Genomic DNA, 57,671 nt, shown 5'->3' with positions numbered 1-57,671 from the left:
TAAAGATATTCCCGCAGAGTTGAGCTCCCATGGTGCTCGTCCAAATGGCACCACTTGGACCGACCGCACTAACTATTTTGAAACTTTTTCGGCTAATGAAGAAAATATCAATTGGGCGTTAAGCATGGAATCAGATCGTATGGTCAATTCTTTTATCGCCAAAAAAGATCTTGATAGTGAAATGACAGTCGTTCGAAATGAATTTGAACGTGGTGAAAATAGCCCATTTGGTATTACTCTTCAAAAAATTTCTGCGGCTGCTTACATGTGGCATAACTATGGAAAGTCCACTATTGGTGCTAAAGCCGATCTAGAAAATGTACCTATCGACAGATTAAAAGCTTTTTATAAAATGTACTACCAACCAGACAACGCGACCTTAATTGTGGCAGGTAAGTTTGTAGAAGCAGATATGCTAGAATTAGTGAATAAGTACTTTTCACCTATTCCAAAACCAGACAGAGTGATAAGGCCCTTATACACGGCTGAACCAGCACAAGATGGTGAAAAAAGTGTGACCATAAGACGTGTGGGCGACGTTCAAATGACAGGTGCGGCTTATCATATTCCTGCAGGCTCCCATGAAGATTACGCCGCCATTGATATACTTAGTCAAATTTTAGGCGATACCCCTAGTGGTCGTTTACATAAAGCGTTAGTTGAAGAAAAACTAGCCAGTCGTGTTTTTGGCTTTAACTTTCAGTGGCAAGAACCTGGGCTGGCGATTTATTTTGCCGAAGTCGATAAAAAAGCAGATTTAAGCAAGGCCTCTGACGCTATGGTCGCGGTACTTGAGGACTTAAATAGCCAACCCATTACCGATGAAGAAGTAGAGCGAGCAAAACGTACCTTATTAAAAAATATCGAGTTATCGTTTAATTCATCAGAGCGTATCGCATTAAACCTAAGTGAATGGCTGGGTATGGGGGATTGGCGTTTATACTTTCTACACCGCGACAGAATTGAACAGGTCAATACCGCAGATGTGCAGCGCGTAGCTAATAGTTATTTACAACGTAATAACCGTACCGCTGGACATTTTATCCCCACAGATACACCTGATCGCGTTGAGATCCCTGCTGTAGCTAATGTGAATGACATGATCAAAGGTTATAAAGGTCGCGCAAAAATTGCCGCAGGTGAAGTATTCGAACCCTCTTTTGATAACATCGACTCACGTACAGTTGAAACAAAGTTAAGTAATGGCACTGAACTGTCGTTATTGTCTAAAAAGACCCGAGGTGGATCTGTCGTCGTTTCTATTAAGATGAGTCTAGGTACTGAAAAAAGTTTGCAAAACATTGGTATAATTGGCAATGCTACCAGTGCAATGCTGATGCGGGGGACCAGTGAATTATCTCGCCAAGAAATTCAGGATGAGTTCGATAAGCTAAAAGCGCAGGTTGCTGTTGCAGGCGGGACAGATTGGTTAGTGGCCAATATCACCACGACTAATGAAAACTTGCCAGCGGCACTTAGGTTAATGCATAAGGTATTGAGCGATCCTGCTTTTGATAAAACTGAGTTTGAACAATACAAATCAACCTTAAAGGTAGATATTGAAAAAAATCTACAAGATCCCCAGCGACTGGCATTTAACGAATACAGTCGTAAACAAAATCCATATGAAAAAGGTCACCCTCATTATCGACAAACCTTCCAAGAAAGTTTAGACGAACTTAGTGCGCTTAAATTAAGTGATTTAACAACCTTCCATCAGTCATTTTTTGGCGGCAATCACATGAATATTGGTGTAGTGGGTGATTTCGATCAAAATCAAATCAAAACTGAGTTAGAAACCCTTTACGGTAATTGGAATGCTAAAAATACTTACGAGCGTGTACCAGATCCGTATAAGGAAGTAACTGCCAGCCCTACTGCGTTTGATACGCCAGACAAAGAAAATGCAACATTTGTTGCAGCCATTATGCTACCTGTTGGAACAAATAGTGATGATGCACCAGCACTAGAGTTAGGCAACTATATTTTTGGTGGTGGCTTCTTAAATAGTCGCTTAGCCACAAGATTAAGACAAAAAGACGGATTAAGTTATGGGGCGGGGTCGTTTCTAAACATGAACACTCAAGACGACAAAGCCACTTTAGGGGCTTACGCGATATGTGCACCGCAAAACCTAGCCAAAGTCGAAATAGGCTTTAAGGAAGAGCTAAGTCGCATGTTGAAAGATGGCTTTACTGACGAAGAAATTGAAAGCGCTAAATCTGGACTGTTACAAGGTAAAAAAGTGAGTCGTGCACAGGACAGAGAGTTGGTGGGAACCTTACGCCGAAATTTAGTAGTAGATAGAACTATGCAATGGAACAAAGCCTATGAGGCAAAACTTGAAGCTCTAACTGCTGATGATGTCAAAAGTGTGATGAACAAGTATCTTACACTTGAAAATTTCTCAATTATTAAAGCTGGTGATATGAGTAAAGTGGAAGGTTAATTAACTTAAAGTATATTGATTTAACTAAAAGCGCCCATTTTAATGGGCGCTTTTTTTACATGTTTTATGACAAGGTTGCTAACGCGTCACCAGAGTAGGTTTCTAGTTTATCTATTTCACCTTGGCGGATTTTATTCGCCCAATTTGGATCTTGTAATATAGCCCGTCCTACAGCGACTAAATCAAATTCGCCTTTATCTAGACGTTCGATTAAATCGTCTATTGAGCGTGTTTCTGATCCTTTGCCAGCAAAAGCGCCAAAGAAGTCTCCGTTTAAGCCTACAGAGCCTACTGTTATCGTGGCTTTGCCTGTGAGTTTTTTGGTCCAGCCAGCTAGGTTGAGGTTTGAACCTGCAAATTCTGGCTCCCAGTAGCGCCTAGTTGAACAATGGAAGATATCCACTCCTGCATCTGCTAGTGGCGCTAAAAACTGTTCCAATAACTCTGGGGTCTCGGCCAACCTAGCGGTATAGTCCTGCTGCTTCCATTGTGAATAACGTAAAATAATTGGGAAGTCAGGATCAGTGGCTGCACGGATAGCTTTAATAATTTCTACCCCAAAACGACTTCGGTTAGCCATGCTACCGCCCCATTCATCAGTGCGTTGGTTGGTACCACTCCAGAAAAATTGATCGACGAGATAACCATGAGCTCCATGAATTTCAACCCCGTCAAAACCTATACGTTTGGCATCCGCAGCCGCTGCAGCAAAACCATCAATAACACTGTGAATATGCTCAACTGTCATTGGTTCGGCGATTTGTTTGCCAGGTGATAATAATCCAGAAGGGCCAGCGCTTGGTAATTCTGGGAAAGGGGCTTTTTGCGGATTACGTGCCATGCCAACATGCCAGAGTTGCGGCATGATTTTACCTCCAGCAGCATGGACTTCTTTTACAACATTTTCCCAACCCGCTAGTGCTTGTTGACCATGTATTTTGGGGACTTTTCCATCCATAGTGGCGACGGGATCGTTAATAGTTGTGCCTTCGGTAATGATTAAACCCGTCCCCCCCTCTGCACGGCGACGATAATAACCTGCTACGTCTTCAGTAGGTATGCCATCGGGTGAGAAGTTACGGGTCATGGGAGCCATGGCAATTCTATTTTTAAGTGACAAGCTTTTTAAGCTAAAAGGTTTAAAAAGTGAGTCTGCATTTTTACTCATTTAGGTTTCCTTAAATTGATTTAGGTACAGTGACAAAAGTTAATTAAGAATTTTTATCGGGATTGTTTTTAGTGAGATCTGGCCAAACAAAGGCTTCCGTTGGCTTCTTAGGTTTTTGTTTGGCTGGAGTCTTAAGGGTGTACAAATACAGTTGCTCTACCTTTTCTCTTGCCCAAGGCGTTTTACGCAAAAACTTTAAGCTAGACTTAATCGATGGATCGCTGGTGAAACAATTTATTTTGACTTCTTCGCCCATTTTTTCAAAGCCAAGTTTGTCTACCAGAGTTTCGAGAATGGTCTGTAGTGTCAGCCCATGCAAAGGGTTATTTTGTTGTTCAGTCATAAGAATTCTTTATTTAAGTACAATTACAATTCGTCATTCACCGCCAGCCTGAATATCGAATTTGGTTGCGAAGTTAGCTGGACCCAGCGCTACGGCTATTTTTCTAGGCTATTTATATAATGCAAAGCTTGTAGCACATTAATACCAGCAAAATAACGTTCAAAACTGATGGTGTCAGATAACACAAACTTACCTTTTTTGGTTACAGTCACTAAAAAGCCTTGTGAATAAAAGGTCGCATAATCTTTGGCTTTAGTGAGCGTTAGCAGTAGCAACATCGGAATCTTAGTTCAAACATTGTCTGCTGAAAAACACCAAAAAAAAAGCCCTGATTAACAGGGCTAATATTTATTATTTTTATATTGAGCTATTAAGCGAAATTTGCCGCAGCAAAATCCCAGTTAGCCAATGCCCAGAAACCTTCAAGGTACTTAGGACGCACGTTACGGTAATCAATGTAGTAAGCGTGTTCCCACAAATCAACAGTAAGTACAGGAGTCAAGCTAGCATCAGTCAAAGGTGTAGCTGCATTACTAGTGTTAACTATGTCTAGGCTACCGTCAGCTTTTTTCACTAACCAAGTCCAGCTAGAACCAAAGTTGTTCACTGCTTTGTCATTCAACGCTGCTTTGAAGTCTGCGAAAGAGCCCCATTTTGCATTGATTGCATCAGCCAATGCACCAGAAGGTTCGCCGCCGCCATTCGGGCTAAGGCTGTTCCAGTAAAAAGTGTGATTCCAAATTTGGGCCGCATTGTTAAACACGCCACCTTCAGAATTCTTAACTATCTCTTCTAGGCTTTTATTAGCCAAGTCTGTACCTTCAACCAAACCATTTAACTTAGCTACGTAAGTGGCGTGGTGTTTACCGTAGTGGTATTCCAAGGTTTCAGCAGAGATATGTGGTTCAAGCGCGTTCTTTTCATAAGGAAGAGCTGGTAATTCAAAAGCCATGATGTTTCTCCATAAAGGGTGATGTGTATTTAAATTCATAACCAGTAAATGCTAGTACTTTATATAACAATGTAAAAGCGCTGGTTTGTTATTAGATAAAACTAATTTTTCAATACATCAGATATTGCGCCTTGATACTGTTTTTCAAGTGTAAATTTAGTTAATTAAGCTGAATTCGGAATAAGTAAGTGATTAAAACCAGCCATCAAAAGATCAGTAGAGTATTAATCATTAGTTGAAAACGTTAAACTTGTCGCCAGATATAGATCTATTGATCTTAACCACAAAAATTTAAAGAGAGTCGCAATGGACACTATTGAAAAAATTAAGCAACAAATCGAAGAAAATCCCATACTTTTATATATGAAAGGCTCACCTAAATTACCTAATTGTGGTTTTTCTGCTCAGGCCACCCAAGCGTTAATGTCTTGTGGTGAGCAGTTCGCTTATGTCGATATTTTACAAAACCCTGATATCCGCGCTGAGTTACCTAAATACGCTGATTGGCCTACTTTTCCGCAGCTATGGGTTGATGGCGAGCTAGTTGGTGGCTGTGACATCATTATGGAAATGGCGCAACAAGGCGAGTTACAGACGTTAATTAAAGAGTCTGCAGCCAAAAGAGCAGATGAAAGTCCAGCTGAATAAATCCAACGCCAGATATAAAAAAAGAGCGCTTAGCGCTCTTTTTTTTATCTTTAAATAACCCTATCCAATGCTACGAAGTTGGCCCAGTAAGCATGTTTTCTACTTGATTGGTTTTTTTCTCTGCAGCAGTCACTCTTCGGCGTAGCTCATCAATTTGATCGGTTAAGCCATTATTAGCTAATGCAGTGGAAATAAGCTTTTCACGTAAACTCGCAAGTTGCTGTTCAAAATCAGCATCTATGCTACTGACTTGGTTAAATTGTTTATTTAATTGATTTAGCACCTTGGCCTGATTTTCCAATTGCTCTTTCACCAAGCCAATACTGGTAATATTTTCCGCAGTTTCGTTACTCAGATTTTTTGCACTTTTTTCATTAGCGACTTTTAGCGCCTTAACCGTTTTATCTAAATCGCCGATTTCAGACTGGTTACGTCGCCAAGCCGAAGCCCAAAGTTTGTCCATTTCGGACCACAAATGTTCTGTTTTTGAACTGAGTTCAGATACTTTAACTTGTAATGCAGCCGCTGATTGATCCATATCTTCACCCGTTGCAGACAAACGACTCTCTAGTTCTGTAATACGACTTTGTGCTTGCTGTAATACTTTATATTGTTGAAACGACCAATAACCAGTTGCACCTACAATAATGATAAGTAAAAACAAAAAAGCAAACCAAGAAGGGGAGTTAGATGCTGGGCGTGGCTCATCAGGCTCTTTACCTTTTTTTGAGCTTTTATTAGTAGCTTGTGCTCTAGTGCGATGAAAAGATTCCAAGTCATCTTTTTCTAGCCTGATTTTCGGCATGTCATCTAACGGGTCGGTTGGCATATCATTCTTTAATAAAGTGAATATGTATTTGATTATACATAGCTAAATTAATATTGGGATAGTGGTTATCTAGAATGTTTTTAACTAAGGCAATAAACCTTAAAAAAGGAAGAGCGAATGTTAGGCTAAATGGTGTATTTGTGAGATTGGCGACTAGCGCACAAATTAGTGCTCTTTTTTGTGAGGCGGGTGAGTGACACACAAATAAGTGATGTTTTTTGTGAGGTAAGCTAATGCGAATAATCAGCACATGCATAATAACCCTATCAATCAACTTAACATTTAACTAGCTTATCCGCTTCTGATAATCCTGTGCTACACAAGAGTATCAATAGTTTTAACAAATAGCCTTTTGGGCTGACTTTTCTTGACATGAGATATTCAGGTGGAGTGGCTGAAGGCCTTGTTTTTATTGGTCTTGAGTGGTTTTAGGTTAACGAAGGTATATGCTGATAATGCGCTATGGCGTCCCCACCTGGAATCGAACCAAGATCTAAGCCTTAGGAGGGCCTTGTTTTATCCATTAAACTACAGGGACTGAGTTTAGCGCGGGGCATTATGTCCCAGTCGCACTTGGATTTAAACCCTTCTTAGTATTTATCTGCGTGCTACAAAATCGTTTGGTTGAATATTAGCCAAAGGGGCGCCTGTAATTGACTCTACCACTGCTGTTTCGGCATATACTTGTCTAACTATCACTTGTTCAGGGTGTAACTGAAATTGTCGGTGTGGGAAATTTTGGGTGTCAAAAAACTGATTCATTTGAAATAGGGTTAATTTGTCACCTTGTTTTACGCCATTGTGTTTGCCAATGTTAATGCTTAGGCTCTCACCTGTCACCTTTATTACTCGTCCAAATGCAGGGAGACAACTTACAGAGTCGTCTATTGATTGCACTACTTCTTGGATAATCTTTTCAGTAGCCAAGCCAAATGTAGATCCCCACAATAGCCGACTATTACTGTCTATGGATTTGTATGGGTCAAAGTCCCATAAAGCTGAAATGTTTTGTGTATCTTGAAAAACCATTTCACCAGAGTTGCCATCATACATTGAAAAGGACAGTGTCAGGTTTCGTTTGCTTTGGTCACTTTTCCAAAATTGCATGGCTGAGGTGGTAGAGGTTTCTACTGCAAACTCTACAATTTCACCAAAAAGCACGTACTGAGCATTGGTTTTTTGCGCTAAGGTAAATGCAGTTGATTTTTTGTCTTTATCTAGTGGGTTTAAATAGTAGGGCTCAACTCGGTTAATAAATGAATATCTAGCATGGTTTTGGGCTTCTTCTTGTATCTTTTCAGCTAGCACCTTACCAAAGTCATAAAGGTTGCCGACGGCAGCTTGTTGCCGTTTATTGATGTTATACCATGTGGTGACAATATTTTTTTTGTAATCTGAGGCAGAACATAATGCTTCTTGTGGGAATATATCTGCTCTTATGGAAACTGTTACAAAGTCGTCGTGGTAAATTTCATCAATCAACTCAATGTTATTAACTTCGCCTGAAGCGCGAATTTCAAAGCGGTCGTCTTCAAGCAATCCATTAACAAGAGACTGGATACTTTTAACTGACGCGCCTGAGAACAGTAGCGCTTGTTTAATGGCTTCTTGAGTGGCTTGTTGCCGTGCTGCTTCTTTTTCGCCATTGTGGATAACGGCTTGACCTGTGGCCTCGAACCAAATGGCCAATGCAGGGCTGCTGCTAACAAGTAGCATTAAAACGGCGCTTATTTGTATTATTCTACCTAGGTGCATAATTTGCCTTTCTAACATGCGTAAAGTGGTTCTTGTGATAATACATAGTCAAATTTCAGTCAGATTTTCTAATATGTTTAACTTTGATTAGTTATGTTTAGCTATTCTTATATAAGTACAAATCTTTAAGCACAAATCGTACCTATATGAGCATAATGGTTTTTAGGTATGGTTATTGCAGACCAAAACCTAGAATAGTGATATTAAAACAGTGAACAGTAGGGTGTTAGAAAAATGGTAAATATACTAAGGGTTAACAAACTAAGCAGTCGATTTTTAGCTTTAACAGCAATGTTAAGTGTATGTTTGACTGGCTGTTCAAACCTATTTAATAAACATGTTGAATGGGAAACTGTCGCTCCTGAAACTTATCCTGTTATTTTGGCTATTGGTTATGCACCTATTTCAGATCAAAAAGGCGCAAGTGAGTCCAGTAAAATGTTGATGGCACTCAAAGCTTCAAAATTAGATGCATATCGCGAATTGACTGAGCAAGTATATGGACAAAAGGTCGAGGGTGGTCAGTCTCTTTCAAGCTTAATTATGCAAGATACGCATTTAGATAGTTCAGTACAAGGAGTGATAAGAGGAGCTAAAGTGGTAAAAAGTTATCCAGTAGGGAATGATACTTACGCGACTGAACTAGAACTAGACTTTAAATTGGTTAATGATATTTACTTATCCACGGCACGTCCTAAGCGTGTTAAAAAAGTTCATTATTACTAAGAGCAGCTACGAGTGGTGAGCTTCTAGGGTTTAGCTTAAAGATAAAATATGTTTAAAAAAGTATTAAAGAGGGTAGATGTTTTTCACTGGGCTTTTTACTATTCAACTCGAAGCTCGAAGCTCGAAGCCTAAGCGCTGATCCCACCACTAGAACTACCACCTTGAGTACGACCGGTTTTATCATAGGTCATCGACTCTTTGGCTCTTGATTCTAATAAAAGGTTACGTAGGTGTTCTAGGCGCAATTGGCCTTGTTCTACTGCGGTTTGATTAATTTGAGTGCGGAACTGGCATTGGGAAACTATTTCTTTTGCTTGATTAAATAGCGCAACAACCTCTTCATCATCTTTTTGTTCTTGGCTTGCTTTTGTATACAGGTTGGCAATAACAGTATCTTGTTGTTGAACTGAATCAAGTAGGGCTTCTTTGGTTTTTAACATGTTGATCAGTGATTCAGCATCTCTGCTACTGATAAGATGAAGTTCAGTTTCAAGAATATGTTGCAAATCTAATAAGAGTTTTTGTTGGTTTAAAATTGCTTTTTTTAATTCAGACATAAGCTTTATCACAGTAAAAGACAGCATCCATTATGCTGTCTTTATGCTTTTGTGCCATATATTTCTGATTCTAATGTTGAAATCTTTTGCGCAAGTGATTCAGGATTAATTTTATACTCACCACTTTGGATTGCTTTTTTCAATCGATCAACCTTTTCCTGGTTGACTGGTGCTTCTGTACCTTTCCTCTGAACCTGACTAAGTTGCTGTGCAGATGATGTCAACGAAACTGAATCCTGACGAACACCGACAGTGGCAGCTTTTTGCGTGTTTGTTTGTTGCGCATTGCCATTATTCAAAGCCTGCTGTTGCTGACTAAGCTTTTGATTATCAACAGATGCCTTAGGGCTACCGTTGTTTATATTGCTAATAGACATGATTAATACCCACTCCCTTTTATTTAACCTCATTTTAGTTATCGGCCATGATCCCGAATACTTTAACAAAAAAAACAAATAACAGCACTAAATGAATAGAGACTTAAATCTGTCGTTTGAATATATCTTAAATACCTATTTCCACTTGCCCTGTACCCACAACTCGTGCGTATATCTTTTTACTCGAACGTCTATTTTCAACCTGAATGGTTTCACCCATTCTGCCGTCTTCTAGCGCGAAACCATTGGTTTTTACACGCATACTGAGATTGCCAGCAGAAATAGTCACGTTGTCGCCTTTACATACGTAACATAAGTTATTCGGGTTAACTGGTCTGCCTGCAGAGACTCGACGTTTTATTCTGGCTCCAACTACGTCTTCTATATCGGCAAATGTGGTACTTCTTAAACGTTTTTTATCCATTTTAACCACATGAACATTATCAGTGGTTAATAATGTGCCCGGGCTGACCGCACTCGATAATATTACAACAGGTTGCGTTTCGGTGGCTTTGACCACCATAAACATATACCAGTCGTTATCACTACACTGGGCTTTTACCATAACATTCGATTGACTAAGTGCTTCTGGACTCGATGAAAAGGTCAATTCAGAGCTACATACAGGTACATGAACGCGTTCATCAATAGGCATGGCTACTGCATCAATGGTTTTGTCATTGTTAGGGTCAAGTTGACCTAAAACAAATTGTTCGGCTTGGCTACTCAATTGCTGTTTAATTAAATTATTTTCATCTGCCGCCGTTATACCAATATACATATAAGTAGTTATTGCGAACAGTCTGACGAATGCTTGATAATAATGTGATTTAATCATGTTCTCTTGTTGTTAAGTTGTCTATGCTATGGACATATTAAACAGAGCATAAAGCGTCAATATTCGGTCGCTATAATAGTAATTTTACAATTTCTATTATTCTGCTCTGCTATGAGTGACATTAAGTGTCAATTTGTTGCGGTTCTACGCAGTGAAGTTGAGGTTTAATGGTACTTAGTTGTACTTAAAACAAGATATAAGCAAAAGTTACGCCGCTTTTAATTCGTATTGGAGTCATACATGTCTGGAATTCTTAACTCGGTCAATCAACGTACCCAACTAGTTGGTGAAAATAGATTAGAATTGTTGTTATTTAAACTCAATTCAAGACAACGATTTGGTATTAACGTATTTAAAGTGCGTGAAGTGTTGCAGTGCCCGCCATTAACCTCTATGCCTAGATTAAATAAGTTAGTTAGGGGGATTGCTCATATTCGTGGACAAACTATTTCTGTGATTGATATGAGCTTGGCAGTTGGCGGTAAAAGAATTGACGACTTGAGCACTGCGTTTGTTATAATTGCCGAATATAACAGTTCAGTACAAGGTTTTTTAGTGTGCTCAGTAGAGCGTATTATTAACACTAACTGGCAGTCCATTATGCCGCCCCCTAAGGGAAGTGGTAGGGCAAGTTATTTGACTGCGGTAACTCACATTGACGAAGAATTAATAGAAATTTTGGATGTTGAAAAAATTCTAAACGACATTTCACCCGTTAATACTGATTTGAGTGACGACCTTGCGAAAACTATGCAAGTTGAAAATAAACAAGAAAAAATTATATTTATTGCAGATGACTCTTCAGTGGCTCGAAATCAAATTAAGAAAGCGCTATCGTCACTTGGATTGAAAATTGAATTAGCAAAAAATGGTCTTGAAGCCTTACAAAGGTTAAAAGAAATCGCCGCCGAAACAGGAGAGATAACCGATAAAGTAGGGGTTTTGATATCAGATATCGAAATGCCTGAAATGGATGGTTACACGCTAACTGCAGAGATTAGAAATACCCCAGAGTTAAAAAACCTTCACGTGATTTTACATACATCATTAAGTGGTGTGTTTAATCAAGCAATGGTCGAAAAAGTGGGCGCTGACGATTTTATTGCTAAGTTTCACCCAGATGAGTTAGCTACCTCAGTGCAGAAGTGGTTTGGAAACGACTAGTCAATGCGTAAATAATTGTTGATTAAGTTAATGAGAAAAAGTTGTCTATACAAAGGCAAGTTGATAGAGAGTATTGAGTGACGGAAAAAGAATTTGATCAGCAACATTATGTTTCATTTAGTTATTTTTTGGAACGAGCTTGTGGCATTGTTTTAGGGGAAAATAAGCAGTATTTAGTTCGCAGTAGATTAACACCTTTAGTCAAACAGGGCCATTTTGCCTCTATTAATACCTACATTGACTCGGTAGTTAAAGGTAATAGGCAGCACCAAGCTGCCGCCATTGAAGCCATGACGACTAATGAAACCATGTGGTTTCGTGATGACTACCCTTTTAAGCTGCTTGAAAAAAACATACTTAGTCAGTTTTCTAGTAAAGCTAAACCATTGCGTATCTGGAGTTCAGCATGTTCGTCTGGACAAGAAGCTAACTCAATAGCTATGACTATTTTGAATTTTAAAAAACAACAGGCTAATAGTTTTCGTGCAGGTATCGAGATCCTCGGGACAGATATTTCCGAAGAGATGTTGCAGCGATGCCGATTAGGTGAATATGATCAAATGGCCATTTCTCGTGGCTTACCAGAGCAGTTCAAAAAAGATTATTTTGAACCTGCAGATCACGGCAAACTGAGATTAAAATCACAAGTTAAAGCTTTGACCAACTTTAAATCTATTAACTTGTTAGATAGTTATTCTTCTCTTGGTAAGTTTGAAATTATTTTTTGCCGTAATGTGCTGATTTATTTCTCCAATGAAGTGAAAAAGCAAATACTGCAAAAGATTGCCGCTTGCCTGCAAGATGACGGCATATTATTCCTCGGTGCCTCTGAATCTCTCTCAGGTTTGAGCGATAAATTTACTATGGTCAGATGTAACCCCGGCCTTTATTACCTTAAAAAACCTCTATAAAACCTCACTTTAGTTCGCTACCTCTATATTAATCTAGTTTAGTAATGCATATGGCACAGCCTTTGCTTTAACTCGATATATAGAGGAGAAATATATGGCTATCAACCTAGACAAATTAATGGGCTTTCATCATAAAGCCCTGCAGGTTCGGACTGACCGTATGGAAGTTATTGCGGGAAACTTAGCGAATGCTAATACACCTGGCTATAAAGCTAGGGACATTGACTTTCAAAAAGCGATGAAAAGCGCCCAGCATTCCAGAGATCATAATTTAACTCGCACCAACGACAACCATATTAAGGGCGCAATGCAAGGCACTGGTGAATTACAGTTCCGCATCCCAAATCAGCCTGATACAGGTGATGGCAATACTGTCGATGTGCAAATTGAAAGAAATACCTTCCTAGATAACGGCTTACGTTATCAAGCTGGAATGGAGTTTTTAAATGGAAAAATTAAAAGCATGAAAAAAGCCATAACTGGAGGTCAGCAATAATGAGTCTATTTAATGTAATGGATATTGCCAGTACCGGTATGAGTGCACAAAGTGTACGTTTGAATACCACTGCTAGTAATGTAGCTAATGCTAATAGTGTTAGTAGTAGTTATGACGAAACTTATAAAGCTCGCCATCCAGTTTTTGCTGCTGAATTACAACAGGCATCACAACAACAAAGTGTGGGCTCTCGAGTTAGCGTATTAGGTGTAGTGGAAAGCTCTGCTCCGCTGCAAATTGAATATAGTCCAGGTCATCCTATGTCAGACGAAAATGGCTATATCTATAAACCCAACGTCAATGTCGTTGAGGAAATGGCAGATATGATGTCAGCATCAAAAGCCTACGAAACAAACGTGCAGGTAGCAGATACTACCAAACGAATTTTTAGAAGCGTATTAAGACTGGGTCAAGGCAGCTAGCCGTGACGTATAGCCGAGGCCTTTGCTAAGGCTTCTAGTAATGCTGACTGACAGCATGATTTATAGAGAGGAATAATTGTGGATACAGTAAGTAATGGCTTAAACAGCTCACTTTATTGGCAGCCTGAAAAGGTTCCAGAGGCTGATGGCAGCAATCAGACGCTGAGCCAAGAAGATTTTTTCTCTTTATTGACTGAGCAGTTAGCAAACCAAGATCCAACCAAACCAGTTGATAACGATCAAATGGTAGCTCAAATGACCAGCTTTACTATGGCTGATGGTATCGAGCAGCTTAATGATAAATTTAGTAGCTTTGCGACCTCCATGACTTCTAACCAAGCTTTGCAGGCATCTAGTTTGATTGGACAAGAAGTGTTGTTACAAGGTGACATCGGCTACATCTCTGCTGAAGGGCAGGGAGTCGACGGTGTGGTTATTTCTGAGCAAAGTGTACAAAATTTAAATATCACCATTGAGAATGAAGTGGGTGAAATTATTAAAACCATTAATGCGGGTACTCAGGCTGCCGGCAATGTTGAATTTACTTGGGATGGAACCGATGCAAGTGGCAAAACTATGCCGGTAGGTAATTATGTGGTGCGTGCACAAGGTAATGTAGCAGGAGAGCCAATCTCATTGCCTACAGCAATCAATAGGCATGTCGATAGCGTCAGTTTGGCAGCAAGTAATCAAGGTATTATTCTTAATTTGGATGGTAATGTAAGTGTCACACTTAGTGATGTCATTCAAATCGGCGGTTAACAGGAGAAATAAAATATGTCTTTTAACATAGCATTAAGTGGTGTGTCAGCAGCACAAAGAGACTTAGATACAACAGCAAATAATATTGCTAACGTGAATACCGTGGGATTTAAAGAGTCTCGAGCAGAGTTTGGTGATGTGTACGCTCAGTCTTTACTGGCGGGTGGCAAAACTAAAGTTGGTGACGGTGTTATTGCACAAGAAGTAGCGCAGCAATTTTCTCAAGGTAGCTTGCAGTTTACTAATAACTCTCTTGACTTAGCCATTACAGGTAATGGCTTTTTTGCCACAGTACCAGGCTTAGACTCTCGGGATTTCTCTTATACTCGTGCAGGAATGTTTAAGTTAGACTCGAGCAACTTTGTTGTAAATTCTAATGGTGACAATTTACTCGGTTTCCCCGTTAATTCCGATGGTACGTCGTCGTCAGTTGCCTTAAGTACCACTGAACCTGTTAGCATTCCAGATTCTTCAGGTTCGCCCACAGCCACCACTGAAGTTAAACTCAAAATGAATTTACCCGCTGGTGATGAAGCAAAGGATCCTGATTTCTTTAACCCAGATGACACTACAACTTATAACTCTGCGACATCAGTCACCATATATGATTCATTAGGTGACAGTCATGTTCAGACCTATTACTTCATAAAGGACAGTGGTAATGCAAACGAATGGTTAGCTGTGACTTATGTGGATGACCAACCTTTAGAAGATGGTGCTACAGGTGCCGCAGCTAATACAGTAGGCGCTGTTGGCTTGGGTACTCCTATACGAGCCATGAGGTTAGAATTTAGTACCGGTGGTGATTTTCAAGCAATGTATGACTCTGATGACACTTCTTTGCCTTTAGGTGATGCCACTTCAGTTGCATTAGGTGCCACTATATTAACCAATGGCTCGGATCCTACTCAAACTATTACCACAAACTTTGCTTTAGAAGCCACTGGTTCGACAATTGATGAACCCACTCAGTATGCTTCAGCTTTTGAGGTCACTTCATTAGAGCAAGACGGTTTAGCAGTAGGGCGTTTAACTGGTATTGATATTGATACCGACGGTTTGGTGCGGGCGACTTATTCAAACGGTACATCAGAACCCATTATCCGCGTTGCCTTAGTACGTTTTGCAAACGATCAAGGCTTAAATCAACAAAGTAATACCCAATGGCAAGAAAGTATTGATTCTGGTGAAGCTCTAGCAGGTGAAGCGACCACTGGTACTTTTGGTGATATCAACTCATCGGCTTTAGAGCAGGCAAACGTTAACCTCACCACCGAGCTGATTGACCTGATTATTGCCCAAAGAAACTTCCAAGCCAACTCAAGAGCTTTGGAAATTAATAACCAGTTAAATCAAACTATACTTAATATTCGTTAATAACATACTGATATATAAGTCTTTATTAGGCTGCTTTCGAGCAGCCTTTTTTATATCTGAAATGTAAATCCCTTAATAGCCTTAGATGGCATCGTACTTGCAGATATCTTAACCAAGATCCAACAAAGTCAAGATTCTGTCATGGATAAACTACTTTACATTGCCGCTAGTGGCGCCAAACAAGATTTACTTGGCGCTGGAGTGCGTGCCAATAACTTGGCGAATGCACAAACCACTGGTTTTAAATCCCAGTTAGAACAAGCTCGTGCTATGCCTGCTTTCGGCGAAGGTTTGCCTACTCGAGTGTTTTCTATGACCGAAAATGTCACCAATAATTATGAAGGTGGTGCCATGATCCAGACCGGCCGTGAACTGGATTTAGCGATACAAGGTGATGGTTGGTTTTCAGTGCTTGATGCACAAGGCAATGAAGCATATAGCCGTAATGGTAGTTTTGAGTTAGGGCCTGACGGTGCACTCAAAGATACCCATGGCAATACTATTATTGGCGATTTTGGCCCGATTTATTTACCGGTTCCACTATCCAATGTGAATATAGCCAATGACGGTACACTCTCGGTTCAACCTCAAGGTGCTCCGGAAACTGTGTTGGAAGAAGTAGGCCGATTGAAATTTGTGAATCCAAATGTACGTGATATGGAGCGGGGCACTGATGGCTTATTTAGATTAAAAAGTGGTGAACTTGCGCAAGAAGATCCACAGGTGAGTATCCGCACAGGTATGCTCGAAGGTAGTAATGTCAACCCTGTGGAAGAAATGGTTAATATGATTAACCTGCAACGACATTATGAAATGCAGGTGAAAATGATGAAACAAGCAGAAGATCTTGATACCCGTGGTAACCAGTTGTTGCGCATTATATAACCCGATTTTTAGCTCGGTTGATCAGCATCGCAATTAGCGACGCTGGTAAATAAATGAATTTTTAGGAGACAATCTATGCATCCAGCATTATGGATAAGTAAAACAGGTTTAGATGCCGCACAAACTGATGTCGCGGTCATATCTAATAACTTGGCTAACGCCAGTACTGTAGGTTTCAAAAAAGATCGCGCTATTTTCGAAGACTTACTGTACCAAAACATTAATCAACCAGGTGGTCGTTCTTCGGCAGACACAGAATTGCCTTCAGGATTGATGTTAGGTGCGGGTAGTAAGGTGGTGGCAACACAAAAGGCTCATACACAAGGCAATATGCTCACTACTGAAAACTCTTTGGATATGATGGTACAAGGCGAGGGTTTTTTTGAAATATTACAACCAGACGGTAGTAATGCTTACACTAGAAATGGCCAATTTACCCTTAATGATCAAGGGCAGATTGTAACACCTGGCGCAGGTTTTTTACTGCAACCCACTATTACAGTTCCTGAAGATGCTCAGCAAATAACTATTTCCCAAGACGGAGAGGTGTCAGCTTCTATTAGAGGGCAGGCAGATCCACAAGTGTTAGGGCAGCTTAGTTTGTCTGATTTTATTAACCCTTCAGGTTTGCAACCTACAGGCCAGAATTTGTATGTTGAAACGGCTGTAAGTGGCGCGCCACTTCAAGGTGTTCCAGGCTTAGAAGGCATTGGTACTATTATTCAAGGTGCACTTGAAACCTCTAACGTTAATGTCACAGAAGAATTAGTTAACTTGATTGAAAGCCAACGACTGTACGAGATGAACTCAAAAGTAATTTCAGCCGTTGACTCAATGTTGGGTCAGGTTATTCAGCAGCTTTAATGAGAGTCAAACAATGATGATTCAAACAAGGTTATTAAAATTATTTTATCTATGCTTCAGCCTCAGCATAATGTTGTTAAGTGGTTGTCAATCAACTAACAGTCGAGAGCCACTGCCTAATGACCCGTTTTATGCACCTATTATGCCCGAGATCCCACGGCAAAAAGTGGCCGATGATGGTTCTATTTTTCAAGCTGATATGGCCAATAACCTTTTCTCAGATGTAAAAGCAAGGCGTGTTGGTGACATTATTACTGTCAACCTTTTAGAGAACACCCGAGCGACTAAATCAGCAGGCACTAGTACCTCTAAAGAAACCGGAGTCGCGGTAAATCCAATAATAGGATTAGGCGGCAATGCGCTCAATATTGGCAACGAATCGATACAGCTGGGATTGGATACTAGTAATGATTTTGAAGGTGATTCTTCAGCCAATCAAAGTAACAATTTAACCGGGAGTATTTCAGTAACAGTGGTACAAGTTTTGGTTAATCAAAACTTGTTAGTTAGGGGGGAAAAATGGCTGACCTTAAACAATGGTGATGAATATATTCGCTTAACAGGTGTGGTTCGCCCAGCTGATGTAAGCCCAAGCAATGAAATTGAGTCAACCAAAATAGCCAATGCCCGCATTCAATATAGTGGTTCGGGTAGTTTTGATAGTGCACAACAGGAAGGCTGGTTAAGCGGCTTTTTCTCATCCGAATATTGGCCGTTTTAGCGTGGAGAATTACATGAAGTCTTTTATTACCCTGATGGTGGTTTGCTGTTTAATCTTGTCGCCTATGACTTATGGGCAGAGAATAAAGGATCTCGCTTCTGTTCAAGGCGTCAGAAGTAACCAGCTAGTGGGTTATGGTTTGGTTGTAGGTTTGCCCGGAACAGGTGAGCAGAGTCCGTTTACTGAACAAAGTTTTCGAACTATGTTATCTAATTTTGGCATCAGTTTAGATAGTAGTCTTAAACCTAAAATTAAAAACGTTGCCGCTGTAGCTGTACATGCTTTACTGCCTCCCTTTATTAAACCAGGCCAAACTATAGACGTAACTGTGTCGTCTATAGGAGAGGCTGCCAGTTTGCAAGGCGGTACGCTGATCCAAACCTTTTTGAAAGGCCTAGACGGCAAGGTTTATGCGATAGCGCAAGGTAGCTTAGTGGTCAGTGGTTTTGGTGCACAAGGCGGTGATGGTTCTAAAATTGTGGTAAATACACCTACTGTTGGGCGTATAGCCAATGGTGCCTTAGTTGAGCGGGCGGTGCCTAGCGGTTTTATGGAAGGTGATTTTTTAACCCTAAATTTAAAATATCCTGATTTTTCAACCGCAAAAATATTGGCTGATACTATTAATGCTCGATTAGGTGCAGATCCTGATAAAGGTTATACCATTGCTACACCCATTGATGCTGCTTCTGTGAGGGTGTCTGCCCCTAGAGGTGTAGGCGATAGAGTAGGGTTTCTCGCAACCTTAGAAAATTTCGAATTTACCCCAGCAAAAGCCTCTGCGAAAGTGGTCATTAATAGTCGTACTGGCACCATAGTGATTGGCCAAGATGTGCGTCTTTTACCTGCCGCCATTACTCATGGTGGACTAACAGTGACCATTGCTGAGAATCAAATGGTGACTCAACCTAATGCCCTAGCAGACGGCGAAACTGTAGTGACTACACAATCCATTATTGACGTGAATCTAGACGATACACGTATGTTTAATTTTAATCCTGGCGTTACCTTAGATGAGTTGGTCAGGGCTGTGAATGAAGTCGGTGCTGCCCCTGGTGATTTGATGGCTATTTTAGAAGCATTGCGTGAAGCGGGAGCCTTACAAGGCGACTTAGTGGTTATTTAGGATATTATAATGGACCAGTCTATTGTCACTCAAAATCCTCTCGAATTATCCAGAAATGCTAATGATATTAAAGGCTTGGATGCGTTGCGCCGTGCAGCGCAAAGTGGTGATAGTAAGGCGCTTGATGAAGCAGCCAAACAATTTGAGGCTATCTTTGTACAGATGATGCTTAAGTCTATGCGTAAAGCGCAAGATGTGATGGCGGATAAAGACAGCCCATTTAATTCAGAGCAAGTTAAATTCTATCGGGATATGCATGATACCCAGATAGCCAGTGATTTAGCCAGCAATGGCAGTATTGGTTTAGCTGATATTATTGTGCGCCAATTAGGTAAAACCGGTGATGGGTATATGCCTGCTGGCGCCTTGCGTAATGACGGTAACCTTTCCAGCATTAATCGAAATACTATCGTTAGTACTCAAAAAGCCCAAGACGAAGTATTGGGTAATCAGCCAATAAAAACATTTCAGTCTTTTAAAACAGCTGCTTTTGACGATGCTAAGTCTTTTATCGAACAACTTTACCCAGTTGCACAAGAGGCTGCAGCAGAGTTAGGTATTGACCCCAAAGCACTATTGGCACAAGCCGCAATTGAAACTGGTTGGGGTCAACACATGATCCACAATACTTCAGGTCAAAACTCCCATAACTTGTTTGGTATTAAAGCAGACCGACGTTGGCAGGGGGACCGGGCGATGGTAAAGACTATCGAGTTTGAACAAGGAGTGCCGGCAACAAAAAGAGCGCCATTTAGAGTTTACGACTCATTTGCTGATTCAATGCAAGACTATGTGGGGTTTGTAAAACAAAACCCACGATATGAAGAGGCGGTAAAGCAAAGCCAATCGCCACAGGATTATTTTACAGAATTGCAAAAAGCCGGTTATGCCACTGATCCAGACTATGCGAATAAGGTGCTATCTGTACTCGATGGCGAACAATTAAAGCGCTATTTGCCATGAATAATGTATTAATTATCAAGTCTGGGAGAACACACTTTGTATACTAATTCAACGACTCGTAATACCGACTTGTTTTCAATTGCGACCAGTGGTGTTAATGCAAGTAACCAATTATTAACCACTGCCGGTAACAACATTGCCAATGTTAATACAGAAGGTTTTGTTCGTGAGCGTACTAATTTTGTAACCCAATTAACGGGTGGGGTGGGACAGTCAACCACAGAACGAGTGCTGAATGTTTTTGCTCAAAACCAGTTGCGTCGTGATACCACTATGCAAAGTGAGTTTGAGGCTTTTTATACTAAAACTTCGGTTTTAGATAATATGTTTGCTAGTGAATCAAATAGTATTGCTAGCAGCATGAGCCGTTTTTTTGCAGCCATACAAACTGCATCAGACGATCCAACTAGTATCGCATCAAGACAATCAGTTCTTACTGAAGCCCAGTCCATGGTTGGTCAAATAGGTACTGTGAGCGGATTTTTGCGACAAAAAGAAGAAGAGTTTAATTTAGAACTCGAAACTAATATTGATCAAGTTAATGGCCTAATACAAACAATCTCCGACCTCAATAAATCAATTGTGATTGCTGAGGCCAATCTGAGAAATGATGAACCTGGAGCCTTATTAAATCAAAGGGACAAAGCAATATTAGATTTGGCCAGCCTGGTATCTATTGAAACCCGTGCAAGCTCTAACAATAGCGGCGCTATTATGGTCAATTTAACTTCGGGTGAATCATTAGTCATGGAGGATGGCTCATTTAGTGTATTTGATGTCAGTAATGATGCCGACTTAAATGCTAAATCATTAGAACTGACGAGTAATGGTAAACCTACTACGCTGTCGATATTAGAAACAGATTTAGGCGGTTCTATAGGTGGGTTGTTTAGGTTTCGTGATGAAGTGTTAGAGACTAGTCGTAGAGAACTAGGACAAATTGCTTTAGCTATTACCGAAACAATGAATACCCAAAATCGTCAAGGTATGGATTATGACAAACAGTTGGGTAGCAATATATTTACCTTGCCTGACTTTATTGGTTTAGATTATCAAGGTAATAGCAATACAAATAGTATTGTCACTGGGCGTATTGCTCCAGGAGCAGCTGCTGATATCAGCAGTGCTGATTATGAAATAACCATCGACAGTGTGACCCCTGGAGCGCCTCCTACTCTGGGAATTACTGTATCCGCGCTCAATGCTGATGGTAGTGCGGTCACAGATACAAATGGCGTGGCGATTAGTCAAACTTTTACTGGTGTTGAAGCCGCAGATGGCACATTTACCTCTGTGATTGGTGGTTTAGAATTAGAATTTTCAACTGGTACTAACTACACTGTCGGCGATCAATTTTTAATTCAACCTACTAAAAATACTGCTGATTTAATTGAAGTTACAATGACCCGGCCGGAAGATTTGGCCCTTGCTGGCCCCCTTAGAATTGATGCAGCTGCAGGCAATTTGGGTGATGCAGAGCTTCTTTCTACTACTGTCAGCAATACTTATGTTGACAACACTCTTGCTGATAACAGAGTGTCAGCTTTCGATGGCAATGGTGATATTCATGGACCAGGAGCCGCTCCTGGTGGCACAGTCGGCGCGCCAGCGCAAATTGTATTTACAGCCAGTGATGAATTTCAAGTATTGGATAGTGCAGGCACTGTTATTACTGTGGTTTCTGGAATTACAGATATGAGCAATTTACTGGCCCAAGCTGAAAGTTCTGGAGCTGGCCCCACATGGCCTGCTGCTTTTAGTGCTTTAGATGACTACCCAGGATATGATTTTTCTTTGGCAGGTATTCCCAAAGCGGGAGATAGCTTTACCATTGGATTTAATACCGATGGGGTGAACGACAACCGTAACGGCTTGTTAATGGCGGACTTACAAAATGTCACGAATTTGCAAGTTGATAACAGTGGCTCGGGTGAAACCGTTAGTTTTCATGAAGCTTATGCCAATATAGTGAGTGATGTAGGTCAAAAAACGGCCAGTGCAGACATTGCCTTACAATCTGCCAACGCACTAAAAGCTAGCTCTGAAGATTGGTTTCTATCGGTATCTGGAGTGAGTTTGGATGAAGAGGCCGCTAACTTGATTAAATATCAACAGTCGTATCAAGCGGCAGCCAGATTATTAAGTACAGCACAGGACTTATTCAATACAATTCTTAGCGTAGTTAGTTAAAACACAAGTTAGGTAAATTATGCGTATTTCAACAGAACAACTTTATAACCGCAGTATCCAATCGGTATTGGATAACCAAGGTACTTTGTCGGATATTCAAACACAGCTTGCATCAGGTAAAAAACTACTACGTCCATCGGATGACCCCGTAGGCACTTCTCAGCTATTACGTCTAACTGAAGAAATAAGCCTTCTAGAACAATATAACAAGAATAATAACCTGCTAACTAACAGCTTAGAGCAGGAAGAAACCGTACTAAGCAGTATTAATACATCAGTGAATAAGGCTAGAGTGCTGATGATTGAATCAGGTAATGGCATTATTAGCGCTGACGATAGACAAGCGATAGCTATTGAAATGGAGCAAATTCGAGATCACATCTTTGACTTAATGAATAGCCGCAACCCAGCAGGGGAATATATATTTGCCGGTTTTCAATCGGCTTCCCCTGCTTTTAGTTATAACGCCAGTGCCACGGGTAACAAATATAACTTTGAAGGCGACCAAGGCGAAATGGAAATTAAGGTTTCAGACACTGTTACTTTGCAGGCTAATAATTCAGGTCGGGATGTATTTGAAGATGTATTTTCACGATTTAAAGCCGACATTACAGGTTCTGTTGGTGCCACATCTTCTAAGTTAACTATACAGGGACAAACGGCTTTCGATAAATTTCACACTGCTAATTATGATGCTGTGAATGCGACAAATAATGATTTTAGAGTAACAGTATTATCTGCCACTCAGGCGCAAGTCACCAATGTAGGTACTGGAGCTATAATCGACACCGTTGATTTTTCTAGTGGCGATGGGTTTTTATTTAATGGTTTGGAAATTGAAATAACAGGCACTACAGGCGACACAGTAGATTTTCAACTAGAGCCTCCAGCAAAAAAGAATATTGCAGAAACCCTAAATGATTTTGTAAACGCCCTTTATAACAAAGATATCTCCGACAGTAATTTTGATGAAGCGTTATCAGATGCCGTAATTGGTGTAGATAATTCATTGACAGCTATGGGTAACGCTATATCTGCAATCGGTGGCAGAAGGAACGTGGCAGACTCTGTACGTTCTTCGAATATGGATTTAGAAATTGCCAATAAGACATCTAGGTCAAATATTGAAGAAGTTGATTATGCCGAGGCAGTATCGGAATTGAGTCGGCAAGAGACTGCGTTACAAGCAGCTCAAGCCACATTTTCTTTGGTAACAGGCACCACTCTTTTTGATTATATCTAATTTGGGTTTACGGCTGTGTTTCAACACTAAGCCAGTTCATCTTTGTTTATAAGTAAACTGAGATCTAGTTGCGCTAAATATACGCTACTTTTGTTATCTTGATGTGATGAATAATAACTGACATAAAGTATTTGCCCATCAAGTACTAAACCAGGGTAACTATTGTCGCCAGCCGAAGGTAATATTCCTAACTCAAATAATTTGCCATTAGATAAATTTAGTTGCATTAAACCCGTTACCAGCTTTCCTTTTTTTATTATCCTACCCGCTACTATGGCAACCTTTGGTGCGATTTTTAGCATGACAGGCCCGCCAATATATAAGCCAAGATCAAGCCACTGCCATTTTTTGTAGGGGTAACCACTTGTACCTAACTGTGCTGAATAACTATCTGCATCTCTCCTAACAATTGCGTAAGCGTTATCGTCTTCAAACAACAAATCGCTCTCGTTAGGGTAACCCTTATTATGTTTTTGTAAACTAAGGGCATTGGGCTGGTGGCAATGGAAGCTACGCCTAGGATCGCCAGAATACAAATGGATGGTATTGTTCTTTTTGCTATAAGCAAAACCATAGGCAATATCTTGTTGCCATCTCACTCGCCACAACCAGCCTCCTTTTGCTGCAAATTCTCTATGGGATGACCAACTATGCCCTGTTTGAGATACCCAACATAAATTTCTTACGGACAAGGTGCCATTGTTATGATTAGTTTTCCGTGCATAGGCGATGAGTAACAGACGACCATCAGGGGTGATACTTAACTTAGGATCACGAAGATCCACATTAGCCATTTTAAGTCGATTTATATTACATACTTTACCTTCTTTATTGAGAGTAAGAATACAAATTCCAGCTTCAGCACTAATGTGATTTTTTGCTTCTCTATAGCAGCAAAATAATTGTTGATTAAACTCACATAAATCTACAAAAGCATTGTGAACTGCCTTATTTCCAATCTTTTTTAACCAATTTAGCTGCATATTAAAAACTTTTTTATCTAATTTAACCCATTGAAACTCAAGTGAAAACTAAATGCAAAGGCGGCAAAATTTTGCCGCTAATGAGAAAAATGGCAAATTCTTGTTAAAGGGAATTTTAAATGGGTCGATACAATCTGTGAGAGAGCCAGTAGTAATGATTTTTTAAATACAAAATCGTTACTCTATTAGTGTTAATTAACCAGCTGAATAATTATAAGAATTATTCAGTCGCCAGCATCGTCTGGACTGAGAGTGTAGGAGAAAAACCATGGGTTTATTCGTAAATACCAATGTATCATCATTAAACGCGCAACGTAATTTGTTCAATTCAGCGCAATCTTTAAATACGTCTTTTGAACGTTTGTCTTCAGGTTTCCGTATTAACCGTGCGGCTGATGATGCTGCAGGTTTGCAGATCACTGACAGATTAACTACCCAAATACAAGGCCTTAACCAAGCAGCACGTAACGCTAATGATGCTATTTCATTAGTGCAAACAGCTGAGGGCGCGTTAGGCGAAGTAACTACATCACTGCAACGTATCCGTACACTTGCAGTACAATCCCAAAATGGTATCAACTCATCTGCTGACCGTGTTGCGTTGCAGAAAGAGGTGTCAGCCCTTAAAACTGAAATTACTCGTATATCAACTGATTCACAGTTCGGAAATTTAAATATTTTGGATGGTAGCTATTCAGCTAAGTTCTTAGTAGGAGCTAATGGTGGTCAGAATATTTCTGTTAATTTGGAAAGATCGCAGGGATACGGTTCATCTGGTTTAGGCGTGAACACAACTGATGTATCTACTGTAGGCGGTGCGTCAGCAGCTCTTACGGCTATTACAACAGCCATCTCTGCTGTTGGTGGTGTACGTGCCGATTTAGGTGCATTACAAAACCGTTTCCAATCAACAATTCGTAACTTGACCAACATTTCTGAGAATGTTTCTGGCGCAAGAAGCCGGATCAAAGATACTGATTTTGCCTCTGAAACTGCGGAATTAACCCGTAACCAGATTATTCAACAGGCTAGTTTGACAGTATTAAGTCAGGCAAATCAGCGTCCACAATCGGCTCTATCTTTACTAGGTTAATCTTTGCTGGGTTAGTCATTTATTCAGACTAACCTTCGATTGGCCTAGGTTTCGAGACCCTTCTTCTGTTTAGGGACTTAGAAGCCAGGAGGTAGTGCACTGGGTTGATAAGAACCGAACAGTTGAGAGTTTCGCTCACTCTCTCTAATGAAAAAGAGCTCAGCCGGAGAATTTCTCCGGCTTTTTTCGTTGTCTAACTATTTGAAATATAAGAAATTAAAAAAGTAGTTTGTTTTTCTCCTAAAGAATTTTTAATCAAAGCACGATACATGTACATAGACGTTACGCATCTAATAAAAATATAAGCGAACGCCTTTACAGAAGCTGAATAATAATAAAAGAAAGGCTCTGTAACCATCAAGGCAACTAATAATAAAAATAGCCGGGTGGTGTTTACAAAAAAATCGTTAGGAGATTTAAAATGAGCTTATTCGTTAACACGAATGTGTCGTCGTTGAATGCAACTCGTCAGTTGTTTACGTCGAACAATAATTTAAGTACCGCGTTTGAACGCTTGTCATCTGGTTTTCGTATCAATAATGCGAAAGACGATGCTGCAGGCTTACAAATATCCAACCGTCTTACCACACAAATTCTGGGTTTAGACCAAGCTGTTAGAAATGCTAACGATGGTATTTCTTTGTCTCAAACTATAGAAGGCGCACTCGCCGAAACTACATCCGCTTTACAAAGAATACGGGTGTTGGCGATACAATCTCAAAATGGCATTAACTCTTCTGCAGACAGGGTTGCACTGCAAAAAGAAGTGACGGCATTGAAGAATGAGATGAGTCGAATTGCCTCCACATCACAATTTGGTGGTGTGAACGTCTTAGACGGCATATTTTCATCAGCTTTTTTGGTAGGCGCTAACGCAGGTCAAACCATTAGTGTCAATGTTCAGCGAGCCGGAGGTTTTGGTGCTTCTGGATTATTTGTGGCAGATGCATCTGTACTAACAGAAGCACAAGCATCGGCCGCCATGACAGCTGTAACCGAAGCTATCTCAATTGTTGATGCCCAGCGCGCGGATTTAGGTGCGCTACAAAACCGTTTTCAATCCACTATCAGGAATTTAAGTAATATTTCTGAAAATGTCTCAGCGGCAAGAAGCCGTATACGTGATACTGATTTTGCCGTTGAAACGGCAGAGTTGACCCGCTGGCAGATCATTCAGCAAGCTAGTATTACTGTGTTAGGACAAGCTAATCAGCGGCCACAAGCAGCATTACAGTTATTACAAGGTTAATTAAATAGAGACTAATTATGTGCAATATTGTTGAGCAATTGCGGGGGCAGGCTGCAACTAAGAATACGAGGATAGTCGCTATTTATCTAGAATATATAGCCAGGTAGATAAACAAAAAACGGTCGAATTGCAAATTGTGGGGACAGGCTGCAACCGACCGAGGGATTTATATTATTAAATATTATCAACACGTTACAACAAGTTTTAGGGTGAGATTTATTAGGTTTAGCAAATTAAGCCGAGGCTTTTTTTGTTAAATCGCTAACAGACAGAACAGACGCCAGGAGGTAGTGAGGTATTGAGGTTTAGGCCATCAATTCTGTCTGTCAGCTAGAGCATAAGCTCACACTTTTTGCATTTGTTTTTTGTGTATCTAACACTCAACAAAAATGCTAACCAGGGTACCAGCTAGCAATTGATATACAGCATATGGCGTGCCAATTACGCACAAAATATGTCAATTATAATTTTAGCAATATCAGAATATCACTGACATTAAAAACAAAAATAAAAGTCAGTGTACGGTTAGGAGAGAAAAATGAGTTTATTTGTTAATACTAATGTGTCGTCGTTGAATGCAACTCGTCAGTTGTTTACCTCGAATAATAATTTAAATACGGCTTTTGAACGATTATCGTCGGGCTTTCGAATTAATAGCGCAAAAGATGATGCCGCAGGGCTACAGATCTCAAACCGCTTAACGACTCAGGTTTTGGGTCTAGATCAAGCCGTTAGAAACGCCAATGATGGTATATCTTTGTCGCAGACTATTGAGGGGGCATTAGCCGAAACGACTACTGCATTACAACGTATTCGGGTGTTAGCGATACAGTCTCAAAATGGTATTAATTCATCTGCTGACAGGGTCGCATTACAAAAAGAAGTGACAGCATTGAAGAATGAAATGAGTCGTATTGCATCCACAACGCAATTTGGCGGGGTGAACGTATTAGATGGCGTATTTTCATCGGCATTTTTGGTAGGTGCTAACGCGGGGCAAACTATCAATGTCAATGTTGAGCGAAGCGGTGGATTTGGAGCTTCTGGATTATTTGTAGCTGATACTTCTGTACTGACTGAAGCACAGGCCTCGGCAGCAATGACAGCAATATCGGAAGCGATTTCGATTGTCGATGCCCAGCGCGCGGATTTAGGTGCGCTACAAAATCGTTTTCAGTCAACGATCAGAAATTTAAGTAATATTTCTGAAAATGTATCAGCGGCAAGAAGTCGTATTCGGGATACAGACTTTGCCGTAGAAACGGCAGAATTAACCCGCTGGCAGATCATTCAACAAGCGAGTATTACGGTATTAGGGCAGGCGAATCAGCGTCCACAAGCCACATTGCAGTTGTTGGGTTAGTCAGTTGGTAAGGTAAAAGTAAAAAATCTAGAGGGTAGGAAATGAGAGGCCACCCGGGGCTTTGCCCTAAAAAAGCAATGATGGATTGTTGCTATGTTATGCTAGGGAGGGCGCTATTTATAAGCTATGGTTGATCTGAGTTTGTACCATAGCCAGTACCAAGTTTGCTCCAACTCCTAACGTGAGCAAGTTGGTCGGGGACGCCTTGTAAAAGGTTTTGCCCCGGCCTTTTTTAAACAAACAGCCTAAGGCGCATTGTATGCAAGCCTTGCGGTACAAACAAAATTTCTGTTTTGGTTTACATCTTAGATGTGTAAATTAAAACGCCGACTAACAAGACCGAGAGTGTAGAAGTTTGGTTGAGAGGCCAGTATTCAGCTCTTCTAACCCTGCCAGTCGGACAGAAACCTTATTTGCTCCATCTCCTAACGTGAGCAAGTTGGTCGGGGACACCTGAAAGGGTTTTTTCCCCGGCCTTTTTTCATTAGCGACTTAATGTTTTCACAACTAGTCAGCTATCCCAATTACTAAAGCATGTAGCGTGCCAAAATTTATTTCTACATTTTTCCGCAGTTGTAATACTCATTCCTGTTAATACCAATCCGTATGAATAATTGTTCTCTCAGAGAGCTTCAGTCGATCAGCAAGCCTCTGTCGTTTTTAGGCAATACGTCGCTATGCAGAAATGGATATTTCTTTTCAAGCAGCGAAAATGCAGCACAAAATAATACTCTTACCTAAATGTTCTGTTATTTCTTGGTTGGCTGACAATCAATATTGAAATAGGGTGAAGACCAAAAGCAGCAATATTATTTATATCATTGAGTCCAATTAAATAGCCCCGATTGAGCTGCCAAAATAAAAACGTAAAAAAAACTAAAGTTTCTCTAGTGAGGGTCGATAACGTTAGTCGAGGGGTGGTCTAATTGATCACTTTTAGTCTCTTTTAGCGGTAGAGGTGCCGCTAATGGAGGTAAGTGAGGTGACGGCCAAGAAGAGGTTCTTGACCGTCAAATTTGAGGCAAACTTACTGGTACAAACACGTTATCGGCGTGTGGTGAGTTTTCAGGAGGTTTTTATGAGTTTATTTGTTAATACAAATGTTTCGTCTTTGAATGCTCAGCGCCAGCTGTTTAGTTCAGGGCAATCTTTGAATACATCTTTCGAAAGATTGTCTTCAGGTTTTAGGATAAATCGTGCCGCAGATGATGCCGCTGGTTTGCAGATCTCAGACCGTTTAACCACACAAGTTCAAGGTTTGAATCAAGCCGTTCGAAATGCCAATGATGCTATTTCACTTACGCAAACAGCGGAAGGTGCGTTAGGTGAAGTGACTACTTCATTACAACGTATTCGTACTTTAGCAGTGCAATCGCAAAATGGTATCAACTCGTCTGCTGACCGCAACGCGTTGCAGAAAGAAGTCAAGGCATTAAAAAATGAAATCAGCAGGATCGCCTCTGATACTCAGTTTGCTAATACCGAACTATTAAATGGAACTTATTCTTCTACTTTTTTGGTTGGAGCAAATGGCGGGCAGAACATCACTGTCTCTCTACAGCGAACCGGTGGTTTTGGCGCTTCAGGTCTAAGTCTAGCTGATACAACTGTTGCTACTACTGCAGGGGCATCGGGAGCGTTAACTGCGATAGATAAAGCCATTTCAGCTATAGGTGGTGCACGAGCCGATTTAGGGGCCTTGCAAAACCGTTTTCAATCTACTATTCGTAACTTGAGCAATATATCTGAGAACATTGCAGGTGCTCGTTCACGTATACGTGATACTGATTTTGCTGTTGAAACGGCTGAATTGACCAGAAATCAGATAATTCAGCAGGCGTCTTTGTCGGTATTAAGTCAAGCCAACCAAAGACCGCAATCTGCCTTGTCATTACTGAGCTAAAATTTAACATTTTCACAATAATGCATCTAGTGGCTACAATTGAGTAGCCACTAGTATTATATTAGGAGGTGATTTATGGAAATTAATGCATCACAAGTTGGCCAAAATTTTGCTTTGCAAAAAGTAGATGTCGCACCAGAGTCAATTCGAGGCAATCGTACAACAGAGAATATTTCGGAAGCTGGACAACAACAAGCTAAAGATTTATCTGTTTCAGCCGAAATAGAGGAACAAGAGTCGATTGATGTTAGCGCTGAGCAAATTGAAAATGCTGTTTCACAACTAAGTGAATTTGTAAAAAACAATAGTAGGCAGCTTAATTTTTCAGTTGATGAAGGCAGTAACAAACAAGTAGTAAAAGTAACCGATTCTGAGTCTGGAAAGATTATTCGGCAAATCCCTACTGAAGAGGTGTTAAAACTCTCAGAACGTTTACAGGACTTGCAAACAGAGGTCGGCACAGCGGTAGGTTTACTCTTTAATAAACAGGTTTAATATCATTTTATTAATGTAAACGTTATCCTTTGAAATATTATTGGAAGAGGGTGTGATATGTCAATTTCGTCATTAGGTGTAGGTTCAGGTTTAGATCTAGAAAGTCTTGTGACGCAATTACTCGAGGCCGAGAGCAAACCAAAAACTGCAGCATTAGATGCTAGAGAAAACTCGGTTGAAGCGGAAATATCAGGTATTGGTAAGTTAAAGTCCAAACTTGAAGATTTTCAAGAGACACTCGATGACTTGCGCAGCGAAACCAACCTGAAAGGTCGTGAGCCGACCATAAAAAACCCATCAGATATTGAGCCCTTTACCGCTGAAGCTAGTAATAGTGCCTTAGAAGGTGATTATAATATAGCTGTGACACAACTCGCTAGCGGTAGTCGAATTGAAACTGCAGATGCTGATTTTGCGAGTTCTGCTGACACTGTTTTAAGTGCCGGTACCGCGAGCCTCACTTTTAAAATTAATGCAACTGCCGACTCATTTACAATTGATTTAAACGCAGGTGATTCATTACAAGACTTGCGAAATGCTATCAATTCTTCTGAGAATAACTTTGGTGTAACTGCCAGCATTATTGATACGGGTACAGTAGCGGGTGGCGCCAAATTAGTATTCACATCGAGTACTGCAGGTGATGGAAATGATTTAGTTATTGTCAACGATAACGATGTGGCTGAATTGAATATTGTTTCTACAACTGACTCTACCGAAGGTGCAACTTATTTAGCGCCCGTTACCTCGGCGCAAAATGCCAAAGCCACTATCGATGGTATTGACGTAGAAAGTAAAACCAATAAATTTAAGAATGTAATAGAAAACGTCAGTTTCGAAGCATCCGAAATTTCTGATTTAAAAGCTGATGGCATTACTTTTCAAACCTCTAGACTGAGTATTGGCTTTGATAAAGAAGCTGTTGAAGAAACTATCAGAGAGTTCGTAACAAACTTTAACGCCCTTCAAGCTGAGATAAAGCTACTAACCAAATACGGTGAATCTGACTTAGAAGATGATGGGTCATTGGCCGGCGATTCTTTGGTTAGAGGCATACAAACTGGTATTAACAATATTCTGTTTTCTTCTATTGATTCATCAACTTTGGGTGGTCTTTTCCAGTTAGGTATTGAATATAACGATAACAACGAATTAGAAATTAGTACTAGCGACAAAATTGGTTTAGGCAGTGGTGATGAGCGTCTCCAAAACGCATTAGATGATAACTTCGATCAAATTGCGGCTTTATTTACCGACGAAGAACAAGGTATTGCCGTTCGTCTTTATGATTACGTTGAAGAATATACAAGTTATAGTGGATTACTTAAATCTAGAGAAAATAGTGCTAAAGATCAAAGAGAACAGATATTTGATGAAAGGTTATCGTTGGAGTTAAGGTTGGCTGGTACAGAACAAATTTTGCGTGCCAAATACTTAAATTTAGACCAAACAGTATCAAGTTTAAATTCGACAGGTGCGGCATTGCTGGCAACCTTAGGTTAGAATTTAGTGCAATTTAAATATCAACAACACGGAATATCAGCATGGCGTTAAAAGGTATCAATGCCTACAAAAAAGGCAACTTGAAACAAGAAATTAGTCAAGCAGATCCTCACAAGTTAACTTTGATGTTAATGCAGGGCACCTTAGATAAACTGGCTTATAGCAAAGGCTGTATTGAGCGAAAAGATTATGCCGGTAAGTCAGAGCATATTTCTCGTGCTACCGCTATATTGCTCAACCTCCGTGAAACCTTAGAATTAAAGGAAGGCGCAGAGGTGGCTGATAATTTATTTGCACTTTACGATTATATGATACAAAGATTGATTGACGCTAATGTACAGAATAGCTTGAAGATTGTTGATGAAGTGATTACTCTGCTTTTACCCATTAAAACAGCCTGGTCGCAAATTCCTGAGTCAGCTAAAGAAGAGGCTTATGAAATGCAAAGGCAAAAACGTCAAGCAGTGATTTGAAAAAACTAATATTAGATCATTCTTTTACTCCTTCCCCATTAAAAAGTATTAATCGAGATCTGTCAGAACTGACAACTGAAAATGATCCTGATGAGTCTATTTTTTTGAAACTCGTGAATGAACGAGATGACTTTATTCAAAAGTTTTTGGAAGACCTTCCTGAGCAAGAAAAAAATAATTTTGTGACTGCCGAATTAAAAGTAAATGGCGCATTAGTTGCTTATGCTGAAGAACTGTTTAATGCGTCATTAAAACAACTAAGCGGTTTAGTGCGAGGACGTAAAGCTGTAAATAAATATCGATGAATATCTGATATATTGACAAATGGGCGGGTCAATAATAACCAATATAACCTGTCTGATAAAAATGCGATTAAAGGCTGTGTATGTTTAATAATAAATCTATTCTAATTACAGGCGGCACGGGTTCATTTGGTAAGTGTTTTTCAGCGTACCTGACAAAAAATTATTCTCCTAAAAAAGTGATTATTTACTCACGAGATGAGTTAAAACAATTTGAAATGCAGCAAACATTTAACTCTTCATGTATGCGTTATTTTATTGGTGATGTGCGGGATAAAGAACGCCTAATATCAGCTATGCGTGATGTGGATTATGTGGTCCACGCAGCGGCGCTTAAGCAAGTGCCAGCGGCTGAATACAATCCTAATGAATGTATAAAAACCAATATATATGGTGCACAAAATGTCATTGAAGCGGCTATCGCAGCTGATGTGAGCCGGGTGATTGCATTGTCTACTGATAAAGCGGCCAATCCGGTTAACTTGTATGGTGCCACTAAGCTTGCTTCAGACAAATTATTTGTGGCTGCCAACAATATCTCAGGTGCTAAAGGCCCTAGATTCGCCGTGGTTCGTTACGGTAATGTTGTAGGTTCTAGAGGATCAGTTGTGCCATTTTTCCATAAATTATTGAAAGATGGTGTGACTAAGCTGCCGGTGACTCACGAAGAAATGACTCGTTTTTGGATCACCTTAGATAATGGTGTTGAATTTGTCGTGCAAAACTTTCAGCGTATGCAGGGAGGGGAGATATTTGTACCTAAAATTCCTTCTATTCGTATCTTAGATTTAGTTGAATCGATTAGCGGTACACGAGAATATGAGGTTGTGGGTATTCGCCCTGGCGAAAAGTTGCATGAGGTGATGGTACCAGAAGAAATGGCTCATCATTCTCTTGAATTTGAAGACCATTATGTCATTACTCCTGCAATAAAGTTTTTTGATAAAACCATCAATTATCAAAAGAATAAGTTGGGTGAAGAAGGGCAACCAGTGGCAGATAAATTTGAATATCACTCAGGTACTAATCCACACTTTTTGACCATCGATGAATTAAAAACACTTGATAAAGTGACCTTGTAAGGGGCGTTTACATGATCCCTTATGGTAAACATTTGGTTGATGAAGATGATATAGATGCGGTTGTGGATGTGTTACGCAACCAATTTTTGACCCAAGGCACTGTTGTTCCCCAATTTGAACAAGCTTTATGTGAATATACCAAGGCTAAGCATTGTGTTGCTGTTAACAGTGCCACGTCAGGATTACATGTGGCATGTTTGGCTGCTGGTGTGGTCGCGGGTGATTCAGTCTGGACCGTCCCTAATTCCTTTGTCGCGTCGGCAAATTGTGCGCTTTACTGCGGCGCAAGTATTGATTTTGTGGATATCGACCCTGATACCCGCAATATTGATATTGACGCTCTTGAGCAAAAATTACTTAATGCAGCAAATCTGAATCGTCTACCTAAAGCTTTGATCCTAGTGCATTTTTCTGGCCTTAGCTGTGATATGCAAGCTATTCACAGGCTCACCCAGGTGTATTCTATTGTTTTAATTGAAGACGCCGCTCATGGATTGGGCGGGAGTTATCAGCAGTCTAAGATTGGTAGTTGTGTCTATTCTGATATGACAGTATTAAGTTTCCATCCAGTAAAGTCTATCACTAGTGCTGAAGGTGGCGCAGTATTAACTAATCAAAGCCAGCTTCATGAAAAACTTAAATTATTTGCTAAGCATGGTGTCACTAAAGATGCTTCGCAATACCAAGGTGAAAGTCACGGGCCTTGGTATTATCAGCAAATTGAATTGGGTTACAATTATCGCCTAAGTGACATGCAAGCGGCCCTTGGTTTGTCACAGCTCAAAAAGCTGGATGTATTTATTCAAAAACGCTCTGAACTCGCCAAAGTATATGATAAAGAACTAGCTGATTTACCCTTAAAATTGCCAATTGTTCAGACTCAGTCTCAAAGTGCTTGGCATCTGTATATGGTCGAACTAACGCAACATCAGCGCCTAGACGTTTACCAGCAACTGCATAACAAAGGAGTGGGTGTGAATGTGCATTATATCCCTATTCATTTACAGCCTTTCTATCAACAATTTGGTTTTAAACAAGGCGATTTTCCTGTGTCTGAGCACTTTTATCAAAACGCTTTGACCTTGCCGTTGTTCCCCAGTTTAACTGCTACAGAACAAACCAAAGTGATTGATACGCTACACCAGGTGTTGCTGTGAATATCGCTATTATTCCCGCACGTGGTGGAAGTAAGCGGATCCCAGGTAAAAATATTAAAATGTTTGCTGGCAAGCCACTTATCGCCTACTCGATTGAGGCGGCCAAAGAATCAGGTTTGTTTGATAAAATCTTAATATCTACGGACAGTGAAGAAGTCGCAGAGGTAGCGAAATCCTATGGTGCTGATGTGCCTTTTATCCGACCTCAAGAGCTTTCTAATGATTTTGTGGGTACAAGGCCGGTCACAAATCACGGTATCAAGTATTGTATTGAACATTTTTATAAACCAGAATTTTGTTGTTGTATTTATGCAACTGCGCCGTTTTTACAGGCTAAATATCTGCAACAAGGCTTGGACTTACTTAAACAAGATAGTGAAAAGTCTTTTGCGTTCTCAGTTACCAGTTTTCCTTTTCCGGTACAACGGGCTCTGAAAATAGACCAAGCAGGTATATCAGCGATGTTTCCTGAAGATATAGGTAAACGTTCTCAGGATTTGCAAGAGGCCTACCATGATGCTGGCCAGTTTTATTGGGGTAGAAGCGATAATTATTTATCTAATAAAAAGATTTTTAGTCAACATAGTTTAGCTGTGGTTTTGCCTCGTCACTTAGTCCAAGATATCGATACCCCAGAAGATTGGCTACAGGCAGAATTGATGTATCAAGCTTACGTTCAGAGGCTAAAAAGTGAATGAGTTGTTAGAGTCTAAAACCGAAAAAATATTATTGATCAGAATGTTAAGTTCGGGCGATGTCTGCGCGATAGGCCTTCCGGTATTGCGCTATTTTCAGAAAACCCATCCGAATGCAGAGATACATTTTTTGAGCTTTGGTGATGGTGCTGAGCTGCTTAAATTAGCCGAGCCAAGCGTGCAGGTAATACATGTGACTCAGCAGCAGTGGCCAGATGAGTTTTTCCAAGCCATGGAGTCATTCTTAGGATTAGCCGAAGATATTATCGGCGAAAATTACACTCAAATAATTAATTTAGATACCACTTTTATGCCGTGCTTTTTGGCGCGTTTTCTTGCTGATGCCGGCGAACCCGTCAGTGGTAATTATTTGAATATGTCGATTCAGTTGTTATTGCAGCAAGTCCAAGACACAAGTCTGCAAGCAGACTACGTTAATTCAACAGCGGCTTTTATGGCGAGTTCGTTTGTCAATATGCACAAGTGGTATGGTCCTTGGTGGCAATATGATGTTGAGGGTGAAGGCGGATACCCAGAGTTTTATTTAACCAAGTGTTGTGGATTGGTGGTTGATAAATTACAGCAAACTATAACGATTGGTGCTGACAAACGATTGGCTAAAAAAGGTAAAACCAATAAAGTGATTGGTTTGTGTTTAGGTCAATCTGACGATGGCTACCTTTATCCCTATACAAGTCGTCTAAAGAAACTTTTAGAACAAAAAGGTTTTGTAGTTTGGGATGACGAGGATGCTAAAGGAGATATTCGTTCGTTATTAAAAATGCTCAAAGCCAGTGACCTAACGGTATGCAAACCTAGTGGATATCGCTGGTATGCACAAGCTGTTGAGTGTCCGACTTTATTGATAAGTGGCGTCAGTGAGCCTGCTTTGTTAATGCCGGAATTTGCAACTGATCCTGTTACAAGCTGTATGCAACATGGCAACAATGAAAGTCATATTGCTGCTTTAGAGTGTAACTGCGATAAACCAGAGGATTTGCTAGAAAGCATCGAGTCGATTTTTGTTCATCTAGCCATAGAGCCACAAGATAGTGAACAACAGGATGAATGACATTAAAATAGGCGGGCGAAGTATAGGCGCAGGTTTTCCTCCTTTTATCATAGCTGAGTTGAGCGGTAATCATAATCAGCAATTGGACCTTGCTATGGATATGGTGGAAGCGGCCGCGAAAGCCGGTGCTCATGCCATAAAATTGCAAACCTTTACGGCTGATAGCATGACATTAGACGTAGACAGCGAACATTTTGTTATCCAAGAAAAAGACAGCCTATGGCATGGTCAATCGTTACACGCCTTATATCAAAAAGCCGCTACACCTTACGAATGGCACAAACCATTGTTTGATAAAGCTAAGTCTCTAGGCATGTTAGCTTTTAGTTCGCCTTTTGATGAACAAGCTGTGGATTTCCTCGATGATTTGCATGTGCCTTGTTTTAAAATTGCTTCATTCGAACTGACCGATTTACCCCTTATCCGCAAAGCGGCAAGTAAGAAAAAACCTTTGATTATGTCAACCGGTATGGCGAGTCTAACTGAAATTGAACAGGCCGTTAACGTCGCTAGGCTAGCTGGTTGTAAGGATATTATTTTACTTAAATGTACCAGCACTTATCCGGCACAACCTACTCAGTCCAATATTGTGACTATCCCTCATTTGCGAGACGCCTTTGGTTGCCAAGTGGGCCTTTCAGATCATACTGCAGGTGTTGGTGTGTCGGTTGCAGCTGTTGCATTGGGTGCAACGGTAATTGAAAAACATTTTGTATTAGACCGACAAGCCGGTGGTGTAGATGCTGCTTTTTCCTTAGAACCAGATGAGCTAAGGGCGTTGGTGTTAGAAACACAAAGAGCCCATCAAGCATTAGGACAGGTCACTTATGGCGGCACGGCTGCAGAAGAAAAATCCAAGCAATATCGTCGTTCAATATACGTGTGTGAAGATGTACAACAGGGGCAAATATTAAGTACTCAAAACTTGAGAATTGTACGGCCTGCCTTTGGCTTAGCTCCAAAAAACTGGGACAAGGTATTAGGTAAAGTCGCTAAACAACCATTAGTTAAAGGTACACCCTTAGATTGGTCGATGTTTGAGTGAAGCCCATAATGCGTGTGGTCTTTAGAGTCGAAGGCGAACCAAGCATCGGACTAGGTCATGTTATGCGTTGTATGGCTTTAGCACAGAGTTTAGTGAAATGCGGCCATGAGGTGTTTTTTTTTATGTCGCAAGGTTCGCAGCATTTTTGTGGTAATAGAACTGATTGGCCTGCACCCATTTTACCCATTACCGATATGGATAAAAGCCTAGAGCCAGAATGGTTAGTCAAGCAATGTACAAATTTACGAACGGATTGGTTAGTGCTTGATGGGTATCAGTTTGATCAAGCGTATCGTCAGTCGCTTCATTCCAATAAGTTTAAGTTCGCCGTTTTCGATGATATGAATAACAGTGGTGCGCTGTTTGCAGATATGGTTATCAACGGAGCGCAAAATGCGGGTTTAAATGGTTATCAACTTACCGCTCCTAAAGCGTTATTGGCAATAGGTCGAGACTATCAGGTGTTACGGCAGGAATTCCTGCAGCTTACCAATCTAAAATGGTCAGAACGTAACAACTTAACTATTATGTTCGGCGCAAGTGACCCCACTAAATTGACGCTTCTGACATTACAATCTTTGCATAACGTTAATGCTAGTATGCCAATCACTATTATAACTGGTGCAGCCTATGAAGGATTGCATGAGTTGACTGACTTAATCAAAAACTGCAATTTGCATATCACTCATCACCATGACTGCCAAGATATGGCCTCAGTGTTAGTAAACACTAAATTAGCCATTTCAGCAGCAGGGGGCAGCCAGTTTGAGTTGCTCGCTTGTGCTACGCCATCAATATTGGTGGTGGTGGCTGATAACCAAAAAAATGCCAGTCAAGATGCGGCCAGTCAAGGTTGGTGCCAGCTAGTTTATAGCGATGATTTAAGCGCTGATGAATTAGTCATGCAGTGTTTATCCTTGTGGCAACAACCTGAGTTGTTGCACTCTATGCATAAAAAGGCATTGCAGCTCCCTGTAGTTGATGGAGCCCTTAATATTGTAAAACTAATGTCTGAAAATATAACAGCAAGTAATAATTTGTAATGAAAGCATCGCTACCTGAACATGCCTTTATACCGCTTCAAAAAGAACACTTGAAGCTAGTTTTGCAATGGCGAAACAGTCCAAGGATTATGCAAAACATGCATAATAGTGCCCCTGTAAAATGGCAAGAACACTGTGCTTGGTTTGAAAAGCTTGAAGGTGATGACAGCCGAACATTTTTTGTGTTTTTGCAAAATCAACGGCCTATAGGTGTGCTTAATTTTTCAGATATGAATACAGCTACGCCTGAATGGGGCTGTTATTTAGGTGAGACCAATGTGTGGCCGGGAAGTGGTATTATCTTAGAAGTGGCGGCTTTAGATTATACAGCGAGTTGTAACCAGTTTAGTCATTTATTGGCTCAAGTATTGTCGTTCAATAACTCTGCCAATAAAATGCATAAAGTGTTTGAATATGAACAAGTAAGCATGGAAAAAGGCGGTGAACGTAACGGCCTAGATTTTGATATCTTACATTACAGTTACGAACTTAAGCAGTGGCCTCAAAAGCGTGACAAAATACTCACCAAGTTGCCCAAAAATATTGCACTTGCTGCTGCCCAGATTAGATTTTTAGGATAGGTTTAAAAAAATAACAATGACGAATTTAGAACAACAAATTAAACACGCTATGCAACAGGTTGCCGATTTGAGTGATTGCGCCTTAGTTGAACCCATTGAGCCAACTACCTTGTTGCTTGAGTGTGGTTTGGACTCTCTTGGTTATGCTATGTTAGTGGCCCAGCTTGAAGAAGACTTAGGTTTTGACCCTTTTACTGAGTTACAAATCGATATTTATCCCAGCACCTTTGCTGAGTTTTTAGCTATTTACCAACAATGCGCTAACAACCAGTAATTTTATTATGCAAAGCCTGCTTCAGCAATTAAAAAATCTACCCAAAACTGGGGTGATAACCTACGAAGGTGAAAGTTGTGCTGTATCTGAACTGATCCAAAAAGCTGCTGAAATAAAACACCAGAACCCACAGCTTTATCAAGGTGATATTGCACTTGGTTATACACATTTAGCTGAATTTGTTACTGCGTTGATTGCGTTTGATGGCTGGTGTTCAGCGATTTATTTATGCCCTCCTAATGTTGCTATTCCTCAGGGAGAACTCATTAAATGGCCGCTAAGCGGCGATGCAGCTATGGATGATGCCACCAAAAAGCAGCCGGTTTTTAGTTCTTCTGAAGTTGTGCAAACTAAGTGGTATATGGCTACATCAGGCACTACTGGGGAGCCAAAATGGTATTCACACTCTTTTGAGTCTTTAACGGCTAGCAGTAAATACAGTGAACAACTTCAGAGTATGTGTTGGGCATTGTTGTATCAACCCTTTAGATTTGCTGGGTTACAAGTAGTATTACAAGCATTATTGAGTGGTGCGAATTTAGTGGATGCCGCTGAAAATGAACCCCTTGTACAAATTGCATTATTAAAACAAAACAAAACAACGGCAATTTCTGCGACACCAAGTTTGTGGCGACAACTATTAATGACAGGGCAGTTGGGTGATTTAAAGCTTCAATATATTACCTTAGGGGGTGAAATTGCCGATCAAAGTGTTTTAGATAATTTAAGCCGTTTGTTTCCCAAGGCAAAATTACGGCATATTTACGCTTCGACAGAAACTGGAGTCGGCCTTGTGGTCAGTGATGGCTTGGCTGGATTCCCGCTTACTTGGCTTGAAAGCCTAGCCCTGCCGGTTGCTTTGAAAGTCTCAGATACACAACATTTAATGGTTAAACCTAATTTTAAGGTTTGCCAAACATTAAGTGCGCAAACCGATCCCCAAGGCTTTGTGGATACGCTAGATATAGTTGAAATCAAAGAACATAGAGTGCTGTTTATTGGACGCGCTACAGGTACCATTAATGTTGGTGGCAATAAAGTGTATCCAGAGAAAGTTGAACAAGTACTGATGCAAAGCGCTAATGTTAGCCAAGCAAAAGTGTACCCAAAAAAAAGTGCTTTAATGGGGGAGTTAGTGGTAGCTGATATAACAGTGCTAAACGCAGACGACCCGCAACAGCTTAAAACGCAAATTTTGATCAATTGCAAAAACCAATTGCAACGCTTTGAAATACCTACCAAAATCAACATAGTAAATAACATAGCCCATGATCCGAGCGGCAAGTTAAATAGAAAGTTAAACAGGAAGCAACAGCATGACTGATTACGTCATAGTAACAGGTGCCAGCAAAGGTTTAGGATTAGCCATTTGCCAACAAGCGGCAAAACAGGGTTACGGTGTGATTGCCATTGCGAGGCAACTTTCTGAAGCTTTTAAAGCATTACAACAAGACTATCCTGATCTAGTTCATTTTCACCCTGCGGATCTAGCCGACGTAGACAATTTATCTCAGCTATGCAAACAACTGATTAAACAATATGGCCGACCTTATGCCTTAGTGAATAACGCTGCCGCGGGACATGATGGTGTTTTGGCAACTATGCCTAATTCTGCCATTGAACACTTGATGCGTTTGAATATTCAAGCACCGATTTTACTCAGTAAATACTTAGTACGTTCGATGTTGTTGAATCGCAAAGGGCGGATCATCAATATATCGTCGATTATTGCCAAGACAGGTTTTAATGGCCTGAGTGTGTATGCGGCCAGTAAGGCCGCATTAGAAGGCTTTAGCCACTCTTTAGCCCGTGAAGTAGGCAAAGCAGGGATCACAGTTAATTGTGTCGCCCCTGGCTACATGCAAACCGATATGACCAGCAGTTTACAAGGTGATAAATTAGAAAGTGTAAAACGTCGTAGCCCTTTGGGTAAGTTAGCCACAGTGGACGATGCCGCGGCTATGGTGATTTATTTGCTCGGAGAACAAGCCTCGGCCATCACAGGCACTGTGATGACTGTGGATGCGGGTAGTACTGCTTAGGTGTTGCGAGTAGGAAGCGATTAAAGTCGCTACAGTACTAGCCGATAATAAACTATAGCCAAAGCTAGATCCCCATTATTTAATGAAGAGCTAAATATGCAGAAGCTTTCAAATGAGTATCAAAAATTGTGAGCGACCAAACAATAAAGGTTGTGATATTTGGCGCAAGTTTGTCAGGGCGCTCTGCACTTTCTGGTATATCCGAATTATATGATGTGCTCGCATTTGTTGATAACGACAGTAAGAAACACGGCTCTAGTATTCAAAATATCCCCGTCATTGCAGCGTCAGACATAGCTACACTAAAACCTGATAAAATTTTGATTGCCAGTGAGTTTTTTGAACAGATACAACAACAGTTGAAACTGTTAGTTCCTGAAATAATAGTCGAAGTATTACCTGCAAGACTGATTAAACCAATACAGCTTAAAAATTCCCATAGACAAGGTCAAACCGCAGTAGACTTGCTGTTGATGTTGTCTGAGAACTTAAAACTGCACCATGTGCCTCATTATATTGATGCCGGCACTTTACTCGGCGTGTATAGAGACAATGCGCTTATTCCTTGGGATGATGATTTGGATTTTTCTGTTGATGCCAATCATTTAACCCAAACCATCAAGGTTGTAGAGCAGCTTTTACCCAAGATGTTTGAGATAACCGATGTAACTTGGACCTTACACCAATATATTAATCAACAAACCTATGGCGCTGTGCCAATAGGAGCCATTCGGGCACTTAAATTACTCCCTAATGACGACTCTGGGGACTTTCCTGGTATCGACTTTTTTGTAAAATATATTCACGGCGAACATATGGACTATTGCTTAGCTTCCCGCGGGTTTCGTATGCCTTCTCGTCATTTTAGCAAAACCCAAAGCCACACCTTTGCTGGTGGTGAAGTGTATTTACCCAATCATGTTGAAGCTTACTTAAATGGCCATTACGGCGATTGGCAAACACCTCAAAAAGAATGGTCACTCAGTGATGTTAAATCTGCCACGGTTTTTAAGGGGCAGACGTTATGAAAAATAAATTAATTGCCGCTACATCTAGTTTCAAGGTTAGTGTTGTACGTGCAGAGATAGTGAAGGTTATTGAGTAGTCATCATATGCAATACACCTTAAATAAAATTTATTCCGATTACGCTAATGTCCATCAAATATGTAGAGAAGTTTTAGATGTCTCTAATCAATCAGCAATTGAAGCCGTTCTGATTGGTGGTTCTTTATTAGGCATGGTCCGTGATGGTGATTTTTTACCTTGGGATAAAGATCTAGACTTTGCTGTTTTTGAAGCGGATTTCGAAGCGACTCTTGCACTCGAATCTAGCTATCGCGAAATTGGCTATGAATGCAGGGTTCACCACTTGGGAGTGAGAAGTCCAAAGGAATTAGACGCTGGATTAAATTTAATATTTCAAGTAACAAATTTAATGAAAGAGCGAGCTATAGAACACTGCTTAATTGGCGGTGCGCTATTAAATTTATACAGAGATAGAGCCCTTTTTGCTGAAACAGATACGCTAGGAATATTAATAAACCCTGAAGATGACGATCACTTAGATAATTTGCTAAAAAGCTTAAGAATATTAGGCGATGTATCCTTAAGTTACAGTAACAAACATATTAAAAGCATGATGTTGGTAATAGGCCAATGGCGAGTGAATTTTTTCTTGTATATCAACGAGGAAAAAGGCTTTGGCTGGCGTGATTTAAACTGTGAACATTGGTTTGACCAGCCCTTATTCCCCGCACAAAACTATGCTATTGGTGATTGTTGCTATTTCGGACCTGCTAATACAGAAGCCTTTTTACTAGCTCGCTTTGGCAGCAATTGGCAGGCTAAACCCTTAGCTAGATTTAGTGAAGGTAGAACGATAGGATCGATGCAACTCTATAAAAATGGAGTGATGTTTGATTTTATTATGCATTACGTTCGAGGCGATAAAACCTACTGGTTTGAACCTGCCGCAAATGTGATTAGTACTAAAGGATTTTTACCTTGCTCCTTAAAATCGACTACTGCTGGTGAAATGTTATTTCCAGATTATCCTGAAATATTTTTACAGGAACATTATGGAGATTGGAAGGTACCAGTTAAAACTTGGAATGGTGCGGTAGACAATCCGACTATAATTCCTGTTGATGATGCGATGCAAAAAATCCTTCAAATTGAAGTTACACAATGAATCAATGTTCGAAATTTTGCCAAGTTTATGTAAATCAGTTGTCGCATTTTGACTATGCATGTCAACTTGAGGTAGGTGTCTAGCTAATGCAACTTCAATTACCGCAGTCATCAAATAGCATTCCTAGTGTTCTTTTTCTGGATCAACCTTTTGCCGCAGGTATGGTGCACTTGTGGCTGCGAGAATATTTTTTTGAAAAAGGTTTCACTATTCTTGGAGGGGAACTTCCTCCTTGGAAGGAAAACCTATTGTTATCAAAGTACAGCGATATTGCTGAAGATTATCTCAATGAGTTAGATTGGGATGAAATGATTAGGCATACCGTCGCTCGTTTGAATGGCCAGTATGGGTATTACATAGAAACTAAAGAAGAAAAGGCAAAGTTAATAAGTTGTTTTAAAGATTATGCTAAAAAGCTGGAACAGCAATTTTCTACTCACAATGTTAAAGCTGTGGTCATTTTTGGTAATTATCGAATTGAAACTAAGTTAGGTGCCTATTTTAGTCACAAATATCAAGTTCAGTTAATTTGTATTGAAAGCTTCTTTTTACAAAATTATTTTTATCTCGAACCTAACAGTACTCAAATTGCTAATCATCATGCTTTTGTTCACAAGTGGCCCTTTATTCGCAATCTTAGAGTGCCACAAGAGCAATTTGATATGCTAGATAGTTTAATGCGTGAACGAGAAAGTCATGGATTATTAAATGGTTATATTTCTATGCCGGTGGCCAGTGAAAATTTATCCAGCAAATTGCAGAAAATTAAAAAGTGTAAAGGAAAGGTAGGATTAGTTCTTGGACAAGTGTCTTATGATGCTGTGATTGTAAATGACCTTCTCGCATTTTCAGAACAGATTTTATTTTTACGTTTTGTCATTGAACAGTTTCTTATGCAATCTACTAGCGATGATTTAATTGTTTGCAGATTACACCCTTTGGAAGCAAAGCAGGGTAACGGTACAGCCAAAGAATTGCAGAAACTCTTTGGTGATAACCCTCAAGTACTGTTGCTCAGTGGAGACGATTGCAACACTTATCAAATCATGTCTTTTGCTGACTTTGGTGTTGTAGCGAATAGTCAAAGTGGGCTTGAAATGATTTACCGTGATAAGCCTGTTTTAGTTTGTGGCAATCCTTATTATGCGGTCGAACAATTTTGTTTACAGGCGACGGACAAAGAAACCATTCAAGTTCAGCTAAGCAAATTACTGAGTGGTTGGTGTCCCAGTGAAGAAAAACTAGTGGTGGCTAAACAATATCTATGTGGTTTGATTTTTAATCATCTATGTCGACGAAATAAAGCTGATGTTTACCAGAAACTAGATAACGTTCCCGGTTTTAGTGCCTTGCAAAACCAGAATACGGCCAAAATAGTCAAGAAAAATATACAAAATAAATTGACTATTATGCCCAATGCACAAGTTGGGCGAGTTGAATTGCTTATCCCTGATGACATACTTCAAAGCAAGTCGTTACTAGTCGTTGGAGTGGGGACTTTTGCACAATATTTAGTGTCATCAACTGCACTCGACATCACATTTTGTTCTGATCTGCCTGCAGACTGTCAACTTTCAGTTCAACACCATCCGGTGCAGCTTTTAGAACAGCAATTAATTACCGAGCATCAAGTGATATTAATTTGTTGGCCAAAGGATAAATGTCTTAAGTTAATAGCAGAGATTGGAGGCCAGGATATGCACGATAAAACTTTTTATCACATTGAAAAATTACAACAAGAAAGCCTATGTGAGTTTAAGTTTTTCTTAATAGATGTTAACAGTTTAGAGATGCTGTAAGTTGCAATCTGTAAATAGGGCATATGTCTCAAGAACTATTTTCACTAGCCGATACTAAGAGATGTTTCAGTTTAGTAATGATTTAACGCACGGCAATTATAATTTACGAGTACATATTGACTAAGGTGTTGTTAAGTCGAAAAAAATGCAGTTTTTTAACCAACGATAAAGGTAATGTATCAAATATTTTTTCAAAACTTGTCTTTGGTTAGGTGGTATTTGGCCTGAGAAAAAGTCTATTTCTTTAAGTCTAAATCCCAAACGTTATTTGTAGCTTTTTTGGGGAAAGAGTCAGCAGGCAACGCAAGGAACAATAATTATGTTGAGTAATGCTAGAGTGCCAGTTTTTTCCATTATTATTCCGGTTTATAATCGAGAACAGGTCCTATTACGAGCATTAGATTCTGTTTTAAATCAAACATATCAAGATTTCGAAATTGTAATAATTGATGATGGGTCAGAATTCGCATCGTCAGCAAAGATAAGGAGTTTGGCTGATAAACTGAATGATAGTCGTATTAGTATTATACGACATGAAATCAATAGAAATGGTGCTGCGGCGAGAAATACGGGGATTAAAGCTGCAATCGGTGAGTTTATTTGTCTATTAGACTCCGACGATATTTGGGAGTCAACAAAGCTTGCTAAAGTAGCAGCACTAATTAATACCATTACGGACAAAAATGCTTTTGTTATTCATCACCAATATTGTAATTCAATCAACGAAAGGTGTTCACTGCCTTTGCCAGTGAGTTCGAAAAATAAAAATGAGTCAGTGGCACATTACTCTTTTGTTACTAATAATGTTGGAGGTATTCAATCAAGCACGATCTGCGTACCAAGAAGTTTAGCTCTTAATGTTTTGTTTGATGAAAGAATGCGAGGTCATCAGGATTGGGACTTTACTCTGAGATTAGGTGCGGTGACTGATGATTTTTATTTTATCCAAGAGCCACTTACCGTACGTTATCAAAACTCGCCGGACAGCGTTGTAAGGAGCCTCGATTGGCATTATTCACTTTGGTTTTACAAACATGTTTCACATTACTTTGATCATGAGTCTGCATTATATTTTTATCAGCGAGTAATACTACAGCGTGCATATATATCTTCTACTATCTACGGCATTATATTTAATCGCTTGTTTTTTCGAACCTTATTTTATACTCCATTTTCTAGTTTAAAAAGTTTAAGTTCTTTTATATATCTGAAAACTAAGTGGCGTATACGACTGAGAAATGTTCTGAAAGTTTGTAAAAAGCGGGAGGCGAAAAATATTATGATTTGGGGGGCGAATAACTATGCTAGGTCAATTATAAAAAGAGAGAGAATTGACCTAGTCATTACTAATATAATCGATTCAAATGCCACAAAAGACAATAATAGTTTTCTAGGTGTAAACATGAAAACAATCCAGTCAATGAACGATACAGAAATGAGGCAGACTGATGCCATTATTTTAGCTACTGATAAACACCGACCAGAGATGATGTCAGAACTTAAGCAGGCTTTTCCGCAAGCAATAGATAAAGTTATATTTTTCTAGGTGTTAAAGCTTAGGCGTAAGAAATTAACTCAAAGTCACCCTGTTAGACTTTCTAAAGTATTAATGTAGTTTTCCGATAACTATTCGACAGTAAAGAAAGTATTATTAGGTAATTTACGCGACCTTTCCGCAAGTTAAAGACCTTATTGGGGGGTCTTATAATATGCTAAGTGTTAAGTAGCAGGTTAGAACAAGTAAGGTGAATATCTGGTTGTTGTTAAACCTTCGATGAAAAGAAAAATATGAAAAATAAACTCGAGAAAAATTATAAATTATGTGTTGGTGTTCCTCTTTATAATGAAGCTGCATATATTGAAAAAACGTTAATGTCTTTAAAAATACAAGAATGTTCTTCAGATGTACTTTTTATTGTTTCTGACAATGCATCAACAGATGACTCTTGGGATATTTGTCGTCGAGTTATCGAAGATGATCCCAGGTTTTTATTATTGAAGCAGAATGAAAATGTTGGTGCATTTATAAATTTAAAATCACTGTTTGATATTAGTCAGTCGGAATACTTTATGTGGTTAGGTGGACACGACTGTATAAGCGATGGCTATTTAAATAAAGCTATCGATATTTTGGATTCAAAACCAGAAGTAGCAATGGCTTGTGGCATCCCTTGCAATTTCAAAGGGGATGAAGAACCTTCAATCTCACACTCTGCAATATATAACTTTAGCCCCAAAAAACTAGGTCGTTATATTCAGTCGGTTCGACAATTGTCAGATTGTACAATTATCCAATCTGTATTTAGAAGACAACATCTTGATGGATTTACATTCAAAGGAACGAAATCTTGCGACCATGTGATTATAAGTCGATTGTTATGGTTTGGTTCACTAAAATTGATGCAAGACCAATCTTATTTTCGTAGATTCTTTGAAGATAGAGATCCTTCATATAACGCTTATACAAAAAGAATCTCAGGAACAGATGAGTATTTGAGCAATTATGATTTTATTAACTATTATCTTGATGATTTTGCACTTTTATATGATGGTGATGAAAGAATGCAGCGTTATGTTGAGCATGAAATAATAGACATACTTCAACGTCGCTTTGGAGTTTTATCACTTATACCTAATGACGGTGTAATTTAGGGATCTTCAATTTATGAAAGCAGTTATTCTCGCAGGCGGTTTAGGAACACGAATTAGCGAAGAATCACATCTGAAGCCAAAGCCTATGATTGAAATTGGTGGTAAACCTATTCTGTGGCATATCATGAAAATATATTCACATCATGGAATTAATGATTTTGTGATTTGCCTTGGATACAAAGGCTATATTATCAAAGAGTACTTTGCTAACTACTTCTTACATATGTCTGACGTGACCTTTGACATGCGTACTAATCAGATGGAAGTGCATCAAGAACATGCAGAGCCTTGGCGTGTAACTTTAGTTGATACTGGCGAGCACAGTATGACAGGCGGGCGTTTGAAAAGAGTAAAAGACTATATTGGTGATGAAACATTTTGTTTTACTTATGGTGATGGTGTTGCTGATATCGATTTAGCTCAACTATTAGCGCATCATAAAAGCAATGGGAAGATAGCCACTGTTACCGCTATTCAGCCTCCCGGGCGTTATGGTGCTTTGAATATCAAGGACGGAATAGTGCAAACATTCAAAGAAAAACCTGCAGGTGACGGGTCTTGGATAAATGGAGGCTTTTTTGTACTTGAACCAACAATATTTGACTTGATTGAAAATGATAAAAGTAGTTTTGAAGGTGAGCCATTGCACCACCTCGCTGCACAAAGTCAATTGAGTTCTTATCAACACCATGGATTCTGGCAAGCGATGGATACTTTGCGCGATAAAAATCAGCTCGAAGATTTATGGCAATCTAAAAGCCCTCCTTGGAAATTATGGTAATGCCCTCATCTGCCAACTTTTTCCGTGGACGAAAAGTACTAATTACAGGGCACACCGGATTTAAAGGTAGTTGGTTGACTCTTTGGTTACATAGGCTAGGTGCAGAAGTTACTGGAATTAGTCTCTCACCTATTACCGAACCTAATTTGTTTTCTAGAGCAAATATCGAACTTTTATGCGAACACCACGTTTGTGATATTCGAGATTCAGCTGCGCTGACTTTTTTAGTACAAAAAGCAAAGCCTGAAATTATTTTTCATCTTGCCGCTCAGCCACTTGTGCGTGCTAGCTATCTGCAACCATTAGATACTTTTTCAACCAATATAATGGGGGCGGCTAATCTACTGCAAGCTCTACGAGAAGTGGATACTGTTAAGTCGGTAGTTATGGTTACAACAGATAAGGTTTATCACAATAACGAGTGTTTACATCCTTACAATGAAGATGCTCGTCTAGGGGGGCATGACCCATACAGTGCTAGTAAAGCGGCAAGTGAATTAGTCATTGCCAGTTATAGACAAGCCTTTTTAGCTGAACGGGGCGTTGCCTTAGCCACGGCTCGCGCAGGAAATGTTATTGGTGGTGGGGATTGGTCGGAAGATCGACTTATTCCCGATGCAGTGCGTGCTTGGCAAAATAAAAAGCCCTTAGAAATACGACTCCCTGAGGCAATTCGCCCATGGCAACATGTATTAGAGCCGTTATTCGGTTATATGCAATTAGCGAAAAAGTTGTATTTACAACCTGAGTTGGCTGGTGCATATAATTTTGGTCCTAATGCTAATGAAGCTGTGACTGTACGTGAAGTTATTGACATCGCACGCAATGTTTATGGTACTGGTGAAGTTAATTATCATCAGGAGAATAAAGGCTTACATGAAGCGGGGGTGCTGATGTTAGATACAAGCAAGATTACTAATCTGTTGCAAAATCAGCCGGTTTGGCCATTAAACCAAACAATACAAAGAACCTTTGATTGGTATCGAGCCGAAAATCAAGGGAAAACTGCATTCGATTTATGCACCACTGATATCGAAGCTTATGAGGCTTTGTTGTGAGTCGTTTTAATATCACTGATTTACCACTAGAGGGGGTAAAAAAAGTTGAACGTCAACTACTTGGTGATGAGCGTGGTTTTTTATCTCGGATATTTTGCGCCTCTGAATTAGCAACATGCGGTTGGCATGGACCTGTTGCTCAAATCAATCATACCTTTACAGCTAAAAAAGGCACAGTGCGAGGATTACATTTTCAACATGCTCCTTTTAGCGAAATGAAGTTGGTGAGTTGTTTAAAAGGTCATATATGGGATGTCGTAGTCGACTTAAGGGCCGATTCGCCTACTTTTTTACAATGGTATGGGGAAACGTTAAGCAGTGAAGATGGGAGCGGTCTGTTGATCCCTGAAGGTTTTGCCCATGGTTTTCAAACATTGTGTGATGACGTTGAATTACTTTATTGCCATTCTGCGGCTTATGAGCCAAATGCTGAAGCTGGAATTAACATCTTTGAACCTCGATTAGCCATTAATTGGCCATTGCCTGTTAGTGAGTGTTCTGCACGAGATCAAGCATTTCCCCCTTTAGATGTAGAATATTCAGGAGTTGCACGTAAATGAAATGCAGACACTGCCATACAAAGTTAATCCACAATTTTATAGACTTAGGTTTTGCACCGCCATCAAATGCCTACTTAACTGTTGAGCAACTTAAACAACCAGAGCTTTATTTTCCTCTCAAGGTGAAAGTGTGCGATCAATGTTGGTTAGTTCAAACCGAAGACTATGCGCAAGCTGATGAATTATTTAATGCCGATTATGCTTATTTTTCAAGCACCTCAAGTGGTTGGTTAACTCATGCTGCTAATTATTCAAAGGCTATTATAAAGCGTCTTAAACTGGATAGGCACAGTCATGTGATAGAAATTGCCTCAAACGACGGATATTTACTGAAAAATTTTGTAGAAGCTGACATTCCTTGTTTAGGTATTGAACCAACAGCAAGTACTGCCAGTGCTGCTGAACAAATAGGCATCCCTGTATTACGTGAATTTTTTAGCGAAACCTTAGGTAAACAATTTGCGGAAATGGAAAAACAGGCTGATTTAATTATTGGCAACAATGTTTTTGCGCATGTACCTGACATAAATGATTTTACCAGAGGACTGAAAGCGGCTTTAAAAATTGACGGAACTATTACATTAGAATTTCCACATCTAATGCAATTGATTGAACAGGTTCAGTTTGACACTATTTACCATGAACATTTTTCTTATTTGTCTTTGTATACCGTATCACACATCTTTGCAGCTGCGGGGTTACGAATATGGGATGTTGAAATATTGCCAACTCATGGGGGAAGTTTACGGGTTTTTGGTTGTCATTCAGACGATAAGCGTGCAAATTCCGAAGCCGTCAATGATATGTTAGATATAGAAATGCAGAATGAATTACAAACTTTAACTCCTTATCAACAATTTCAGAAACGAGCAGATAAAGTTAAGAATGATTTGCTAACTTTTTTACTTGAGCAAAAACGCAGGGGAAAAACTGTCGTAGCTTATGGTGCTGCAGCTAAAGGCAATACGCTACTTAATTTTGCTGGAGTTAAACCAGATTTACTGCCATTCGTTTGTGATGCAGCAACCGCAAAACAAGGCAAGTATATGCCAGGAAGCCATATTCCAATTTTGCACCCAGACTCTTTATCTAAGTTTATTCCTGATTATTTGTTAATTCTTCCTTGGAATATTGCTACAGAGATTAAACAGCAAAATGACAAACTCTCTAAACTAGGTACAAAATTTGTAACGGCAGTTCCTCAAGTAGCCATTTATGATTGATCAAACTAACTACTTTGTAAAAATAAGCAATAAAACCAATGACTAATCGAATTCACTACACTAAACCGTCGATCACTGAACTAGAAGTTCGTTATGCCACAGATGCTGCTCAAAATGGGTGGGGCGAAAAGTGTTATGAATATATTGAACGTTTTGAGCAAGTATTTAAGGCGCATCTAGGTGTTAAATACGCTATTGCTACTTCTAGCTGCACCGGCGCGCTCCATATGGGTATGGCCGCCTTAGGCATAGGTGAAGGCGATGAAGTAATTTTGGCCGATACTAATTGGATAGCCACCGCCTCTCCAATAATCCATCTTGGTGCACAACCTGTTTTTGTGGATATTCTAGCCGACAGTTGGTGTTTAGATCCTGATTTAGTTGAAAAAGCTATAACTCCTCGGACCAAAGCGATTGTTGCTGTGCATATTTATGGCAACTTGTGTGAAATGAATGAGCTATTAGCCATAGGTGAAAAGTATAGCATTCCGGTGATTGAAGACGCTGCTGAAGCGATAGGCTCCGTCTACCACGGTAAGCGAGCAGGCTCAATGGGCAAGTTTGGTGCTTTTTCATTTCATGGCACTAAAACCATTACGACTGGTGAAGGTGGAATATTTGTCACCAATGACGCTGAATTGTATGAACACGTGCTTACACTGAGCAATCATGGTCGCGCCCGTGGGCAAACGAAGCAGTTTTGGCCTGATTTAATTGGTTTCAAATATAAGATGTCGAATATTCAAGCTGCTATGGGTTGCGCGCAGATGGAACGTATTGAAGAATTGACAGACCGAAAGCGAGAAATTTTTACATATTATCGAGATCATCTATCATCATTTCCCAGTTTAACCATGAACCCTGAGCCAGACGGAGTTGTCAATGGAGTATGGATGCCTACAGTGGTTTTTACAGAAGAATCAGAGGTAACTAGTGAACGGCTACAGTTCGCCTTTGCCGAAGAAAATATTGATGCTAGAGTGTTTTTCTATCCACTTTCAAGCTTGCCTATGTTTGACCGACCTCATCATAATTCCATCTCATGGAAAATAAACTCTAGAGCAATAAATCTCCCGAGTTATTTTGATATGACCATTACAGATCAAAATAGAGTGATTCAGGTCATACAAAGGGTTATATCATGAACGTTGTGATTTTTGCTGATGGGGACGTGGGGGAAAAAATAGTATCCTATTTGATAAGTAACTATATTGATGATCTTATTATGGTCATCACCGCATCTGAAAATAATATATCAGTTCTTGCCAAAGAAAATGAAATAGAAACGCATGTTTTCTATAAAGAGGATAAGAACTTCTATGAAAGATTACCTTGTGATATTGATCTAGGGATTCTAGCTTGGTGGCCACACATCATAACAAAAAAGTTAATTAAATCAGCAAAACAGGGTTTTATTAATACCCACCCTAGTTATTTACCATTTAATCGAGGTAAAAATTATAATTTCTGGGCGTTAGTCGAGCAAGTACCATTCGGAGTAAGTATACATTTTGTTGACTTATCAATTGATTCTGGTGCGATTCTTCTGCAGAAAAAGATCCCTTACGATTGGACAGATAATGGTGAAAGCTTATATAAGAAAGCTAGTTCATCGATGGTTGATTTGTTTCAACTTGCATATATAAAATTAAAAAGTGGTCACACAGCGTGTAAACCACAGGATATTAGCATGGGTAGTTTTCACCAATCATCTGAACTCGAGCAAGCGAGTCAAATTAACCTAGAGAAACAATATAGAGCTCGTGATTTATTAAATCTTTTACGAGCCAGAACATTTAGTGGCCATCCATCTTGCTGGTTTGTTGATGATGGTAGTAAGTATGAAGTAACTATTAAAATTAAAAAGGTTGCAAAGTGAATAATAATTTTTTTAAAGAATGTTCTTCTGAAATAGAGGGCATGGCGAAAAGTGATGGCCTTTTAAAGCAGACCAATATGTGGTTTACGTTGGCAAATGAATTTAAATACTCTTATCACTTTACTTGGCAAAGTCGGCCTATAATTCAGTACCCACAAGATATTGTCGCCATGCAAGAAATAATTTGGGAAGTAAAGCCTGATCTTATAATTGAAACAGGCATTGCTCATGGCGGCTCTCTAATTTTTAGTGCTTCTATGTTAGCTCAACTCGATATGTGCGAAGCGATCGAGTCAGGCAAAATGCTGGATCCTAAAAAATCAAAGCGCAAAGTGTTAGGTATAGACATTGATATCCGCGCACATAACCGAGAAGCCATTGAAGCGCACCCCATGTCTTCGCGGATTGAAATGATACAAGGTTCTAGCATCGACCCTGATATTATTGCTCAAACTAAAGCTTTCGCTGCGAATTATTCGCGGGTTTTGATTTGTCTTGATTCTAATCATACTCATGATCATGTTATCGCTGAGCTAAATGCTTACGCGTCCTTAACAAGTGTTGGTAGCTACTGTGTGGTTTTCGATACCATCATTGAAGATATGCCTGAAAATATGTTTCCAGACCGTCCATGGGGACGTGGAAATAATCCTAAAACAGCTGTTTGGGAGTATCTTAAATCACACTCTGAATTTGAGATTGATAAGAGTATCCAAAATAAATTACTGATTACCGTTGCCCCTGATGGATTTTTGAAAAGAATCAAATAAGAAAGTTGTTTTGGTATTTGTCAAAGGGATGAATCGTTGATTTCAGGTATTGGTTTACAAAAAAAATATTGGAAAAAACTGGATTCTAATATTTATAAAATAGGTGTTATTGTTGAGTATTCAGCAATTGCTAATCAATTAATTCAATACATTGAAGATTTAAATGAGTATTCATCAGTAGATAGTATAGGAATTATTGTTGATGATGAAAATAATATTCATAGACAATGGTTTGAAAAGCATTATCCGGAAGTGCCCTTTTTATTTTGCCGTCGAGATGAGTGTAAAGAAATAGATTTATTGGATGTCATAGTTATCCCTGAGTCTAATAAATCGATTTATGAGTATATACCATCAAAAATAACTAGAATCGGTTTACCACATGGCACTGATGTTCCCATAGAATCTACACTTTGTGTCTATGGGGGAGGCTTCTATTTTGACTATGTATTAGGCGCAAGGAAACAGCCTAAATTAACAACACAGAAATACATCAACAGTTTTCCAGCAGTGATGCGCTTGCATCAACAGCCTTTCGTTTCGGAATTGCCTTTTGGTTTCCCAAAGCTCGACAAGTTTTTTAATGCAGTATCAAAACTGACAGGCCCTAAAAAAGCTATTATTTATCATCTTTCTTTATTAAGCGTTGAAGAATATTGGGTAGTGGATGTTATTTTTGAAACATTAAAAACATTGCTGGATGAATTTCCTGATAAAACGATCATTTTCCGAGTCCATCATTTTAATAATAAGCATCCTAAGGTCATAGAATGTCTTAACTTGGGCAGAGGATATTCAAATTTTTATTACAGCGATGCAGATTCATATATTGATGATTACGCAAGGGGGGCCGTTATGGTCACTCATAGGGAGTACTATAATCATCTTTTTGACCTTGCTACGGGTTGTCCAACGATAGTTTATAAATTGGATCCCAGTTATTCATTGCAGTATGGGCATGATGGACGTTACTTTACTACAGATAAAATTCATTTTATTGATGTATTAAATCAAGCACTTAATAGTCGTTTTGATACTTCAGAGGAGTGCCGGAAAAAAAGATGTTTAGCTGCGGGTATATACAACCCTGGCGCTTCTTTTGATTACCTCGTCGACAATATTGAACATATTGTTAGTGGTCAAGTGTTACCAGAATGGACTACCTATTTTCTAAACGAAGGAACTTCAAAAGATGTTGATTTTAAGTTACGTCAATTAATCGTTTCAAACCGACCGTTTGGGCCTTTTGCTATGGCTTTTGGAGTGATGGCAAATCATTCTGCGTTATCACTTTTATTATTAGCAGAAAACTATATTAGAAACAGTAATGTAAGGGAGTATTACTATCCTTTAGGCTTTACTGCTTTTTATAAGCTAGTTCATCATGAAGACTTTGACTTGCTTTCAGTAGAAAGTAAGGTTTGGTGGAAAATAAGGGGGGAAGTGGCGTTTGAGTTCTGTTGCGATGCCATTGACAATGGTGAAATTAGCGTCACACATGAATTAATGTGGTTACGGGACCATTATCAGGTTTCGATAGAAAGTGTGGAAGAGATTAATGATGTTGTGCGCAATGATTTGAAAATCATTAATTTTTATGATGGTTCGAATGTTCAATGTGGTGATATTCTTTTTTACGGTGCGGGCGCTTTTACAGAGTCTATTATCTTGTCCAATCAATGTAATAGAAACTTCAATCCTATTGCAATTTTTGATGGTGATGAATTAAAGCAAAATAGTTTATTTATGGGTATCCCAGTCTTTCACCCTGATAAAATAGAATACTTTTCACAAGATATCATCATTGGTTCACAAGGTTCTGTGACTGAAATTGTAAATTCTTTAATTATCAATAAAAATGTCAAAAATAAATTGTTTGGGTTTGTGAATGATCCAATTAATAATTTTTTGTTAAATTTATTAGCTAAAAATTAGTTATTCGCCAATGTGGTAGCTGTCGCTTCTTTTAAGTCAGTAATTGATATCCCATTTAATTCTTACATTAAAAAATATATAAAAGGTACTTGTTATGAACTCGAAAGGAAATAATCAACTATCGCCAAAACAGATATTTACCTACCTTGAGTTTGGTTCTATCGATTCTCATAAAGGCAATAAGGAAGTATACGATTTTCGGGTCAATGAAAAAGCTTATGATTGGCTCATGCACGCTCGGTATTCTAATGACATCTTTGCATATAAACAGATGACTGATGCGTTAAAGGCTGGAAATATTGACGACATAATTTACTTATTTAAAAGTGAGATCCATCATGAAAATGATTTTATTTTCAACCTAAATAAAAAAATTGCGTTGGATATTTCCGGTGGCTCTTTTCTTGAGTTGGGACAAACACTTTTTGGTTGTATAGATACCATTGAGTTTATAAATAGGCTTGAAAAATTCTTATTACCACACCTTGGAAAAGCGAATAGTTTAGAAAACGTTAATTGGTTTGGTTTAGATATATCTCCATTCTTTAACTTTATGGCAAAAAAAATGCATAAAGAATATAAAGTTAATACAGGCACAGTATTGACTGATTTATCAGAAAATTATGATGTGTTTTTTGCAAAAGGAATTACGTTGTTATACGCAATTAATTCTGCAAACGAACTATTTAACTTTGTATCAA

The 57,671-nt window shown here is 39.5% G+C and carries 58 protein-coding genes and 1 tRNA gene (1 of these 59 running past the window's edge); 48 read left to right on the top strand and 11 right to left on the bottom strand.

Annotated features, from left to right (window positions below):
• A protein-coding gene (locus tag GARC_RS18905; RefSeq protein ID WP_007623239.1) for a M16 family metallopeptidase crosses the window boundary here: on the top strand, positions 1-2,449 show its 3' portion. 281 nt of this gene lie to the left of the window's left edge; the window shows 2,449 of its 2,730 coding nt (coding positions 282-2,730); its start codon lies off the left edge, out of view; its stop codon occupies positions 2,447-2,449.
• A 64-nt stretch (positions 2,450-2,513) separates the two neighbouring features.
• Here GARC_RS18905 and GARC_RS18900 read toward each other — a convergent pair whose 3' ends face one another.
• The 4 genes from GARC_RS18900 to GARC_RS18885 form a co-directional block, all read right to left on the bottom strand.
• On the bottom strand, positions 2,514-3,617 hold the full coding sequence (locus GARC_RS18900; RefSeq protein WP_007623236.1) for an NADH:flavin oxidoreductase: 1,104 nt from the start codon (positions 3,615-3,617) through the stop codon (positions 2,514-2,516).
• A gap of 43 nt (positions 3,618-3,660) precedes the next feature.
• Positions 3,661-3,960 carry a VF530 family protein gene (locus GARC_RS18895; protein ID WP_007623234.1) on the bottom strand — a complete coding sequence of 100 codons (300 nt, stop codon included), beginning with the start codon at positions 3,958-3,960 and terminating at the stop codon, positions 3,661-3,663.
• Between the two features lie 95 nt (positions 3,961-4,055).
• The gene (locus GARC_RS18890; protein ID WP_007623231.1) at positions 4,056-4,238 is read right to left on the bottom strand and encodes a hypothetical protein; all 183 of its coding nucleotides are present in this window, start codon (positions 4,236-4,238) and stop codon (positions 4,056-4,058) included.
• Positions 4,239-4,330: 92 nt separating this feature from the next.
• On the bottom strand, positions 4,331-4,912 hold the full coding sequence (locus GARC_RS18885; protein ID WP_007623229.1) for a Fe-Mn family superoxide dismutase: 582 nt from the start codon (positions 4,910-4,912) through the stop codon (positions 4,331-4,333).
• Positions 4,913-5,218: 306 nt separating this feature from the next.
• Here GARC_RS18885 and GARC_RS18880 point away from each other — a divergent pair, with 306 nt between their 5' ends.
• Entirely contained in the window at positions 5,219-5,560 is a 342-nt protein-coding gene (locus GARC_RS18880; RefSeq protein ID WP_007623227.1) for a Grx4 family monothiol glutaredoxin, read from the top strand.
• A 70-nt stretch (positions 5,561-5,630) separates the two neighbouring features.
• Here the strand turns inward: GARC_RS18880 and GARC_RS18875 are convergent, their stop codons facing one another.
• From GARC_RS18875 to GARC_RS18860, 3 genes are all read right to left on the bottom strand, one after another.
• On the bottom strand, positions 5,631-6,389 hold the full coding sequence (locus GARC_RS18875; RefSeq protein WP_007623224.1) for a hypothetical protein: 759 nt from the start codon (positions 6,387-6,389) through the stop codon (positions 5,631-5,633).
• A 463-nt stretch (positions 6,390-6,852) separates the two neighbouring features.
• Positions 6,853-6,927 (bottom strand) — tRNA-Arg (locus GARC_RS18865).
• Between the two features lie 59 nt (positions 6,928-6,986).
• Entirely contained in the window at positions 6,987-8,144 is a 1,158-nt protein-coding gene (locus GARC_RS18860; protein ID WP_226989223.1) for a flagellar assembly protein FlgT, read from the bottom strand.
• Positions 8,145-8,435: 291 nt separating this feature from the next.
• Here GARC_RS18860 and GARC_RS18855 point away from each other — a divergent pair, with 291 nt between their 5' ends.
• Positions 8,436-8,870, top strand: coding sequence for an LPP20 family lipoprotein (locus GARC_RS18855; RefSeq protein WP_407636171.1), 435 nt, complete (start codon positions 8,436-8,438; stop codon positions 8,868-8,870).
• Positions 8,871-8,998: 128 nt separating this feature from the next.
• On the opposite strand, the gene flgN is transcribed toward GARC_RS18855, so the two are convergent.
• The 3 genes from flgN to flgA all read right to left on the bottom strand — a co-directional run bounded on the left by flgN (position 8,999) and on the right by flgA (position 10,642).
• Positions 8,999-9,427 (bottom strand): flagellar export chaperone FlgN, encoded by a 429-nt coding sequence (gene flgN, locus GARC_RS18850; RefSeq protein WP_039990081.1) that lies wholly within the window; start codon positions 9,425-9,427, stop codon positions 8,999-9,001.
• Between the two features lie 41 nt (positions 9,428-9,468).
• Positions 9,469-9,804, bottom strand: coding sequence for a flagellar biosynthesis anti-sigma factor FlgM (gene flgM, locus GARC_RS18845; protein ID WP_007623215.1), 336 nt, complete (start codon positions 9,802-9,804; stop codon positions 9,469-9,471).
• A 127-nt stretch (positions 9,805-9,931) separates the two neighbouring features.
• Positions 9,932-10,642 carry a flagellar basal body P-ring formation chaperone FlgA gene (gene flgA / locus GARC_RS18840; protein ID WP_081587583.1) on the bottom strand — a complete coding sequence of 237 codons (711 nt, stop codon included), beginning with the start codon at positions 10,640-10,642 and terminating at the stop codon, positions 9,932-9,934.
• A gap of 240 nt (positions 10,643-10,882) precedes the next feature.
• On the opposite strand from flgA, the gene GARC_RS18835 reads away from it, so the two are divergent.
• The 13 genes from GARC_RS18835 to flgL all read left to right on the top strand — a co-directional run bounded on the left by GARC_RS18835 (position 10,883) and on the right by flgL (position 23,766).
• Positions 10,883-11,806 (top strand): chemotaxis protein CheV, encoded by a 924-nt coding sequence (locus GARC_RS18835; protein WP_007623211.1) that lies wholly within the window; start codon positions 10,883-10,885, stop codon positions 11,804-11,806.
• A gap of 77 nt (positions 11,807-11,883) precedes the next feature.
• On the top strand, positions 11,884-12,717 hold the full coding sequence (locus GARC_RS18830; RefSeq protein WP_007623209.1) for a CheR family methyltransferase: 834 nt from the start codon (positions 11,884-11,886) through the stop codon (positions 12,715-12,717).
• A 94-nt stretch (positions 12,718-12,811) separates the two neighbouring features.
• Positions 12,812-13,213, top strand: a complete 402-nt coding sequence (gene flgB / locus GARC_RS18825) for a flagellar basal body rod protein FlgB (RefSeq protein WP_007623207.1) — start codon at positions 12,812-12,814, stop codon at positions 13,211-13,213.
• A complete protein-coding gene (gene flgC, locus GARC_RS18820) occupies positions 13,213-13,635 on the top strand; it encodes a flagellar basal body rod protein FlgC (protein ID WP_007623206.1) in 423 nt (140 codons plus the stop codon). The genes flgB and flgC overlap by 1 nt, the downstream gene beginning before the upstream one ends.
• Positions 13,636-13,713: 78 nt before the next feature.
• Positions 13,714-14,397: a flagellar hook assembly protein FlgD gene (locus GARC_RS18815; protein ID WP_007623205.1), complete on the top strand. Its 684-nt coding sequence runs from the start codon at positions 13,714-13,716 to the stop codon at positions 14,395-14,397.
• A gap of 15 nt (positions 14,398-14,412) precedes the next feature.
• Positions 14,413-15,774, top strand: coding sequence for a flagellar hook protein FlgE (gene flgE, locus GARC_RS18810; RefSeq protein WP_007623204.1), 1,362 nt, complete (start codon positions 14,413-14,415; stop codon positions 15,772-15,774).
• A 141-nt stretch (positions 15,775-15,915) separates the two neighbouring features.
• Entirely contained in the window at positions 15,916-16,659 is a 744-nt protein-coding gene (locus GARC_RS18805) for a flagellar basal body rod protein FlgF (protein ID WP_007623203.1), read from the top strand.
• A 75-nt stretch (positions 16,660-16,734) separates the two neighbouring features.
• Complete coding sequence (flgG, locus tag GARC_RS18800; protein ID WP_007623202.1) at positions 16,735-17,523, top strand: flagellar basal-body rod protein FlgG; 789 nt, start codon at positions 16,735-16,737, stop codon at positions 17,521-17,523.
• 16 nt (positions 17,524-17,539) lie between these two features.
• Positions 17,540-18,244, top strand: coding sequence for a flagellar basal body L-ring protein FlgH (gene flgH, locus GARC_RS18795; RefSeq protein WP_039990080.1), 705 nt, complete (start codon positions 17,540-17,542; stop codon positions 18,242-18,244).
• Between the two features lie 13 nt (positions 18,245-18,257).
• Positions 18,258-19,370 carry a flagellar basal body P-ring protein FlgI gene (locus tag GARC_RS18790; RefSeq protein WP_007623198.1) on the top strand — a complete coding sequence of 371 codons (1,113 nt, stop codon included), beginning with the start codon at positions 18,258-18,260 and terminating at the stop codon, positions 19,368-19,370.
• 9 nt (positions 19,371-19,379) lie between these two features.
• Positions 19,380-20,333 carry a flagellar assembly peptidoglycan hydrolase FlgJ gene (flgJ, locus tag GARC_RS18785; RefSeq protein ID WP_007623197.1) on the top strand — a complete coding sequence of 318 codons (954 nt, stop codon included), beginning with the start codon at positions 19,380-19,382 and terminating at the stop codon, positions 20,331-20,333.
• A 36-nt stretch (positions 20,334-20,369) separates the two neighbouring features.
• Positions 20,370-22,523: a flagellar hook-associated protein FlgK gene (gene flgK / locus GARC_RS18780; protein ID WP_007623195.1), complete on the top strand. Its 2,154-nt coding sequence runs from the start codon at positions 20,370-20,372 to the stop codon at positions 22,521-22,523.
• A gap of 19 nt (positions 22,524-22,542) precedes the next feature.
• Complete coding sequence (gene flgL, locus GARC_RS18775; RefSeq protein ID WP_007623193.1) at positions 22,543-23,766, top strand: flagellar hook-associated protein FlgL; 1,224 nt, start codon at positions 22,543-22,545, stop codon at positions 23,764-23,766.
• Between the two features lie 26 nt (positions 23,767-23,792).
• Here the strand turns inward: flgL and GARC_RS18770 are convergent, their stop codons facing one another.
• Entirely contained in the window at positions 23,793-24,749 is a 957-nt protein-coding gene (locus GARC_RS18770) for a hypothetical protein (RefSeq protein WP_007623191.1), read from the bottom strand.
• A gap of 268 nt (positions 24,750-25,017) precedes the next feature.
• Between GARC_RS18770 and GARC_RS18765 the strand changes: the two genes are divergently transcribed.
• From GARC_RS18765 to GARC_RS18610, 32 genes are all read left to right on the top strand, one after another.
• On the top strand, positions 25,018-25,842 hold the full coding sequence (locus tag GARC_RS18765) for a flagellin N-terminal helical domain-containing protein (protein WP_007623189.1): 825 nt from the start codon (positions 25,018-25,020) through the stop codon (positions 25,840-25,842).
• A 421-nt stretch (positions 25,843-26,263) separates the two neighbouring features.
• A complete protein-coding gene (locus tag GARC_RS18760) occupies positions 26,264-27,091 on the top strand; it encodes a flagellin N-terminal helical domain-containing protein (protein ID WP_007623186.1) in 828 nt (275 codons plus the stop codon).
• Between the two features lie 538 nt (positions 27,092-27,629).
• Positions 27,630-28,454: a flagellin N-terminal helical domain-containing protein gene (locus GARC_RS18755; protein ID WP_007623184.1), complete on the top strand. Its 825-nt coding sequence runs from the start codon at positions 27,630-27,632 to the stop codon at positions 28,452-28,454.
• Between the two features lie 1,078 nt (positions 28,455-29,532).
• Complete coding sequence (locus GARC_RS18750; RefSeq protein WP_039990074.1) at positions 29,533-30,357, top strand: flagellin N-terminal helical domain-containing protein; 825 nt, start codon at positions 29,533-29,535, stop codon at positions 30,355-30,357.
• Between the two features lie 75 nt (positions 30,358-30,432).
• Positions 30,433-30,852 carry a flagellar protein FlaG gene (locus GARC_RS18745; protein WP_007623180.1) on the top strand — a complete coding sequence of 140 codons (420 nt, stop codon included), beginning with the start codon at positions 30,433-30,435 and terminating at the stop codon, positions 30,850-30,852.
• Positions 30,853-30,909: 57 nt separating this feature from the next.
• A complete protein-coding gene (gene fliD / locus GARC_RS18740; protein WP_007623178.1) occupies positions 30,910-32,355 on the top strand; it encodes a flagellar filament capping protein FliD in 1,446 nt (481 codons plus the stop codon).
• Positions 32,356-32,396: 41 nt separating this feature from the next.
• The gene (fliS, locus tag GARC_RS18735; protein ID WP_007623176.1) at positions 32,397-32,828 is read left to right on the top strand and encodes a flagellar export chaperone FliS; all 432 of its coding nucleotides are present in this window, start codon (positions 32,397-32,399) and stop codon (positions 32,826-32,828) included.
• On the top strand, positions 32,825-33,133 hold the full coding sequence (locus tag GARC_RS18730) for a hypothetical protein (protein WP_007623175.1): 309 nt from the start codon (positions 32,825-32,827) through the stop codon (positions 33,131-33,133). The genes fliS and GARC_RS18730 overlap by 4 nt, the downstream gene beginning before the upstream one ends.
• Before the next feature lie 80 nt (positions 33,134-33,213).
• Positions 33,214-34,212, top strand: coding sequence for a UDP-N-acetylglucosamine 4,6-dehydratase (inverting) (gene pseB, locus GARC_RS18725; RefSeq protein WP_007623173.1), 999 nt, complete (start codon positions 33,214-33,216; stop codon positions 34,210-34,212).
• Between the two features lie 11 nt (positions 34,213-34,223).
• Positions 34,224-35,369 (top strand): UDP-4-amino-4,6-dideoxy-N-acetyl-beta-L-altrosamine transaminase, encoded by a 1,146-nt coding sequence (gene pseC, locus GARC_RS18720; RefSeq protein ID WP_007623171.1) that lies wholly within the window; start codon positions 34,224-34,226, stop codon positions 35,367-35,369.
• On the top strand, positions 35,366-36,067 hold the full coding sequence (gene pseF, locus GARC_RS18715; RefSeq protein WP_007623166.1) for a pseudaminic acid cytidylyltransferase: 702 nt from the start codon (positions 35,366-35,368) through the stop codon (positions 36,065-36,067). Before pseC ends, pseF begins: the two co-directional genes overlap by 4 nt.
• On the top strand, positions 36,060-37,136 hold the full coding sequence (locus tag GARC_RS18710; protein ID WP_007623163.1) for a hypothetical protein: 1,077 nt from the start codon (positions 36,060-36,062) through the stop codon (positions 37,134-37,136). Before pseF ends, GARC_RS18710 begins: the two co-directional genes overlap by 8 nt.
• Positions 37,129-38,181 (top strand): pseudaminic acid synthase, encoded by a 1,053-nt coding sequence (gene pseI, locus GARC_RS18705; protein ID WP_007623161.1) that lies wholly within the window; start codon positions 37,129-37,131, stop codon positions 38,179-38,181. The genes GARC_RS18710 and pseI overlap by 8 nt, the downstream gene beginning before the upstream one ends.
• Before the next feature lie 8 nt (positions 38,182-38,189).
• Complete coding sequence (pseG, locus tag GARC_RS18700; RefSeq protein WP_007623158.1) at positions 38,190-39,224, top strand: UDP-2,4-diacetamido-2,4,6-trideoxy-beta-L-altropyranose hydrolase; 1,035 nt, start codon at positions 38,190-38,192, stop codon at positions 39,222-39,224.
• Positions 39,224-39,805, top strand: a complete 582-nt coding sequence (pseH, locus tag GARC_RS18695) for a UDP-4-amino-4,6-dideoxy-N-acetyl-beta-L-altrosamine N-acetyltransferase (RefSeq protein ID WP_039990073.1) — start codon at positions 39,224-39,226, stop codon at positions 39,803-39,805. The genes pseG and pseH overlap by 1 nt, the downstream gene beginning before the upstream one ends.
• Positions 39,806-39,821: 16 nt before the next feature.
• Entirely contained in the window at positions 39,822-40,079 is a 258-nt protein-coding gene (locus GARC_RS18690) for an acyl carrier protein (RefSeq protein WP_007623146.1), read from the top strand.
• 7 nt (positions 40,080-40,086) lie between these two features.
• Entirely contained in the window at positions 40,087-41,403 is a 1,317-nt protein-coding gene (locus GARC_RS18685; RefSeq protein ID WP_007623145.1) for an AMP-binding protein, read from the top strand.
• Positions 41,396-42,121 (top strand): SDR family NAD(P)-dependent oxidoreductase, encoded by a 726-nt coding sequence (locus GARC_RS18680; RefSeq protein ID WP_007623143.1) that lies wholly within the window; start codon positions 41,396-41,398, stop codon positions 42,119-42,121. The genes GARC_RS18685 and GARC_RS18680 overlap by 8 nt, the downstream gene beginning before the upstream one ends.
• A 128-nt stretch (positions 42,122-42,249) precedes the next feature.
• The gene (locus GARC_RS18675; protein WP_007623141.1) at positions 42,250-43,149 is read left to right on the top strand and encodes a LicD family protein; all 900 of its coding nucleotides are present in this window, start codon (positions 42,250-42,252) and stop codon (positions 43,147-43,149) included.
• 84 nt (positions 43,150-43,233) lie between these two features.
• Positions 43,234-44,313: a LicD family protein gene (locus GARC_RS18670; RefSeq protein WP_007623138.1), complete on the top strand. Its 1,080-nt coding sequence runs from the start codon at positions 43,234-43,236 to the stop codon at positions 44,311-44,313.
• 86 nt (positions 44,314-44,399) lie between these two features.
• Entirely contained in the window at positions 44,400-46,112 is a 1,713-nt protein-coding gene (locus tag GARC_RS18665; protein ID WP_007623136.1) for a capsular polysaccharide export protein, LipB/KpsS family, read from the top strand.
• 319 nt (positions 46,113-46,431) lie between these two features.
• Positions 46,432-47,658, top strand: a complete 1,227-nt coding sequence (locus tag GARC_RS18660; RefSeq protein WP_007623134.1) for a glycosyltransferase family 2 protein — start codon at positions 46,432-46,434, stop codon at positions 47,656-47,658.
• Positions 47,659-47,900: 242 nt separating this feature from the next.
• The gene (locus GARC_RS18655; protein WP_007623133.1) at positions 47,901-48,764 is read left to right on the top strand and encodes a glycosyltransferase family 2 protein; all 864 of its coding nucleotides are present in this window, start codon (positions 47,901-47,903) and stop codon (positions 48,762-48,764) included.
• Positions 48,765-48,777: 13 nt separating this feature from the next.
• On the top strand, positions 48,778-49,545 hold the full coding sequence (rfbF, locus tag GARC_RS18650; RefSeq protein WP_007623132.1) for a glucose-1-phosphate cytidylyltransferase: 768 nt from the start codon (positions 48,778-48,780) through the stop codon (positions 49,543-49,545).
• Entirely contained in the window at positions 49,545-50,603 is a 1,059-nt protein-coding gene (rfbG, locus tag GARC_RS18645; protein ID WP_007623131.1) for a CDP-glucose 4,6-dehydratase, read from the top strand. The genes rfbF and rfbG overlap by 1 nt, the downstream gene beginning before the upstream one ends.
• The gene (locus tag GARC_RS18640; protein WP_007623130.1) at positions 50,600-51,163 is read left to right on the top strand and encodes a dTDP-4-dehydrorhamnose 3,5-epimerase family protein; all 564 of its coding nucleotides are present in this window, start codon (positions 50,600-50,602) and stop codon (positions 51,161-51,163) included. Before rfbG ends, GARC_RS18640 begins: the two co-directional genes overlap by 4 nt.
• On the top strand, positions 51,160-52,386 hold the full coding sequence (locus GARC_RS18635; protein ID WP_007623129.1) for a class I SAM-dependent methyltransferase: 1,227 nt from the start codon (positions 51,160-51,162) through the stop codon (positions 52,384-52,386). Before GARC_RS18640 ends, GARC_RS18635 begins: the two co-directional genes overlap by 4 nt.
• A 38-nt stretch (positions 52,387-52,424) precedes the next feature.
• Positions 52,425-53,531, top strand: a complete 1,107-nt coding sequence (locus GARC_RS18630) for a DegT/DnrJ/EryC1/StrS family aminotransferase (protein ID WP_007623128.1) — start codon at positions 52,425-52,427, stop codon at positions 53,529-53,531.
• On the top strand, positions 53,528-54,265 hold the full coding sequence (locus GARC_RS26055) for a formyltransferase family protein (RefSeq protein WP_007623127.1): 738 nt from the start codon (positions 53,528-53,530) through the stop codon (positions 54,263-54,265). Before GARC_RS18630 ends, GARC_RS26055 begins: the two co-directional genes overlap by 4 nt.
• A complete protein-coding gene (locus tag GARC_RS18620) occupies positions 54,262-55,035 on the top strand; it encodes a cephalosporin hydroxylase family protein (RefSeq protein ID WP_007623126.1) in 774 nt (257 codons plus the stop codon). Before GARC_RS26055 ends, GARC_RS18620 begins: the two co-directional genes overlap by 4 nt.
• A gap of 36 nt (positions 55,036-55,071) precedes the next feature.
• Positions 55,072-56,970, top strand: coding sequence for a nucleoside-diphosphate sugar epimerase/dehydratase (locus tag GARC_RS18615; protein ID WP_007623125.1), 1,899 nt, complete (start codon positions 55,072-55,074; stop codon positions 56,968-56,970).
• A gap of 94 nt (positions 56,971-57,064) precedes the next feature.
• A partial coding sequence (locus GARC_RS18610) for a hypothetical protein (RefSeq protein WP_039990071.1) occupies positions 57,065-57,671 on the top strand: 607 nt, incomplete at its 3' end.

Source organism: Paraglaciecola arctica BSs20135 (genome assembly GCF_000314995.1).
Lineage (GTDB): Bacteria > Pseudomonadota > Gammaproteobacteria > Enterobacterales > Alteromonadaceae > Paraglaciecola > Paraglaciecola arctica.
Note: the sequence above shows the minus strand (reverse complement) of the source record. Positions and strands in the feature narration are given on the sequence as shown.

What these genes read in the sequence shown, in the direction of transcription:
- GARC_RS18900 (WP_007623236.1), bottom strand. Translation starts at nt 3,617, where the DNA reads ATGAGTAAAAATGCAGACTCACTTTTTAAACCTTTTAGCTTAAAAAGC.
- GARC_RS18895 (WP_007623234.1), bottom strand. Translation starts at nt 3,960, where the DNA reads ATGACTGAACAACAAAATAACCCTTTGCATGGGCTGACACTACAGACC.
- GARC_RS18890 (WP_007623231.1), bottom strand. Translation starts at nt 4,238, where the DNA reads ATGTTGCTACTGCTAACGCTCACTAAAGCCAAAGATTATGCGACCTTT.
- GARC_RS18885 (WP_007623229.1), bottom strand. Translation starts at nt 4,912, where the DNA reads ATGGCTTTTGAATTACCAGCTCTTCCTTATGAAAAGAACGCGCTTGAA.
- GARC_RS18880 (WP_007623227.1), top strand. Translation starts at nt 5,219, where the DNA reads ATGGACACTATTGAAAAAATTAAGCAACAAATCGAAGAAAATCCCATA.
- GARC_RS18875 (WP_007623224.1), bottom strand. Translation starts at nt 6,389, where the DNA reads ATGCCAACCGACCCGTTAGATGACATGCCGAAAATCAGGCTAGAAAAA.
- GARC_RS18860 (WP_226989223.1), bottom strand. Translation starts at nt 8,144, where the DNA reads ATGCACCTAGGTAGAATAATACAAATAAGCGCCGTTTTAATGCTACTT.
- GARC_RS18855 (WP_407636171.1), top strand. Translation starts at nt 8,436, where the DNA reads ATGTTAAGTGTATGTTTGACTGGCTGTTCAAACCTATTTAATAAACAT.
- flgN (WP_039990081.1), bottom strand. Translation starts at nt 9,427, where the DNA reads ATGTCTGAATTAAAAAAAGCAATTTTAAACCAACAAAAACTCTTATTA.
- flgM (WP_007623215.1), bottom strand. Translation starts at nt 9,804, where the DNA reads ATGTCTATTAGCAATATAAACAACGGTAGCCCTAAGGCATCTGTTGAT.
- flgA (WP_081587583.1), bottom strand. Translation starts at nt 10,642, where the DNA reads ATGATTAAATCACATTATTATCAAGCATTCGTCAGACTGTTCGCAATA.
- GARC_RS18835 (WP_007623211.1), top strand. Translation starts at nt 10,883, where the DNA reads ATGTCTGGAATTCTTAACTCGGTCAATCAACGTACCCAACTAGTTGGT.
- flgB (WP_007623207.1), top strand. Translation starts at nt 12,812, where the DNA reads ATGGCTATCAACCTAGACAAATTAATGGGCTTTCATCATAAAGCCCTG.
- flgC (WP_007623206.1), top strand. Translation starts at nt 13,213, where the DNA reads ATGAGTCTATTTAATGTAATGGATATTGCCAGTACCGGTATGAGTGCA.
- flgE (WP_007623204.1), top strand. Translation starts at nt 14,413, where the DNA reads ATGTCTTTTAACATAGCATTAAGTGGTGTGTCAGCAGCACAAAGAGAC.
- GARC_RS18805 (WP_007623203.1), top strand. Translation starts at nt 15,916, where the DNA reads ATGGATAAACTACTTTACATTGCCGCTAGTGGCGCCAAACAAGATTTA.
- flgG (WP_007623202.1), top strand. Translation starts at nt 16,735, where the DNA reads ATGCATCCAGCATTATGGATAAGTAAAACAGGTTTAGATGCCGCACAA.
- flgH (WP_039990080.1), top strand. Translation starts at nt 17,540, where the DNA reads ATGATTCAAACAAGGTTATTAAAATTATTTTATCTATGCTTCAGCCTC.
- GARC_RS18790 (WP_007623198.1), top strand. Translation starts at nt 18,258, where the DNA reads ATGAAGTCTTTTATTACCCTGATGGTGGTTTGCTGTTTAATCTTGTCG.
- flgJ (WP_007623197.1), top strand. Translation starts at nt 19,380, where the DNA reads ATGGACCAGTCTATTGTCACTCAAAATCCTCTCGAATTATCCAGAAAT.
- flgL (WP_007623193.1), top strand. Translation starts at nt 22,543, where the DNA reads ATGCGTATTTCAACAGAACAACTTTATAACCGCAGTATCCAATCGGTA.
- GARC_RS18770 (WP_007623191.1), bottom strand. Translation starts at nt 24,749, where the DNA reads ATGCAGCTAAATTGGTTAAAAAAGATTGGAAATAAGGCAGTTCACAAT.
- GARC_RS18765 (WP_007623189.1), top strand. Translation starts at nt 25,018, where the DNA reads ATGGGTTTATTCGTAAATACCAATGTATCATCATTAAACGCGCAACGT.
- GARC_RS18760 (WP_007623186.1), top strand. Translation starts at nt 26,264, where the DNA reads ATGAGCTTATTCGTTAACACGAATGTGTCGTCGTTGAATGCAACTCGT.
- GARC_RS18755 (WP_007623184.1), top strand. Translation starts at nt 27,630, where the DNA reads ATGAGTTTATTTGTTAATACTAATGTGTCGTCGTTGAATGCAACTCGT.
- GARC_RS18750 (WP_039990074.1), top strand. Translation starts at nt 29,533, where the DNA reads ATGAGTTTATTTGTTAATACAAATGTTTCGTCTTTGAATGCTCAGCGC.
- GARC_RS18745 (WP_007623180.1), top strand. Translation starts at nt 30,433, where the DNA reads ATGGAAATTAATGCATCACAAGTTGGCCAAAATTTTGCTTTGCAAAAA.
- fliD (WP_007623178.1), top strand. Translation starts at nt 30,910, where the DNA reads ATGTCAATTTCGTCATTAGGTGTAGGTTCAGGTTTAGATCTAGAAAGT.
- fliS (WP_007623176.1), top strand. Translation starts at nt 32,397, where the DNA reads ATGGCGTTAAAAGGTATCAATGCCTACAAAAAAGGCAACTTGAAACAA.
- pseB (WP_007623173.1), top strand. Translation starts at nt 33,214, where the DNA reads ATGTTTAATAATAAATCTATTCTAATTACAGGCGGCACGGGTTCATTT.
- pseC (WP_007623171.1), top strand. Translation starts at nt 34,224, where the DNA reads ATGATCCCTTATGGTAAACATTTGGTTGATGAAGATGATATAGATGCG.
- pseI (WP_007623161.1), top strand. Translation starts at nt 37,129, where the DNA reads ATGAATGACATTAAAATAGGCGGGCGAAGTATAGGCGCAGGTTTTCCT.
- pseG (WP_007623158.1), top strand. Translation starts at nt 38,190, where the DNA reads ATGCGTGTGGTCTTTAGAGTCGAAGGCGAACCAAGCATCGGACTAGGT.
- pseH (WP_039990073.1), top strand. Translation starts at nt 39,224, where the DNA reads ATGAAAGCATCGCTACCTGAACATGCCTTTATACCGCTTCAAAAAGAA.
- GARC_RS18690 (WP_007623146.1), top strand. Translation starts at nt 39,822, where the DNA reads ATGACGAATTTAGAACAACAAATTAAACACGCTATGCAACAGGTTGCC.
- GARC_RS18685 (WP_007623145.1), top strand. Translation starts at nt 40,087, where the DNA reads ATGCAAAGCCTGCTTCAGCAATTAAAAAATCTACCCAAAACTGGGGTG.
- GARC_RS18680 (WP_007623143.1), top strand. Translation starts at nt 41,396, where the DNA reads ATGACTGATTACGTCATAGTAACAGGTGCCAGCAAAGGTTTAGGATTA.
- GARC_RS18670 (WP_007623138.1), top strand. Translation starts at nt 43,234, where the DNA reads ATGCAATACACCTTAAATAAAATTTATTCCGATTACGCTAATGTCCAT.
- GARC_RS18665 (WP_007623136.1), top strand. Translation starts at nt 44,400, where the DNA reads ATGCAACTTCAATTACCGCAGTCATCAAATAGCATTCCTAGTGTTCTT.
- GARC_RS18660 (WP_007623134.1), top strand. Translation starts at nt 46,432, where the DNA reads ATGTTGAGTAATGCTAGAGTGCCAGTTTTTTCCATTATTATTCCGGTT.
- GARC_RS18655 (WP_007623133.1), top strand. Translation starts at nt 47,901, where the DNA reads ATGAAAAATAAACTCGAGAAAAATTATAAATTATGTGTTGGTGTTCCT.
- rfbF (WP_007623132.1), top strand. Translation starts at nt 48,778, where the DNA reads ATGAAAGCAGTTATTCTCGCAGGCGGTTTAGGAACACGAATTAGCGAA.
- rfbG (WP_007623131.1), top strand. Translation starts at nt 49,545, where the DNA reads ATGCCCTCATCTGCCAACTTTTTCCGTGGACGAAAAGTACTAATTACA.
- GARC_RS18635 (WP_007623129.1), top strand. Translation starts at nt 51,160, where the DNA reads ATGAAATGCAGACACTGCCATACAAAGTTAATCCACAATTTTATAGAC.
- GARC_RS18630 (WP_007623128.1), top strand. Translation starts at nt 52,425, where the DNA reads ATGACTAATCGAATTCACTACACTAAACCGTCGATCACTGAACTAGAA.
- GARC_RS26055 (WP_007623127.1), top strand. Translation starts at nt 53,528, where the DNA reads ATGAACGTTGTGATTTTTGCTGATGGGGACGTGGGGGAAAAAATAGTA.